54 protein-coding genes and 1 riboswitch (2 of these 55 running past the window's edge) are annotated in these 57013 nt (G+C 67.5%); of the genes, 31 read left to right on the top strand and 23 right to left on the bottom strand.

What is annotated here, in order from left to right; genetic code table 11:
- From ACFTS5_RS10115 to ACFTS5_RS10095, 5 genes are all read left to right on the top strand, one after another.
- Positions 1-629, top strand: partial view of an exodeoxyribonuclease III gene (locus ACFTS5_RS10115; RefSeq protein WP_378629477.1) — the 3' portion only. 340 nt of this gene lie to the left of the window's left edge; the window shows 629 of its 969 coding nt (coding positions 341-969); its start codon lies off the left edge, out of view; it ends in the stop codon at positions 627-629.
- A gap of 316 nt (positions 630-945) precedes the next feature.
- Entirely contained in the window at positions 946-1992 is a 1047-nt protein-coding gene (locus tag ACFTS5_RS10110) for a ferritin-like protein (RefSeq protein WP_378629476.1), read from the top strand.
- A gap of 106 nt (positions 1993-2098) precedes the next feature.
- The gene (locus ACFTS5_RS10105) at positions 2099-2839 is read left to right on the top strand and encodes an SDR family oxidoreductase (protein ID WP_378629474.1); all 741 of its coding nucleotides are present in this window, start codon (positions 2099-2101) and stop codon (positions 2837-2839) included.
- Positions 2840-2904: 65 nt separating this feature from the next.
- Positions 2905-4638 carry an L-aspartate oxidase gene (locus tag ACFTS5_RS10100; protein ID WP_378629472.1) on the top strand — a complete coding sequence of 578 codons (1734 nt, stop codon included), beginning with the start codon at positions 2905-2907 and terminating at the stop codon, positions 4636-4638.
- 176 nt (positions 4639-4814) lie between these two features.
- Positions 4815-5738, top strand: a complete 924-nt coding sequence (locus ACFTS5_RS10095; RefSeq protein ID WP_378629470.1) for an RNA polymerase sigma-70 factor — start codon at positions 4815-4817, stop codon at positions 5736-5738.
- Positions 5739-6524: 786 nt separating this feature from the next.
- Here ACFTS5_RS10095 and ACFTS5_RS10090 read toward each other — a convergent pair.
- The 6 genes from ACFTS5_RS10090 to ACFTS5_RS10065 all read right to left on the bottom strand — a co-directional run bounded on the left by ACFTS5_RS10090 (position 6525) and on the right by ACFTS5_RS10065 (position 12559).
- Complete coding sequence (locus tag ACFTS5_RS10090) at positions 6525-7814, bottom strand: cytochrome P450 (protein WP_378629469.1); 1290 nt, start codon at positions 7812-7814, stop codon at positions 6525-6527.
- A gap of 80 nt (positions 7815-7894) precedes the next feature.
- Positions 7895-8266 (bottom strand): hypothetical protein, encoded by a 372-nt coding sequence (locus ACFTS5_RS10085; protein WP_378629468.1) that lies wholly within the window; start codon positions 8264-8266, stop codon positions 7895-7897.
- Positions 8263-8973: an acetoacetate decarboxylase family protein gene (locus ACFTS5_RS10080; RefSeq protein WP_378629466.1), complete on the bottom strand. Its 711-nt coding sequence runs from the start codon at positions 8971-8973 to the stop codon at positions 8263-8265. The genes ACFTS5_RS10085 and ACFTS5_RS10080 overlap by 4 nt, the downstream gene beginning before the upstream one ends.
- A 70-nt stretch (positions 8974-9043) precedes the next feature.
- Positions 9044-9844 carry an SDR family NAD(P)-dependent oxidoreductase gene (locus tag ACFTS5_RS10075; RefSeq protein WP_378629465.1) on the bottom strand — a complete coding sequence of 267 codons (801 nt, stop codon included), beginning with the start codon at positions 9842-9844 and terminating at the stop codon, positions 9044-9046.
- 17 nt (positions 9845-9861) lie between these two features.
- A complete protein-coding gene (locus tag ACFTS5_RS10070; protein ID WP_378629463.1) occupies positions 9862-11106 on the bottom strand; it encodes an NADH:flavin oxidoreductase/NADH oxidase family protein in 1245 nt (414 codons plus the stop codon).
- A 34-nt stretch (positions 11107-11140) separates the two neighbouring features.
- Positions 11141-12559: a flavin-containing monooxygenase gene (locus ACFTS5_RS10065; RefSeq protein WP_378629462.1), complete on the bottom strand. Its 1419-nt coding sequence runs from the start codon at positions 12557-12559 to the stop codon at positions 11141-11143.
- Positions 12560-12668: 109 nt separating this feature from the next.
- Between ACFTS5_RS10065 and ACFTS5_RS10060 the strand changes: the two genes are divergently transcribed.
- Together ACFTS5_RS10060 and ACFTS5_RS10055 are read left to right on the top strand one after the other, a co-directional pair.
- The gene (locus ACFTS5_RS10060) at positions 12669-13307 is read left to right on the top strand and encodes a TetR/AcrR family transcriptional regulator (protein ID WP_378629461.1); all 639 of its coding nucleotides are present in this window, start codon (positions 12669-12671) and stop codon (positions 13305-13307) included.
- Between the two features lie 5 nt (positions 13308-13312).
- Positions 13313-13732, top strand: coding sequence for a nitroreductase family deazaflavin-dependent oxidoreductase (locus ACFTS5_RS10055; protein ID WP_378630024.1), 420 nt, complete (start codon positions 13313-13315; stop codon positions 13730-13732).
- A 370-nt stretch (positions 13733-14102) separates the two neighbouring features.
- Here ACFTS5_RS10055 and ACFTS5_RS10050 read toward each other — a convergent pair whose 3' ends face one another.
- From ACFTS5_RS10050 to ACFTS5_RS10025, 6 genes are all read right to left on the bottom strand, one after another.
- Entirely contained in the window at positions 14103-15041 is a 939-nt protein-coding gene (locus ACFTS5_RS10050; RefSeq protein WP_378629459.1) for a PDR/VanB family oxidoreductase, read from the bottom strand.
- A gap of 12 nt (positions 15042-15053) precedes the next feature.
- A complete protein-coding gene (locus ACFTS5_RS10045) occupies positions 15054-16346 on the bottom strand; it encodes a Rieske 2Fe-2S domain-containing protein (RefSeq protein ID WP_378629458.1) in 1293 nt (430 codons plus the stop codon).
- Positions 16347-16386: 40 nt separating this feature from the next.
- Positions 16387-17274, bottom strand: a complete 888-nt coding sequence (locus ACFTS5_RS10040; RefSeq protein ID WP_378629457.1) for a TIGR03621 family F420-dependent LLM class oxidoreductase — start codon at positions 17272-17274, stop codon at positions 16387-16389.
- 16 nt (positions 17275-17290) lie between these two features.
- The gene (locus tag ACFTS5_RS10035; RefSeq protein ID WP_378629456.1) at positions 17291-17716 is read right to left on the bottom strand and encodes a MarR family winged helix-turn-helix transcriptional regulator; all 426 of its coding nucleotides are present in this window, start codon (positions 17714-17716) and stop codon (positions 17291-17293) included.
- A 29-nt stretch (positions 17717-17745) separates the two neighbouring features.
- The gene (locus tag ACFTS5_RS10030) at positions 17746-18237 is read right to left on the bottom strand and encodes a nuclear transport factor 2 family protein (protein ID WP_378629454.1); all 492 of its coding nucleotides are present in this window, start codon (positions 18235-18237) and stop codon (positions 17746-17748) included.
- A gap of 405 nt (positions 18238-18642) precedes the next feature.
- Complete coding sequence (locus ACFTS5_RS10025) at positions 18643-19125, bottom strand: nuclear transport factor 2 family protein (protein ID WP_301907190.1); 483 nt, start codon at positions 19123-19125, stop codon at positions 18643-18645.
- Positions 19126-19369: 244 nt separating this feature from the next.
- Here ACFTS5_RS10025 and ACFTS5_RS10020 point away from each other — a divergent pair, with 244 nt between their 5' ends.
- From ACFTS5_RS10020 to ACFTS5_RS10005, 4 genes are all read left to right on the top strand, one after another.
- On the top strand, positions 19370-20986 hold the full coding sequence (locus tag ACFTS5_RS10020) for an ABC transporter substrate-binding protein (RefSeq protein ID WP_378629453.1): 1617 nt from the start codon (positions 19370-19372) through the stop codon (positions 20984-20986).
- 6 nt (positions 20987-20992) lie between these two features.
- Positions 20993-21946, top strand: coding sequence for an ABC transporter permease (locus ACFTS5_RS10015; RefSeq protein ID WP_378629452.1), 954 nt, complete (start codon positions 20993-20995; stop codon positions 21944-21946).
- A gap of 89 nt (positions 21947-22035) precedes the next feature.
- Positions 22036-22851, top strand: a complete 816-nt coding sequence (locus ACFTS5_RS10010; protein WP_378630023.1) for an ABC transporter permease — start codon at positions 22036-22038, stop codon at positions 22849-22851.
- Positions 22848-24473 (top strand): dipeptide ABC transporter ATP-binding protein, encoded by a 1626-nt coding sequence (locus ACFTS5_RS10005; RefSeq protein WP_378629450.1) that lies wholly within the window; start codon positions 22848-22850, stop codon positions 24471-24473. Before ACFTS5_RS10010 ends, ACFTS5_RS10005 begins: the two co-directional genes overlap by 4 nt.
- On the opposite strand, the gene ACFTS5_RS10000 is transcribed toward ACFTS5_RS10005, so the two are convergent.
- Positions 24462-25304, bottom strand: a complete 843-nt coding sequence (locus ACFTS5_RS10000; RefSeq protein WP_378629449.1) for an LLM class flavin-dependent oxidoreductase — start codon at positions 25302-25304, stop codon at positions 24462-24464. The genes ACFTS5_RS10005 and ACFTS5_RS10000 overlap by 12 nt on opposite strands.
- Positions 25301-25957, bottom strand: a complete 657-nt coding sequence (locus ACFTS5_RS09995) for a TetR/AcrR family transcriptional regulator (protein ID WP_378629448.1) — start codon at positions 25955-25957, stop codon at positions 25301-25303. The genes ACFTS5_RS10000 and ACFTS5_RS09995 overlap by 4 nt, the downstream gene beginning before the upstream one ends.
- A gap of 134 nt (positions 25958-26091) precedes the next feature.
- On the opposite strand from ACFTS5_RS09995, the gene ACFTS5_RS09990 reads away from it, so the two are divergent.
- Both ACFTS5_RS09990 and ACFTS5_RS09985 read left to right on the top strand, forming a co-directional pair.
- Entirely contained in the window at positions 26092-26628 is a 537-nt protein-coding gene (locus ACFTS5_RS09990; protein ID WP_378629446.1) for a helix-turn-helix domain-containing protein, read from the top strand.
- Positions 26628-28070: an MFS transporter gene (locus tag ACFTS5_RS09985; protein WP_378629445.1), complete on the top strand. Its 1443-nt coding sequence runs from the start codon at positions 26628-26630 to the stop codon at positions 28068-28070. The genes ACFTS5_RS09990 and ACFTS5_RS09985 overlap by 1 nt, the downstream gene beginning before the upstream one ends.
- 22 nt (positions 28071-28092) lie before the next feature.
- On the opposite strand, the gene ACFTS5_RS09980 is transcribed toward ACFTS5_RS09985, so the two are convergent.
- The gene (locus ACFTS5_RS09980) at positions 28093-29061 is read right to left on the bottom strand and encodes a LysR family transcriptional regulator (RefSeq protein ID WP_378629444.1); all 969 of its coding nucleotides are present in this window, start codon (positions 29059-29061) and stop codon (positions 28093-28095) included.
- A 99-nt stretch (positions 29062-29160) separates the two neighbouring features.
- On the opposite strand from ACFTS5_RS09980, the gene ACFTS5_RS09975 reads away from it, so the two are divergent.
- The 4 genes from ACFTS5_RS09975 (at position 29161) to ACFTS5_RS09960 (ending at position 33649) form a co-directional block, all read left to right on the top strand.
- A complete protein-coding gene (locus ACFTS5_RS09975; RefSeq protein WP_378629443.1) occupies positions 29161-30534 on the top strand; it encodes an MFS transporter in 1374 nt (457 codons plus the stop codon).
- Complete coding sequence (locus ACFTS5_RS09970; RefSeq protein WP_378629442.1) at positions 30531-31277, top strand: 3-hydroxybutyrate dehydrogenase; 747 nt, start codon at positions 30531-30533, stop codon at positions 31275-31277. Before ACFTS5_RS09975 ends, ACFTS5_RS09970 begins: the two co-directional genes overlap by 4 nt.
- Positions 31274-33217 (top strand): acetoacetate--CoA ligase, encoded by a 1944-nt coding sequence (locus ACFTS5_RS09965; RefSeq protein ID WP_378629441.1) that lies wholly within the window; start codon positions 31274-31276, stop codon positions 33215-33217. The genes ACFTS5_RS09970 and ACFTS5_RS09965 overlap by 4 nt, the downstream gene beginning before the upstream one ends.
- A gap of 195 nt (positions 33218-33412) precedes the next feature.
- Positions 33413-33649: a hypothetical protein gene (locus ACFTS5_RS09960; protein WP_378629440.1), complete on the top strand. Its 237-nt coding sequence runs from the start codon at positions 33413-33415 to the stop codon at positions 33647-33649.
- 71 nt (positions 33650-33720) lie between these two features.
- On the opposite strand, the gene ACFTS5_RS09955 is transcribed toward ACFTS5_RS09960, so the two are convergent.
- Positions 33721-34851, bottom strand: a complete 1131-nt coding sequence (locus ACFTS5_RS09955; RefSeq protein WP_378629438.1) for a GDSL-type esterase/lipase family protein — start codon at positions 34849-34851, stop codon at positions 33721-33723.
- A gap of 106 nt (positions 34852-34957) precedes the next feature.
- Here ACFTS5_RS09955 and ACFTS5_RS09950 point away from each other — a divergent pair, with 106 nt between their 5' ends.
- A complete protein-coding gene (locus ACFTS5_RS09950) occupies positions 34958-35437 on the top strand; it encodes a MarR family winged helix-turn-helix transcriptional regulator (RefSeq protein ID WP_378629435.1) in 480 nt (159 codons plus the stop codon).
- A 52-nt stretch (positions 35438-35489) separates the two neighbouring features.
- Here ACFTS5_RS09950 and ACFTS5_RS09945 read toward each other — a convergent pair whose 3' ends face one another.
- Positions 35490-36257 (bottom strand): helix-turn-helix domain-containing protein, encoded by a 768-nt coding sequence (locus ACFTS5_RS09945; protein WP_378629432.1) that lies wholly within the window; start codon positions 36255-36257, stop codon positions 35490-35492.
- 264 nt (positions 36258-36521) lie between these two features.
- Positions 36522-36746 carry a hypothetical protein gene (locus tag ACFTS5_RS09940; RefSeq protein ID WP_378629430.1) on the bottom strand — a complete coding sequence of 75 codons (225 nt, stop codon included), beginning with the start codon at positions 36744-36746 and terminating at the stop codon, positions 36522-36524.
- Positions 36747-36937: 191 nt separating this feature from the next.
- Positions 36938-37130, top strand: a riboswitch (cobalamin riboswitch).
- A 28-nt stretch (positions 37131-37158) separates the two neighbouring features.
- Here ACFTS5_RS09940 and ACFTS5_RS09935 point away from each other — a divergent pair.
- The 8 genes from ACFTS5_RS09935 (at position 37159) to ACFTS5_RS09900 (ending at position 45727) form a co-directional block, all read left to right on the top strand.
- On the top strand, positions 37159-38196 hold the full coding sequence (locus tag ACFTS5_RS09935) for an ABC transporter substrate-binding protein (protein WP_378629428.1): 1038 nt from the start codon (positions 37159-37161) through the stop codon (positions 38194-38196).
- On the top strand, positions 38193-39191 hold the full coding sequence (locus ACFTS5_RS09930) for a FecCD family ABC transporter permease (RefSeq protein WP_378629427.1): 999 nt from the start codon (positions 38193-38195) through the stop codon (positions 39189-39191). The genes ACFTS5_RS09935 and ACFTS5_RS09930 overlap by 4 nt, the downstream gene beginning before the upstream one ends.
- Positions 39188-40255, top strand: a complete 1068-nt coding sequence (locus tag ACFTS5_RS09925; protein WP_378629425.1) for a FecCD family ABC transporter permease — start codon at positions 39188-39190, stop codon at positions 40253-40255. Before ACFTS5_RS09930 ends, ACFTS5_RS09925 begins: the two co-directional genes overlap by 4 nt.
- On the top strand, positions 40252-41040 hold the full coding sequence (locus ACFTS5_RS09920) for an ABC transporter ATP-binding protein (RefSeq protein WP_378629424.1): 789 nt from the start codon (positions 40252-40254) through the stop codon (positions 41038-41040). Before ACFTS5_RS09925 ends, ACFTS5_RS09920 begins: the two co-directional genes overlap by 4 nt.
- Positions 41037-41672 (top strand): hypothetical protein, encoded by a 636-nt coding sequence (locus ACFTS5_RS09915; protein ID WP_378629421.1) that lies wholly within the window; start codon positions 41037-41039, stop codon positions 41670-41672. Before ACFTS5_RS09920 ends, ACFTS5_RS09915 begins: the two co-directional genes overlap by 4 nt.
- 58 nt (positions 41673-41730) lie before the next feature.
- A complete protein-coding gene (locus ACFTS5_RS09910) occupies positions 41731-42324 on the top strand; it encodes a hypothetical protein (protein WP_378629419.1) in 594 nt (197 codons plus the stop codon).
- Positions 42325-42547: 223 nt separating this feature from the next.
- Entirely contained in the window at positions 42548-43768 is a 1221-nt protein-coding gene (locus ACFTS5_RS09905; RefSeq protein WP_378629417.1) for a serine hydrolase domain-containing protein, read from the top strand.
- Positions 43769-43909: 141 nt separating this feature from the next.
- Entirely contained in the window at positions 43910-45727 is a 1818-nt protein-coding gene (locus ACFTS5_RS09900) for an exonuclease domain-containing protein (protein ID WP_378629414.1), read from the top strand.
- 156 nt (positions 45728-45883) lie between these two features.
- Here the strand turns inward: ACFTS5_RS09900 and ACFTS5_RS09895 are convergent, their stop codons facing one another.
- Genes ACFTS5_RS09895 through cysD form a run of 5 tightly spaced genes read right to left on the bottom strand, consistent with a single transcriptional unit; the run spans position 45884 to position 51806 of the window.
- Positions 45884-47017 (bottom strand): sulfotransferase family protein, encoded by a 1134-nt coding sequence (locus tag ACFTS5_RS09895; protein ID WP_378629412.1) that lies wholly within the window; start codon positions 47015-47017, stop codon positions 45884-45886.
- A 13-nt stretch (positions 47018-47030) separates the two neighbouring features.
- Positions 47031-47816 carry an SDR family oxidoreductase gene (locus ACFTS5_RS09890; RefSeq protein WP_378629410.1) on the bottom strand — a complete coding sequence of 262 codons (786 nt, stop codon included), beginning with the start codon at positions 47814-47816 and terminating at the stop codon, positions 47031-47033.
- Positions 47813-49030 (bottom strand): hypothetical protein, encoded by a 1218-nt coding sequence (locus ACFTS5_RS09885; protein ID WP_378629408.1) that lies wholly within the window; start codon positions 49028-49030, stop codon positions 47813-47815. Before ACFTS5_RS09885 ends, ACFTS5_RS09890 begins: the two co-directional genes overlap by 4 nt.
- Positions 49027-50901 carry an adenylyl-sulfate kinase gene (gene cysC, locus ACFTS5_RS09880; protein WP_378629405.1) on the bottom strand — a complete coding sequence of 625 codons (1875 nt, stop codon included), beginning with the start codon at positions 50899-50901 and terminating at the stop codon, positions 49027-49029. The genes ACFTS5_RS09885 and cysC overlap by 4 nt, the downstream gene beginning before the upstream one ends.
- Positions 50901-51806 carry a sulfate adenylyltransferase subunit CysD gene (cysD, locus tag ACFTS5_RS09875; protein WP_378629403.1) on the bottom strand — a complete coding sequence of 302 codons (906 nt, stop codon included), beginning with the start codon at positions 51804-51806 and terminating at the stop codon, positions 50901-50903. The genes cysC and cysD overlap by 1 nt, the downstream gene beginning before the upstream one ends.
- Before the next feature lie 87 nt (positions 51807-51893).
- On the opposite strand from cysD, the gene ACFTS5_RS09870 reads away from it, so the two are divergent.
- From ACFTS5_RS09870 to ACFTS5_RS09850, 5 genes are all read left to right on the top strand, one after another.
- Positions 51894-52823 carry an IclR family transcriptional regulator gene (locus tag ACFTS5_RS09870; RefSeq protein WP_378629401.1) on the top strand — a complete coding sequence of 310 codons (930 nt, stop codon included), beginning with the start codon at positions 51894-51896 and terminating at the stop codon, positions 52821-52823.
- A gap of 153 nt (positions 52824-52976) precedes the next feature.
- Positions 52977-54335, top strand: coding sequence for a hypothetical protein (locus ACFTS5_RS09865; RefSeq protein ID WP_378629398.1), 1359 nt, complete (start codon positions 52977-52979; stop codon positions 54333-54335).
- A 43-nt stretch (positions 54336-54378) separates the two neighbouring features.
- Positions 54379-55044 carry a GntR family transcriptional regulator gene (locus tag ACFTS5_RS09860; protein ID WP_378629396.1) on the top strand — a complete coding sequence of 222 codons (666 nt, stop codon included), beginning with the start codon at positions 54379-54381 and terminating at the stop codon, positions 55042-55044.
- A 57-nt stretch (positions 55045-55101) separates the two neighbouring features.
- The gene (locus ACFTS5_RS09855) at positions 55102-56487 is read left to right on the top strand and encodes an allophanate hydrolase (RefSeq protein WP_378629395.1); all 1386 of its coding nucleotides are present in this window, start codon (positions 55102-55104) and stop codon (positions 56485-56487) included.
- On the top strand, positions 56484-57013 hold the 5' portion of the coding sequence (locus tag ACFTS5_RS09850; protein ID WP_378629392.1) for a cysteine hydrolase family protein. The gene runs 154 nt beyond the window's last position; the window shows 530 of its 684 coding nt (coding positions 1-530); its start codon is at positions 56484-56486; its stop codon lies off the right edge, out of view. The genes ACFTS5_RS09855 and ACFTS5_RS09850 overlap by 4 nt, the downstream gene beginning before the upstream one ends.

Below are 57013 nucleotides of genomic sequence, written 5' to 3'. Positions count from 1 at the left end.
CGGTGACGGTGGCCTGTCTCTATCTCCCCAAGGGTGGTCTGCCCTCGCATCTCCAGCGCCCGGGATCTATGCGCGAACAGCCCGACGGTGGGGTCAAGTACGAACGCAAGCAGAGGTTCTTGGCGGCGTTCGCCCGCGAAGTGCACCGGAACCGGCTCGCGGCGCTGAGCGCGGGACGCGAGTTCGTCCTCACCGGGGATCTGAACATCGCGCACACCCGGCACGATGTGACCAACTGGCGTGCCGCCCGCACGATGGACGGATTCCTGCCTGCCGACCGCGAGTGGTTCAGTTCGATTCTCGGCACGCGTCGGCTCGTCGACGTGGTGCGACAGGTGCACGGCGATCGCCCGGGTCCACTCACCTGGTGGAGTTGGGCGGGTCGATCGTTCGCCAAGGATGTGGGTTGGCGAGTGGACCACCAACTCGCGACGCCCGGTCTCGCCCGCCTCGCCACGTCTGTCGTCGTCGACAAGGAACCGTCACCCGCTGAGCGGCTCTCCGATCACGCCCCACTCGTGGTGGCCTACTCGGCAATGCCTGACGAGAAGTCTGGTTCCCTCGGCAGGACACGCAAAACATGGGCAACTGGAAAACGCCTGGTCATAGTCGATGGCTACTCGATCTGAGCTCCAGCACCAACCGCTGCGTGGGGGTCAGGGGTTCGAGTCCCCTTAGCTCCACAGAAATTACAGGTCCGGCCCGGTCTAAGACCGGGCCTGACCTGTTTCATTGTGTCTGGCCCCGCGATTACCCGCGTTTTGGTTGGGTCGTGTTTCAGCGGCTTGCTCTCGCCGCCGGACCCGAAAACGATCGCCGTGTTCGAGCCCCGCGAGCTCGGCCCGGTGTTGCGACGGCGAGTCGCAAGTTCTTGTCACAGATCTCCCGGACGCATTGTCCTAGTTGTCGACACCACATGAACACCTGTCGAGACGAGGTTCGATTATGGACATCAGCACGGGTCACGCCATCGAGACAATGGACGATCTGCGTCGCCATCTGCAGTGGGCGATCGAGCTCGAGCACGCGACCATACCGCCGTACATGTGCGCCCTGTATTCGCTGGAGCAAGGCGCCAATGCCGAAGCGGCACAGGTCATCAGCAGCGTATTCGTCGAGGAGATGCTGCACTTGGCGCTGGCGGCGAATCTACTCAACGCGGTAGGTGGCGAGCCCAAGCTCGACGCGCCCGAATTGCTGCCCGCGTATCCGCATCCGCTGCCGCACGGCGATCGATCCGTACGGATACAGCTCGCGCCGTTCGGTTCCGAAGCTCTCGAATTGTTCTTGAACATCGAACGGCCCGCCTCGGCGGACGCGCTGCCCGAATCCGACGGCTATCACACGATCGGGCAGTTCTACGCGGCCGTCGAACTCGGTCTCGTCACGCTGGTCGACACCCTCGGCGAGGACGTCGTGTTCAGCGGCGACCCAGGCAGGCAGCTCAACGAGATGCACTTCAACAGCGGTGGCGGACAGGTCGTTCCGGTGCACGATCTGAAGTCGGCGCTGACGGCGCTGGCCGAGATCGTCGAGCAGGGCGAAGGCGCGGCGCGGACCGAGGTGTGGGACGGCGAGAAGGACGTCTTCCTTCCCGATCGCGACGAGGTCGCCCACTACTATCGCTTCCTCGAACTGAAGGAAGGTAAGCGGTTCCAGCTCGGTGACACCCCGCAGTCCGGGCCCACTGGTGAACCGATCCTGTTCGACCCCGACAAAGTGCTGCCGATGCGCCCCAACCCCCGCACCGCCGACTATCCGGAAGACAGCGCGGTCCGCCGCGCGCAGGTGGAATTCAACAACACCTACTGCCTGCTGTTGTATCTACTGGAGGAGACCTTCAACGGCAGCCCATCGCAGATGCGGGATGCGGTGGGGACGATGTACGCGTTGAAGTCCCAGGCCCAAGCGCTCATGAAGATGCCCAGCGGTGACGGCCGCACCACCGCGGGCCCGACCTTCGAGTACGTCGCGCCGCAGGATCGAGCGTAGTCGAACGGCCTCGGCACCAGCACTGTCACAGAATCACCGCCTGCCCTGTCCTTGGTACAGCGGAGTTTCGCGAACCCCGCGCAATGTCCGAACGAAAGGAATGAGCATGAAGATCGTCGTCATCGGCGGCACCGGCCTGATCGGTTCCAAGCTCGTCGCACGACTCGGTGAGCACGGCCACCAGGCGGTTCCGGCCGCACCCAATACCGGCGTGAACTCCCTCACCGGTGAGGGAGTCAAAGAAGTACTGCAGGACGCGAACGTGGTGATCGATGTTTCCAATTCGCCGTCGTTTGCCGACGACGACGTGATGGAGTTCTTCCGGACATCCACGACGAACCTGCTCGAGGCCGCCGCCGCGGCCGGTGTCGGGCATTACGTCGCACTGTCGGTGGTGGGTTCGGACCGGTTGCCGGATTCCGGGTATCTGCGGGCGAAGGTGGCGCAGGAGGAACTGATCGCCGGATCGGGTCTGCCGTACTCGATCGTGCGCGCCACACAGTTCTTCGAATTCGCCGGTGGCATCGCGGATTCCGCGACCGTTGACGGTCAGGTGCGGCTGCCGGGTTCCAGTATGCAGCCGATGGCCGCGGACGATGTGGCCGCCGCTGTCGGACGTACGGCGGCGGGCGAGCCGAAGAACGGGACCATCGAGGTCGGCGGCCCGGAGGTCATCGCCCTCGACGAATGGATCCGCACCGTGCTGAGCGCGCGGTCGGATGCGCGCACGGTGGTCACCGATCCTGAGGCCAGGTATTTCGGGGCGGTGCCCCAGCGCGAGCTGCTGCCCGGCAGCGATGCGCAATTGGCGCAGACGCGGCTGTCGGAGTGGCTGACCAGCAACTGAACTGTTCGCGCGGGCGGCGATCTGCCCGCCCGCGCGCACTGCCCCCTTCGGAAGGGAACGAAGCGATGCTCACATCCGACGAACGTCAGATCGCGACGTCGGTGCTCGTCGTCGGCACCGGCGGTTCCGGCCTCCGTGCGGCGATCGAACTGGCCGAGCGCGGCATCGACGTCCTGGTGGTGGGAAAGCGGTCGAAGGCGGACGCGCACACCACTCTCGCCGCCGGCGGCATCAATGCCGCGCTGTCGACCATGGACGTCGAGGACAGCTGGCAGCAGCACGCGGCGGACACGATCACCGAAAGCTACCTGCTGGCGCGCCCCGATACCGCCCAGGTGGTCGCCGAGAACGCCGCGCGCGGAATCGAGGATCTCGAGCGTTGGGGGATGCCGTTCGCTCGCGAATCCGACGGCCGGATCTCGCTGCGATTCTTCGGCGCGCACACCTACCGGCGCACCGCGTTCGCCGGTGATTACACCGGCCTCGAGATCCAGCGGACCCTGGTGAACCGGGCCGCGCAGCTCGGCATCCAGATCATCGATACCTGCTACGTGACCCGAATCCTGGTGCATGACAACGTGGTTTTCGGCGCCTATGGTTTCGATCTCGACAGTGGCGAGCGCTACGTGTTCCGAGCCGACGCGGTAATCCTCGCTGCCGGTGGGCACACCCGCATCTGGCGGCGCACCTCCTCCCGACGTGACGAGAACACCGGTGATTCGTTCCGGCTCGCCGTACTCGCGGGCGGCCGGATTCGGGACCCGGAGCTCGTGCAGTTCCACCCGTCCGGGCTCATCGAACCCGAGAACGCGGCCGGGACACTGGTATCGGAAGCCGCACGGGGAGAAGGCGGCATTCTTCGCAACGCCGCGGGCGAGCGTTTCATGCGGCGCTACGACGCGGAACGCATGGAGCTCTCGACCCGCGACCGGGTCGCGCTGGCCGCCTATACCGAGATCAAGGAGGGTCGAGGAACCCCGAACGGTGCTGTCTGGCTGGATGTTTCGCACCTGCCTCGCGAAACGATCATGCGGCGACTGCCGCGCGTCTACCAGACGATGTTGGAGCTGCAAATGCTCGACATCACTCGCGATCCGATCGAAATCGCGCCGACGGCACACTATTCCATGGGCGGAGTGTGGGTTCGCTCCGAAGATCACGGTACCGGCGTCGAGGGCCTCTATGCGATCGGCGAGGCATCGAGCGGCCTGCACGGCGCCAACCGGCTCGGCGGCAACTCGCTGATCGAACTGCTCGTCTACGGCCGGATCGTCGGCGAGGCGGCAGCGCGGTACTCGGCCGAGCTGGTCGCACAGCGTCGGTCCCACAGTGCGCTCGTCGAGGCCCGCGCCGAGATCGATGAGCTGCTGGCGGTCGACGGGCAGGAGAACGTACGGGCCCTGCAACGCGCCGTGCGCGACACCATGACCGAGCACGCCGGCGTGGTGCGCGACGAGACCGGGATTCGGGCAGGTTTGGCCGAACTCGACGAGGTCGAGGACCGCATGACGAATATCGGCGTGCACCCCGACGCCGCCGGGTTCCAGGATCTGGCGCACGCCTTCGATCTCAAGTCCTCGGTGCTCGCCGCACGCGCCACCTTGGAAGCCGCGCTGGAGCGACGCGAAACCCGTGGCTGCCACAATCGGTCCGACTACCCCGACCTGGATCCGGCGCTGCGGGTGAATCTCGTATGGTCGGGTCCCGGCAAGCTCGAACGCGAGGAGATCCCCGCGATCCCCGACGGAATCGCCCGGCTCATGCGAGATGTATCGACGGAAGGCAAATTGGTCGAATGACGGCGTCGTGTGGGCGCACAAGCCGCCCGCTGTCCGGTGCCGCTCGCTCAGAGGGGTTGCCGCGTGCCACGCCACCCGCGTACGGCCGGCGCGAGTAACGTCGTGGGAGATGGTGGCCGAATCGAGGCGGGGGACATGAATCACGCGATTGCCGGTGGCGTCGGAACGACCGCGCGATGAGTGGACCCGCGGGTACCGACCTGGGTAAAGCAGTCGACGACTTCTCCGCGCAGAAGGGACGGCTGTTCGGCATCGCCTACCGAATGCTCGGCACCGTTGCCGACGCCGAGGACATCGTCCAGGACGTCTGGGTGAAGTGGCAGTCCTACGCCGGCCGCGATTCCGTGCGTGATGTGGAGGCCTTCCTCGTCACCATGACCACCCGGCAGGCGATCAATGCCACGCAGACCGCGCGGGTCCGTCGGGAAACCTACATCGGCCCGTGGCTGCCCGAGCCCGTGGACACCAGTGCTGATCCCTCGCTCGGCGCGGAGCGTGCCGCGGCATTGGAGACCGCGGTCCTGGTCGTCCTGGAGAAGATGACGCCGACCGAGCGGGCGGCGTTCGTCCTGCGGGAAGCTTTCGACTACCCCTACGGCCGGATCGCCGAAGTCCTCGACATCAAGGAACCGGCCGCCCGGAAGCTGGTGAGCCGGGCACGCCAGGCCATCGAGTCCGACCGGCGGGTATCAGTCGACACCGTGCATCAGCGACGTCTGCTCGCTGCCTTCCTGAATGCCGCGCGCGCCGGCGAATTCGATGAACTGGAGGCGCTTTTCGCCACCGATGTCGCCAGCTACTCCGACGGCGGCGGCGTGGTGCGCAATGCCTCGCGCATTCCGGTATTCGGACGGACGCGTGTGGCGAAGTACGTGGCCGCGTTCGCCTCACACTTCTGGACCGGGGTCGCCATCGATTGGGTCGACGCCAATGGTCGTGCGTCGGTGGTGATCAGCCGCGACGGAGCCCCCATCGCCTGGCTCGGGGTCGGTGCGGCCGACGACGAGAGCATCGACCGGCTCTATTGGGTGTTCAACCCCGCCAAGCTCGGTCACATCGCCCACGTCGTCGCTGTTCCGGGGGACTCCGCCGCGCCGTGAAACATCATCGGCCCAGGGTCAGCGACCGTGGCAACCACGAATATCTGGCCGACGCCGGTGGTGCTGTCGCGGTGTACATCAGCTCGGCGAACTTCACCAACCTCGGGCCGCGCAAGGGATCGGCACCCCGGCTGGCTCTGACCGATCTGGGAGCGTGTCGCAAGGTCATCAACACTTATGACCGGATCCGTAGACGGTGGGCGATGGGGCGAAGAGCGGTGGAAAGACGTTCCATCCGAGGTGCCTGCGTACTTGATCGGTGTCACCGGACCGCCGGGGCGCCGTTGGGTGTGGGGAGCGATCAACCTGGACTCGTAGAGGGCACCCGGTGGACACGTGTTGACCGCGCCTGGACGGATACCTCGGCGGTGGCGGACGCTCGCCGTGAACCCTCGGGCCTGACCCTGGGAACGGCGCCCGATCCGCCGAGGCCCGGGATGTCACCGATCATCGTGGAGCCGCACATCGACAACGATCGTCTTCGCCGGACAGCGCGGCTGTGCTGACGGCAGTCTGCCGATCTCGAGCAGCAATCTCGGCCGTTCGGTGGAGACTTGAGCTGGCCCCCGATTACCCCGTCGCCGAGATGGTGTCTGGTGCTGCCGATGGATGACCGCCCGCGGATCTGAGCGACATTGGCGACGCCTCGTGTTCCCCTGATCAGGCCCCCTTTCGGCGTCGGCATAGGGTCCCTCGACGCGGCATGGCCTGCTTGCTCGTTGGGTGCCGACCTACGCCGGAGATTGGCTCGGTTGTAGCCAGGTTTCGTTCAGACCGTTTGACCGGTCAGAGAGCAGGCTCTGCGTGGCCGTCGGGCCGAGTCGCAGGTGCGATCGAAGTGAAGGTGAGGGGCAGCCGTGCCGGGCCGCGCAGGGTGACATGTTCGCGGTAGGCGATCTGGCCGCAGGCCAGGCGGGGGTTGTGTACGCGGCGCGCGAAACGGGTCAGGGCGACGGTGGCTTCCAGACGGGCAAGTGGAGCGCCGAGGCAGAAATGTTGGCCGAGACCGAATGCCAGGTGTCGGTCGCCACGGGCGGGATCGTATCTGTCCGGTTCTGTGAAGACGTCGGGATCCCGGTTGGCGGCGGCGATGAGCATGACGATCAGATCACCGGTCGCGATGTCGATGTTCGGGAGGGTGATGGCGTCGCGGGCGATGCGCGGAACCAGCTGCACCGGTGGGTCATAGCGCAGACTCTCCTCGATCACGGCTCCGGTGAACGCCGGGGCGGCGCCCAGATCGGCGAGTTGATGGCGGTGTCCTGGGCGTAGTAGGGCGAGCGCGGTGTTGGCGATGAGGTTGACCGTGGTTTCGTGGCCGGCGATGAGCAGCAGGGCACAGGTGCTGATGAGCTCGTCGTGGGTAAGGGTGTCGGTGGATTCCTCGGCGGCGATGAGTGCCGATAGCAGGTCATTGCTGGGCCGGGTGCGTCGGTGGCGCACGAGTTGTTCGAAATACTCGTGTAATTCATTGTTCGCACGGACCATTGTCGTGGCTTCGGTGCGCCCGGCGGTGGTGGCCGAGACCGGGTCCAAGGCTCGCGCCAGCAGCGTGGACCAGCGCCGCAGCTGTGGTTCGTCGCGCAGCGGAACGCCGAGCAGTTCGCAGATCACCGTGATGGGGAGCGGGTAGGCGAGGTCCTGGACGAGATCGAGTTCACCGCGCTCGGCGGCGCGATCGAGAGCGGCGTCGGTGATGGCGGTGATGCGTGGTTCGAGACCGCGCACGACGGTGGGGGTGAAGGCCTTGGCTACCAGCCGCCGCAGGCGCGTGTGGTCGGGCGGATCGCGGAACAGCATGGAGGCGGTGCCGCTGAGCTCGCTGGACAAGGTTCCGGCGAGGTCGTGAACCGGCGTGGGGCCCATGGGAATCGAGGCGTGATGTCTCTCCACTGAGGCCGCTCGGTCACGCAGCACCGCCGCGCAGTCGCGGTAAGCCGACAGCACCACCACGGGCGTGTTCCCGAGCCGGATCGGTCCCTGCTCACGGATCTGGGCGTAGAGGGGATAGGGGTCGGCACGCTGCGCGGGATCCAGCAAGCTGGCGAAGATTCCCGGATTGGGTGTGGTGGTCATGGTTCCGCCGATGGGTCAACCGTGCCCGATGGCGCGGTGGGTGAAGGTGGGCGAGGTGCCGGGGTTCTCGAGCGCCCCGGTCAGCTCGCTGGAGGGAAAGAACTGCAGGAAACGTGAATCACGCTGCCATCGAGGGGCAGGATCCTCTCCGGTGGCAGGTCGGCGAAGGTGGCGGGCTGGTACCAGGGCCGCTGGAAGGGGTGCAGGTCGGCCAGGGCTTCCAGCTCGGCACGCTGGGGCTGCAGCTTCGCGTTCGGGAAAGCCGCTGCCACAGGTTGATGCGGGCTGATATCCGGCTGCGGCACTGTGGTGCCCAGCCGGCGCCGGACATCCTGGGTGTGCAGATGATCGAAGGTGAGGTAGTCGACCTCCGCCGGATCGACCCCGGCCTTGCGGCAGGCGGCCAGGACATCGGTGTGCGTGCTGACGATGGCCGGGTATCCGTTGGTCACAGGACCCGAGGACGCAGGCGAGTCATGGTGAACAGCGGAGTCAGTGGCCGCAAGGGAATCGGCGGCACCCACGCGCCGAGCAGGTCCACTCGGTGCAGCCGGGCTTCGATCACCCGGCCGATGCCCATCTGGTCGATCGGATCACGTTCGGAGCCCTGTAGTTCCAGGGCGAAGTCCTCGATCCGCCGGACCTCGATGACGCTTTCACGCGGAGTGAAGGCCACCAGCCAGGACGGGAACAGGCCGGTGATCCCGACGATATTGCGGTGCGGGCGCGCCAGGATCGGCGGCGGATCGGAGATGACCTCGCCGAGGCGTCCGCCCATGCTGAGCAGTGTGTGCCCGCGTCGAGTGGCCTCGGCGTGAATCCCGGTGTCGGTGAGCGTCCAGTCGATCTCGCCGAGTTTCTTCGGGTAGCCGAGCAGTTCACGGCCGATGATGAGAGCAACGTCATCGTCGAGGATCATCCACGGACAATGAATTCCGGTGCCCTGCAGCGTCTTTATGTGCACGAACAGTCCGGCCTCGTGGTAGCCCGGCGATTCGAAGTTGTTGTCCGGAAACCAGGCGGTGAAGAAGTCGGCGCGGGCCGGTTCGGCCAGTTGCACCCCGGCGGGCAGCCACTGCTTCATACGGTCGGGGTCGATTTCTACTGTGGCACTGAAGTAGTGGGCATCCCGGTAGAGGCTCTGTCGCGGGTCGGCCATAGTTCGTAGGCGATCCAGGTCTGCGCCGAGGGAACGGCCCACGGAACGAATAGCGGGTTCCCAGCCCATCTCATTTCACCTTTCGATACACGGTGCGCAGAATCGGGCCGACCAGCCCGCGCGGTGTGTACTGTCCGCCGAGGGTCTGCACCTTGGCGAAGACACCGGGTATCACGCGGCGGCGACCGGCGGCCATACCCGCGATCGCTTGCGCCGCAGCTTGATCCGCGCTCACCCACAGCGGGCCGGGAACCATGCGGTCCAGGTGCGGTGCCTGGGCGACCTCGGCGTATTCGGTGCGGACCGGCCCTGGGGCAAGCAGCGTGCATTGCACACCGGTCCCGGCGAGTTCACAGTGCAGCGATTCGGCCAGGGTATTGGCGAAGGCCTTCGACGCGGCGTAGGTGGCATTGTGCGGCCCGGGCTGATTGCCCGCGGTGGAACCGGTGATCAGGATCGCGCCCGCACCGCGCTCGACCATGCCGGGCAGCACCGCCAGCGTGAGATCGTGCACCGCGACGCAATTCAGCTCGACCTGTTGCCGTTCCCGGGCCGGGTGTGCGGTCGCCAGCTCACCATAGGTCGCAAAACCCGCGTTGTTGCACAGCACGGCGATATCGCGCCCGGCGAGTTCGCCGCACAGTGTCGCGCGCTCATCGCGTTGCGCCAGATCGACCGCGCGGATCTCGGTCTCGACGCCGTAGTCCGTGGCCAGCCGAGCGGCCAGTACACGCAGGCGATCCTCGCGACGGGCGACAAGTATCAATGAATACCCTTGCTGGGCAAGGGCTTCGGCAAGTGCGTAGCCGATGCCGGAGGAGGCTCCGGTAATGACGGCCCGTGAATCGCGGGTGGGGGTGGGAAGGCTCATCGGTGGCTCCTCAGCGCTCAGAACTGGGTGAGCGCGCGGGCGCTCACGGTGGTACCGGCGGTGATCAGGGTGCGAACCGCACCCCGCCCGCTGACTTGGCTCTCGCCCGCCGCTATGCGTCGGAAATTGCCTGCGTGCCAAGCAAGTTGGAGATAGGAGTTGATCGGATCGGCACCGGGCATCGGAATTCGTGGCGCGGTGGGCAGTGTTTCGGGTTCCCGGTTACCGGCGAGCAGGTCGGCCGCGATATCGGGCCGTACGGCGAACGGGCGACCCAGTCCGATGACATCGACCGCGCCCTGGCCCAGCACATCGTTGATGAAGTCCAGGGTGCGGATGCCGCCGGTGAGCATGAGCGGCATCGCCGAACGTGCACGCAACTGCTCGGCGTAGCGCAGGAAGTACGCCTCGCGTTCGCGGGTGCTGTCGGCCACCACTCCCGTCATGGCCGGGGCCTCGTAATTGCCGCCGGAAATCTCCAGCAGGTCGATTCCGGCCTGCTCCAAGGCGAGGGCGACATCGAGCGACTCGTCTTCTTCCAGCCCCTTGGACTGGAAGTCGGCGGAGTTGAGCTTCACCGAGAGAATCGCCGTGGGTCCGATGGCCTTGCGCACCTCCGCCACCACCTCGAGCAACAGGCGTCGGCGGTTCGCCGGGTTGCCGCCGTACACATCGCCGCGCTGGTTGGCGACCGGGGAAAGGAACTGCGACAGCAGATACCCGTGTGCGGCGTGCACCTGCACACCGGCAAAGCCCGCGACCACTGCGAGTTCCGCGGTGCGCGCGTAGCGGCGGCGCAGATCGTCGATTTCGTCGAGCGTCAATTCGCGCGGCTTACGCAGATTGAATCCCACCGCCTGCGGGCGCAGCGCCGAGGGGCCGACCGGACGGCGATGCAGCGGGCCGACCGCGACCCGGCCCGGGTGGTTGATCTGCATCAGCATCACCGCGCCCTCGCTCGAACCGGCGCGCGCCCAGTTGCTGACGGCCTCGAGATGCCGCTCGTCCGCCAAGGTCACATTGCGCGGCTCCACGTAGGCGCGCTGGTCGATCATGACATTGCCGGTGACGAGCAGACCCGCGCCACCACGACCCCAGGCGCGGTAGAGCCGGGTCAGGGTCTGGCTGGGTGCGCCGTCGATCCCGGCGAGCTGTTCGCTCATCGCGGCCTTGGCGATGCGATTGGGCAGGGTGACCCCACAAGGCAGGGTCAGCGGACTGCCGACTGCGGCGATGCGCCGGGTGCGGTTCTTGGGAGGCATGTGCGGGGCTCCTGGTGTCGTGGAAGGGTTCGAGTCAGGCGATGTGGCGCGCGACGGCGAGAATCGGGCGCAGTACGACCCCGGCCAGCGCGCGCGTAGCGGACGAGCGCTCGGGTGCTTCCGAGGAGTGCTGCTGCGGTGCGGGTGCGGTGGGCACGAAGGGCGCTGGCTCAGCGGCACCGGGCAGCAGGGTGCGCAGGGTAGATAACTGGGTCAAGGTGCGCACCAGCCATCGGCCGCGCAGTACGTCCCAGCGCAATTCCGGGCCGCCTGCCAGGATTTCGCCCGAGGCCTTGGAAATGTGGGCGTAGAGATCACCGACCGGTGTGCGCAGGCGCTGTTGCAGCAGCGAGGCCTCGGCAAGCAATCGGGCGCTGTTGGTCAACAGCATGCCCGCACCCGAGCGAGGCGCGACCAGCCCGGCGAAGTAGAGGTTGGCCACCCCCGGCGCGAAGGTGTGCGAGATCAGTCGCGGCTGACCCTTTTCCCAGTTCAACAGGCCCTCGCGCAGGAACGGGAAGGTGGTCTTGAAGCCGGTCGCCCACACGATGGTGTCGTATTCCCCGCTGGTTCCATCGGTGAAATACGCTGTGCGCCCATCGAATCGTTCGATCTCGGGACGAACGGCAATGCGACCGTGCTTGAGGAAGTACGGCAGTTGCTGGTTGACCACCAAGTCCTGATCGAAGATGCGATGTGTGGGCTTGGACAACCCGAAACTCCGAAAGCTACCCATCCCGACGGTGACGATCGACCGGAAAACCGCCTCCTGCAACAGTTTCGGCACCGGAACCGAACCCACATCGAACTTGCTGCTCGGAATGCCCAGCACATACTTGGGGATGAACCAGTAGCTGCGGCGTAGCGAGATCTCCGAATTCCCGAAGGTCACCGCGGCTTCCACGGCCAGGTCGCACCCGGAGTTACCGGCCCCGACCACCAGCACGCTCGGACCGTCCAGGTCGGCCGGGCGCTTGTAGTTCTTGGAGTGGATCTGCGTGCCGGTGAATTCGCCTGGATACGAGGGGATATTGACGTCCCAGTAGTGCCCGTTGGCGACCACGACTCCGGCGTACTCTCGAACCTCCCCGCTCGCGAATTCGACCCGCCAGCCCGCCAGGCCCGCCTCGTCGAGCGGCGCGACATCGTCCACGAAGGCACCGAATTCGATCCGGCGGTCCAGCCCGAATTCCGCGGCGAACGCGCGTAGGTAGTCACGCATCTGCGCGGCGCTCGGGAAATCCGGGTAGCTGCTGGGCATCGGATAGTCCGCGTACTGGGTGACGTCCTTGGAACTGATCAGGTACGTCGAGTCGTACACCCCGTGCGACCAGTTGCCTCCGATCGATTCGGTGGCTTCCACATGGTCGTAATCCAAGCCCAGATCCGCGTATGCCTTGGCCACCGCCAATCCGGTGTATCCGGCCCCGATGATGCAGTAACGACGCGCCATTGCGACCTCCCATCAATGCTACAGTCTGTGTAGCTACAGTGAATGTAGTATTTGCCTGGACGCGGGCGAATGTCAAGCCCGGCCGAGCGAAGAAGGAGGTGGAAGGCGAATGACCGAACAACGAGGCCGCGGGTACGCACCGCGAATGGCCCCCGAACAGCGACGCGAACAGCTGCTGGACGCGGTCCTGCGCGTCATCGTCGAGCAGGGCGTGCACAAGGTGTCCATCGATACCGTGGCCAAGGAAGCGGGCGTCAGCCGCCCGGTCATCTACGGACTGTTCACCGACTCCGAACAGCTGCTGCGCGCCTCACTGGACCGAGAAGAAACCGCGGCCATGACCCAGATGGCAACAGCGGTGCCCTCGGCCGCCGCGGGCGATCCGATCCAGGCCGTGTCGGACAGCGTTGAGCACTTCCTCGCCGCAGTACTGGCCGCACCCGACCGCTGGCGAGCCATCTTCTTGATCGCCGACGCCAGCACCCCCGCCTTCCGCCGCCGACTCGAAAGCGGCAGGCAAGCCTTCATCGCGGCTCTGGTGACTTTCGTCAGAGCGGCCGCACCGCCCGAGCGGCTGCCCGGGATCGATGTCGAACTCACCGCCCGTACCCTCTACGCCCTGTTCTGGGAAGCCGGACGCCTTGTCCTGGCCGACCCCGAAGCCTTTCCCCCGCAGCGGATTCGCGAATTCGCCAGCACCCTCATTCCCGCCCTGCCGGCATTCCACAACCCGAAGGCACCCCAGTGAGCGACATGTACCACGCAGTCCTGCGAGCCCATAAGTGGATCTACGAGACCACCGATGGTCTGGTGGGCCACCGCCTCCTGTTCGGCAATCCGACCCTGCTGCTACGCACCGTTGGTCGCCGCACTGCCCTGTCCCGTACCAGCGCCCTCACCTATGGTCGCGACGGCGATGCCTATCTCGTAGTCGCCTCCAATGGCGGCGCACCCAAACCCCCGGCCTGGCTGGCCAACCTGAAAGCCAACCCCGACAACGAAATCCAGATCGGTCGCCGCCGCCTGCGCGTCACCGCCCGCCCCACCCTGCCCGGCGACCCCGACTACGACCGCCGTTGGAAGATCGTCGACGCGGTCAACAAGGGCAGATACACCGAATACCAAAAAAAGACCACCCGCCCGCTGCCGATCGTAGAACTCCGCGCCCGCTGACCCCACCCGTCGTGCCGAGACCCGCGAATGCACACGCCTGCAGCCGTTCCCGTGCAACCTGTGGCACTGCTACCAGGTGATCGCGCCGCTGGAAGGCGAATCGGCCGACCGATCGGCGCGTCGTTAACGGTCAGCGCATTTGGCATCTAGCTGTCTTCCATCACGGACTGCCGGTACGGATAGGTTCCTGTTGTCATCTTCGATGTCGACTGAACGTGTATTTCCGTGACATGTGCCCCGGCTGACGCTCGGTGACCATTCATTGACCGGTAGGGGCCGGTGTACTCGCTGGTGCCCGGTTCGAAGTGCCCTCGGGAACCGTTTGCCGCCACTCATTTTCGAGCTTCGTGCCCGGCTCGGCAGACCGTTCTCAGAGGTCCACTTCGAGGACGGGGGAGTGCGATCGTGACGAGCACGTGGTGAACAAGCCCCCGGCGCGTTCGGCGTCGGTGAGGACGTCGTCGCGATGGTCGGGTTCGCCGGCGAGTACCCGGACCACGCATTCCCCGCAGATGCCCTGCTGGCACGAGAAGGGCGCGTCGACACCGTGGTCCAAGAGGGCATCGAGCACGCTCTGGTCGTCGGCGACACCGTATTCGGCGCCGGTGGAGGCCACGCGGACGACGAATCCGGCCGGGGCAGGCCCGGTCGGTGCGGGGCGGTCGGTGCCGAATCGTTCGGTGTGCAGGGCTTGGCGCGGCCAGCCGAGCGCCTCGGCCTTGCCCAGGACGTAGTCCATGAACCCGTCCGGCCCGCAGACGTAGACCGCCGTTTCCGGCCGCGGATCGCCCAGATCGCGGGCCACATCGAGCCCGATGTGCTGGTCGTCGAAGTGGAAGCTGACGCGGGGGTTGGCCGTCAGCTCGTCCAGGAAGGCAGCGTGCGAGCGGCTCCGGGCGCTGTAGTGCAGCGTGTACTCGGCGCCCGCCCGGTCGAGCTCGGTCAGCATGGCGAGCAAGGGCGTTATCCCGATCCCGCCCGCGATCAGTACATGACGGTGCGCCGTGACCAGCGGGAAGTGGTTGCGCGGGGCGGAGATCCGCACCCGATCGCCCACGGTGAGCGCGTGTATCGCCCGGGATCCGCCGCGCGAGTTCGTCACGTTCAGCACGGCCAGCCGATACCGGCCCGGCCCGGGCGTTCCGCATAGCGAGTACTGGCGGACCATCCCGGAACCGAGCTGGATGTCGATATGGGACCCTGCTGTGTAGGGCGGGAATTCGGTGCCGTCGACCGGGGCGAGGTCGAGAACCACGATGTCGGCGGTCGCGAGGGTGCGGGCACGGACTTCCGCGTCGATCCAGGTCATGGTCTGCCCCGGTCAGCCACCGGCTACCGGCAGCGCCGCCGCGGTCTCGTCCGCCGTGGCCCCGGCGAGGGTGAACAGACCGGCCTGGGTACGCCGCACCGGTTCCTCGTCCAGACTCACCCCCTGCGGATCGCGGCCCGCTTCCACGTCGTCGATCATCGTCCGCAGCAACCGGCGCAGCAGCACCACGCCCCGATCCGTCGTCGCCAGGGTCTCCTCGGAATGCAGCGCGACCGGACCCTGCGAAGTCATCACCTCGCCGTCACCGGGGAAGCGCTGACGTTCCTGGTCGGTCAGCTCCCACGCGTTCTTGCCGTCCTGGGTGATGCCGAACAGGAACCGTTGCACGCGTGCGGGATCGCTCGCCCGGATGGAGAAGAACGCGCGATGGCGGGTGTCGTCGATCGGGACAGCCCAGATCACCATGTCGGCCTTGGTATCCGGGGTGAGCTCGACCCAGTCCGGCAGCACCGTGGCATTGGGCAGGTGCAGCTCGGCTCCCCAGACCCGCTCGGTCCGCTCCCCGTCGCGCTCCTTGTCCAGGAACCGGACGCCGTACTTCGCCCCGTAGTCGGTGCGGTCGTAGCTGACCCGTCCCGGCAGGGTGTAGGGATCGAAGAAGTCCTCGGGGAAGCCGGTGGTGCCGGTGCCGAGGAATTGGTAGCCGCTGTGCTGGGAGTGCAGCCAGTTGATGTGCACCGGGTCGATCGTGTTCTCGTAGATCAGCAGCCAGTGGAAATCCTGCTCGGCGCCGGTCACCGACAGTCCGGGGAACGGCCATTCGGCGAAGTACTGCTCGCCCTCGGCGAGGTCCTCGAGCACGTCGTAGCGCGGCAGCACGGGCTTGCGGTCGGGCGGGCCCATGTAGACGAACACCAGCCCGTAGCGTTCCTCCACCGGGTACCACGGCTGGCGCGCGGCGTCGCGGCGTTTGCCACGATCGGGCTCGCAGGCCTGCTCGAGGCATCGTCCCTGCACGTCGTATTTCCAGCCGTGATAGCCACAGCGTAGCCCGTCGTCCTCGATCCGGCCGAAGAACAGACTGGCGCCGCGGTGCGCGCAACGCTCGAAAACCACTCCCGCGCGGCCGTTTCCGTCCCGGAAGACGACCAGGTCCTCGCCGAGGACGCGGGTGCGATGCGGTGCTTCGGCGGTGAGGGTGGCCGAGGTAGCGATCGGGTGCCAGTATCGCCGCAGCGCCTCGCCCATCGGTGTGCCGGGTCCCACCTCGGTCAGGCGTGCGTCGTAGGACGGGGCCTTGCGGCCGTATCCGGTACCGGTGTCCACCGTGGTTCGTTCGGTCATGTCGGTCTCCTCCGCGTGCGAAAGATGTTGTGCTGCCCTGTTATCGGAGCGCCTGGATGATCGGGGCGAAGGCCTCCATCTCGGGTTCGAGCACGGTGTAGTAGGTCAGGCCGAGGGTCTTGCGCCGTTCGCGCAGGGTGTCGGCGTTCTCCTCGGGTGTGCCGAACAGCAGTGACGGCAGTTCGGCGAGTTCGTCGGGCGTGAGGTCGAGCCGGTTCTGCCAGACATCGGTCACGCCGTCGGTCGCGCCCTTGGGCAGCACCTTGTGGATGGGAATGTTGAACTCCACCTGGTCGATCCGGTCGCCGAGCAGTCCACGTACGTAGTCGATCCGGTCGGTGACCTCGGTGATTCCACCCAGCTTCAGCCCGTCGCCGTCGCGCACCTCGGTGGTGCCGGTGAAGGCGATGATGTCGGCGTGGGCGGCCGCCAGCCGCAGGACCCGTGCGCCGCGACCGGCGATCAGGATCGGCGGGCCGCCGGGCTGTTCGAACCGTGCGTACTGGTCGAGCTCGGACTTCGGCTTGCGGAATTCCGCGACCGTGCGCTCCAGCTGGGAAACCCGTTCGCCCGCAGTGGGAAACGGGATTCCGGCCGCATCGAACTGCGCGCGGTCGTAGCCGGCGCCGAGCCCGAGTTCCACCCGGCCGCCGGAGTAGCGGTCGACGGTGGCGAGGTCGCGGGCCAGCACCGTCGGGTGGTAGAAGGCCGTGTTGAACACGAGCGTGCCGATCCGGATGCGCTCGGTCGCCTCGGCGGCCAGCAGCAGGGTCGGGATCGGTGCCGGCATGCCGAGGTGGTCCGACACCGAGATGACGTCGTAGCCCAGTTCCTCGGCCCTGCGTACCTTGGCGATCCATTCCGCCCTGGTGGACGGGGTGAACAGGCAGAGGCCGAAGCGGAACGGCCGGTCGTACAGGGAAGTCATGACGCTCCTCGCGAGCTCATTCGGTGGCGATGTTGTCGGCGATCTTGGCCAGCACCGCGTTCGCGGCGAGGAATTCCTCCTCGGTGATGCCACGCAGCGATTCGTCGGCGTGGGCGTTCACCAGCGCTTCGGCGCGCTCGTGCGCCGCCTCGCCCGCGGCGGTGAGCCGCAGCGTCGCGCCGGAAACCTCGACCCAGCCGCGGCCGACGAAGTCGTCGACGATCGGCTGATAGGTCCGCGTGCCGTCGGCGACCAGGAACGGCGCGAACGCCGCGTCGAGTTCGGCGACGCTGCCCAGACCGATCTGCAGGGCGTGCAGGATCTGCCAGTCCCGGCGGGTGAGCTTCTGCTCGTGCAGCAGCGCGCCGGTGGCGACGTCGAACTGCTGGTGCAGGTGCAGCAGCCAGTACCCGATGCGCTTGGTCGTGTTCTTCTGGAGCATGACGAGCCTCTCTGTGGTCGAAGGGCCGGCTACTGCTGCCAGCCGCGCGAGTACGGGATGACCCAGTACAGGTCGAGGGCGATTCGCGCGAACCGCCACCGGCCGCCCTCGCGGACGTACTCGTCGGTGAACTTGCCTGCCACGAACGAGCTTTCGGTGTCGAAGACGACCTTCTCCTCGAAGAACGACACTCCGGTGGCTCGATCGCCGAGGATCTCCACGTCGTGCCCGTGCAGGAACTGCTTGACCAGCACCTGCCCCGCCGGGCTGTTGTCTTCGATGAGCTGTGGCAGCCCGGCGAAGTACGCCTGGATGGCAGCCCGCCCCTCGGCCTGGCCCAGATGGCGGTAGTCGAGATAGGCGTCGGCACTGAACAGTTCGCCGACCTGGTCCCACCTGCCCTCGTTGATGTAGCGGGGTAGGTCGTGGCGCAAGGTGTTCAGCGCGCGGACGGCCTCGAGCGTCTCGAGTCGTTCGGTGAGCTGCTCGACCTGCCCGACCAGGTCCAGGACTTCTGACATCGCTGTGACACCTCTCGTTCCGTACACGTACCGGAGCGGACTCCGGGAAAACCGCGGCCACCGTGTTTCTCCGGCCGGGCTGCAATCACCTTTGCACGCGATATTCAGAGGTCACAAGATCGCGTGGGAAACCCTGCGGTTCGACCGTAGGTTTCGACTGTCACGCCCGCAGGGTTCGAATATCGCCTGGACGGTCGCGTAAGTGTTGCCGGAACATCGGTGACAGTTCGATCATGGCGTCGGAAATCGACGGAGTGAATTGTTTCCCAAGTCGCCGGAACACATTGTCACCGATGTCTCCGAACAATTTGTCGAACCATTGCTAGGGATGTCCTGTGTACGCAAGATCGGGCCGGACTCGGCGACGAGTCCGGCCCGATCGCCGGCGGTGGTGAACCGTGATGTTCAGCCCGGACCGTGGCCGGCGGCGACCCGGCCCGCGACATGTCGCACATCCCGGTGCGAGATGAGCCACTCACCCTCGTACTGCTCGAACTCGTCCTGAACCAGCCCGATGACCACCCAGTCGGCCGGTCGTCCCACGTCGGTGGCCGCGGTGCTGGAGAACCAGTGCCACACCGTCGCATAGGCTGTGAGCAGGGGTTTATCGCCGTTCCACTCGATGGTGGCCTGCCCGATGACATGGGCGACCAGGGAGCGTTGCGACTTGGGCACCCGGCTCATGTGATCGGTGAACTCGTCACGGCCGTGGAACAGCACCGGCGGGCCGGGCATGATCCGGTACTCGATCAGCGCGTCGGGGGTGAAGCACTCGCTGAACCGCTCGCTCTCCTGGGTGTCGGCGATCCGGAAGAATTTGTAGAACGTTCGGAAGATCGCCCGCTCCGCTTCGATCGTCGCGAGCAGATTGTCATGTACAGCGGTCACGTCGGTCCTTTCTCCTGCCGGACGACAACACATCGCTCGGCGCGTCGTTCGATTATCGACACGGTGCGAAGCTAGCACGATGCCGGACACCGCCCGATGGCGTACCGCACTATTCGGTGCGACGATGTATTCCGAGCGAGGTGATCCGAATTGTTGACCGGGTATTTCGAGATGTGAAATGTTTCGTCGTGTCGCCCGCCGTGAGTCCCACGTGAATCCGGGCAGTAGACAGAGGAATTCTGGCGTGAGCAGTGTTGTGCGTTCGAAGTCGATTCGCTGTGCCGTGGTGTCGGCGGCGGCGGTCACCCTGTTCACCGGTGCCTGTGGCGCCGGTGGCGACCAGGGCGGCGATGCCGGTCCACCGAGATCCGGCGGCACGCTGCGGTTCTCGGTCGCCTCCGACGCGGGCTGCGTCGATCCCCAGCAGGTCGGTAGTAGCGACACCCTGTATTCGCTGCGCGAGACGGTCGACTCGCTGACCGACCAGGATCCCACCACCGGTCAGCCGGTGCCGTGGCTGGCACAGAGCTGGGAGGTGAGTCCCGACGCCAGGTCGTTCACGTTCCGGCTGCGGTCCGATGTGACCTTCAGTGACGGCACCCCGCTGAACGCGCAAGTGGTGAAGGCGAACTTCGACGCGATCCCCAAGCTGGGCGCTCTCGCCATCCTGTCCAAGGGCTATGTCACCGGGTACGTCGGCACCGAGGTGGTCGACGAGCACACCGCCAAGATCACCTTCGAACAGCCCAATGCACAGTTCCTGCAGGCGACCTCGACCGCCGCACTCGGCCTGATCTCGACGGCCGACGCGGCCAAGACGCCCCAGCAACGCTGCAGCGACGGTGTGACCGGCTCCGGTCCCTTCGTCCTTTCGAAATACGTTCCCAACCAATCGATCACGATCACCAAGCGGGTCGGCTACGGGTGGGGCTCGCCGTTGTGGACCAAGCAGGGTGAGGCCTACCTCGACTCCATCGAGTTCACCGTCATCCCCGAATCCGGGGTGCGTGCGGGCAGTGTGCAGTCCGGGCAGCTCGATGTCGCCACCGGTCTCGGCCGAGCCGACGAAGCCGGGCTGAAGGCGTCGGGGATCTCCCTGCTCACCCGATCGCACCCGGGGGCGGTGTTCAACCTCGGCCTCAACAACTCCCGGCCTATCCTGCGAGATGTTCAGGTGCGCAAGGCGATTCAGGCCGCAGTGGACCGTCGTCAGATCGTGGAGGCGGTCTTCGCCAGCGGCACCGTGCCCGCCACCGGCATTCTCTCGCACACGACCCCCGGCTACACCGATCTGTCGGCGGATCTTGCTCTGGACACCGCTCGGTCCACATCGCTGCTGGACGCGGCGGGCTGGCAGGTGGGCGGCGACGGCATCCGGCGCAAGGACGGCACCCGGCTGAGCCTGAACGTCGTGTGGTTCAACAACTCCCAGAACACCCGGGCGGCACTGGAACTGGTCCAGCAGCAGCTCAAGGTGGTCGGGGTGGAGTTGCAGCTCCAGGAGCTCCAGGTGACCCAGTTCCCGCAGCTGATCGGGTCCGGTGACTTCGACGGTCTGTGGGGCGGCGACCTGAGCCGCGCCGACCCCGACTGCCTGCGCACGCTGTACTCGACCCAGCAGGTCAATGCCTACCGGCTGCCGCCGAGCGAGCTCGACGGACTGCTCACCGCCCAGGCGGCCGAGGCCGATCCGGCCAAGCGCCGCCCGCTCGTGGAGCAGGCCCAGCAGTTGGTGGTGCGCAATGCGTACGTGATCCCGGTGGTGGAACTCGAGACGGTGCTCGCGGCGGCGCCGACCGTGCACGGCCTGAACTTCGAGTCGTCGAGCCGGACCCGGCTGCACGACACCTGGCGGAGCTGAACCGGCATGGGCCGGTACGTGTTACGCCGCCTCGCACAGGCGGTAGGGGTGCTGTGGGCGGCGTACACGGTGTCGTTCTTCGTGCTGGAATTCTTGCCGGGCGACCCGGTGTCGGCGATGGCGGGCGGCGGACTGACCTCCTCGCCGGTGGACCCCGCCGAGCTCGCCGCACTGCGAGCGCAGTACGGCTTCGACAAGCCGATCGTGGTGCAGTATCTGGACTATCTGGGCCGGGCGCTGGTCGGCGACTTCGGGGATTCGGTGGCTACGGGCCGGTCGGTGACCGGCACGATCGCCGCGGCGCTGCCGCCGACCCTGCAGCTCACGGCGGCGGCGCTGGTGCTCGCGGTGCTGTTCGGCGGCGGGCTCGCCGTGGCGGCCACCTACACCTCGCGGCGCTGGCTGCGGCAGGTACTGCTGGCGCTGCCGCCGCTGGCGATCTCGATCCCGTCCTTCTGGGCGGGCCTGATGCTGGTGCAGCTGCTGTCGTTTCGGATCCGGCTGTTTCCCGCGTTCGGCAACGCCGGGCTGGCCGGGTTGGTGCTGCCCGCGGTGACGCTGGCCATCCCGACCGGCGCGCTGATCGCACAGGTGCTGGCGAAGAGTCTGCTGTCCACCCTGGACGCGCCGTTCGTACACACTGCGCGGGCCAAGGGCGCCAGCCGGATCCGGGTCCACCTGCGGCACGCGCTGCGCAGTGCGTCGCTGCCCGCGCTCACCATCGTCGGCCTGCTCGTCGGGCAGTTGGTGGCCAGCGCGGTGGTGATCGAGACGGTGTTCTCGCGCAACGGACTCGGACGGGTCATGGCGAGCGCGGTGAGCGTGCAGGACATTCCGCTCGTGCAAGGAGTTGTGGTGTTCGGCGCGTTCGTCTTCGTCGTGGTGAACCTCATCGTCGACCTGATCTACCCGGTGCTCGACCCACGGATCGTGGTCGCGCCCCCGAGGAGCTACGCGTGACCGATATCGTGCTGACCGAGGCGGCCGTCACCCGAACCGTCATCGACGAGTTCGACGACGAACACCGCACGGGTTTCGACTGGCGTCGGCTGCCAGGGTTCCTGCTGTACCGACCCGGCCTGGTCCTGTCGGTGGTCACGCTCGTGCTGGTCGTCCTGGCGGCGTTGTGGCCGACGCTGTTCACCTCCCGGGATCCGCTGTTCGGCGTCCCGTCGGAGATCTTCGCGCCGCCCAGCGGGCAGCACTGGTTCGGCACCGACGAACTCGGCCGCGACCTGTTCACCCGCGTCGTGCACGGCACCGCGCTGTCGTTGCAGGCCACGGTGATCGCGGTGGCTGTCGCGTTCGTCGTCGGGGGCGCGATGGGCTTGATCGCGGGGTTCGTCGGTCGCTGGGTCGACGACGTGTTGATGCGCTTCGCCGATGTGCTGCTGTCGATTCCGTCGCTGTTCCTGTCCTTGGCCCTGGTGACCGCGCTGGGCTACGGCACCGTGAAGGTCGCGATCGCGGTGGGTGTGGCCAGCGTGGCCGGCTTCGCCCGGGTGATGCGTGCCGAGGTGCTGCGGTTACGGCAAGCGGTGTTCGTCGAGGCCGCGTGGTCGTCGGGGGCACGCTGGTACACGGTGCTCGGCCGGCACGTCCTGCCGAACGCGATCGGCCCCGTGGTCGTGCTGGCCACCTTGGACCTCGGCACCGCCGTGCTGGCGGTGTCATCGCTGAGCTTCCTCGGCTACGGCGCGGTGCCCCCGGCGCCGGAGTGGGGCTCACTCATCTCGAGTGGGCGTAACTATCTCGCCAACGCGTGGTGGATCTCGACGATGTCGGGCCTCATGGTGGCGTTCGTCGTGCTCGCGACCAACCGGATCGCACGAGCACTCGATGGAGAGTGGGCGAATCGGCGATGACCGCGAATCTGCTGGAAGTGCGTGGCCTGTCGATCTCCTACCGCACCAGCACCGGCCGGGTGCGTGCGGTGGGCGCGCTCGATCTGGACATCGCGCCGGGTGAGATCGTGGCTCTGGTCGGCGAATCCGGCTCGGGCAAGAGCTCGACCGCGCACGCCGTCACCGGGTTGCTGCCTGCCGCAGGGCACATCGACGCGGGCCGGATTCAGTTCGCGGGCCGGGACCTGGCGAGGGCGGGAGACCGGGAGTTGCGCGCGATTCGTGGGGCGCAGATCGGGTTGATTCCCCAAGACCCCGGTGTCTCGCTGAATCCGGTGCAGCGCATCGGCACCCAGGTTGCCGAGGTCTTACTCATCCACGGCCTGGCGACCCGGCGATCGGCGCCCGAGGCAGTGGTGGACCTGCTCGAGCGGGCCGGGATGCCCGACCCGAAAACCCGGGCCGACCAGTATCCGCACGAACTGTCCGGTGGTATGCGCCAGCGGGCACTGATCGCGATCGCCATCGCCGCGAACCCGGCGCTGATCATCGCCGACGAGCCGACCAGCGCGCTGGATGTCACCGTGCAGCGCCGCATCCTCGACCACATCACGAGTTTGACCGAAACCCTCGGCACAGCGGTACTTCTCGTCACCCATGACCTCGGAGTCGCCGCCGATCGTGCGCAGCGGATCGCGGTGATGTCGCGGGGCCGGATCGTGGAGAGCGGGCTGACCCGCGAGATACTCGACGACCCGCGCGATCCGTACACCCAGCAGTTGTTGCGCAGCGTGCCCGGACGTACCGGTGTGCGTGCCCGGTCGCGTCAGCCCGGCACCGAGCCGTTGCTCGCGGTCGAGAACCTGGTGAAGGAGTTCCCGCTGCCGCGCGCGAACGGCCGAGCGAAGACGGTGCGCGCCGTCGACGGCGTGAGCTTCTCGCTGCACCGAGGGGAGACGCTGGCACTGGTAGGGGAGTCCGGGTCGGGCAAATCCACCACGGCCAGAATGATTCTGCGCCTGGCCCCGCCGACCTCCGGGCGCATCGTGTTCGACGACGACGATGTGACGGCCATCAAGGGTGCGCGGTTGCGGGCACTGCGTCGCCGCGCCCAGGTGATCTACCAGAATCCATACGAGTCGCTGGATCCGCGGTTCTCGATCCAGGACGTGATCAGCGAGCCACTGCGGGTTTTCGGCATCGGTGACCGCGCGTCACGCGCGGTGCGGGCGCGCGAACTGCTCGACCGGGTCGCCCTTCCCGCGTCGACGCTGGGGCGAAGGCCCGCGGAGCTCTCCGGCGGACAGCGTCAGCGGGTCGCGATCGCCAGGGCGCTGGCCCTGTCGCCGGAGCTGGTGGTCTGTGACGAACCGGTCTCGGCGCTGGACGTCTCCGTGCAGGCGCAGATCCTCGACCTGTTCGCCGAACTGCAGGCCGAGACCGGCGTGGCGTACCTGTTCATCTCGCACGACCTGGCGGTGGTGCGTCAGATCGCCCATCGGGTCGCGGTCATGCGGCAGGGCCGCATCGTCGAGATCGGCACCACCGAAAAGCTTTTCGACGAGCCGACCCACGAGTACACCCGTCAGCTGCTGGCCGCCATCCCCGGTGCCGACCTGGTGGACGGCGGCTCAGGTGCCTGAGAGCAGACTCACCACGGGCGCGAGTTCGCGTGCTGCGTCGTCGTCGAGAACGATGTAGGAGATCCCGAACTCGTCGCGAAGCCGGCGCAGCTGATCGGCTGCCTGCGCGGGCGATCCGGTGAGCAGTGTCGGGGCATCTTCGGGCATCGGCGGACCGATGGTGCTCGTCGGGGTGCTGAAGCGCAGCGCCCGTTCGATGCCGGAAAGCCGTGGGCCCGCGACACTGTCGAGCCATTCGACCTGGCGGGTGAGCTGGTGACGGGAGAAAGTGCTGAACGCGATGGTGTCGGCTTCGGCCGCGGCGAGTTCGGTGGCTCGTCGTCCGCCCGCGGCGAGCAGCAGCGGCACCTTGCGTGGCGGGGTGGGCACCAGTGTGGTTCCGGTGTTCGCGTAGTGGGCCCCGGTGGCCTCGACCCGCTCACCGCGCAACAGTGCGTTGATGATGCCCACCGACTCGGCGAGGCGCTCGAACCGAACCCGGTCGGAGTCGGCGGCGATCCCGAGTTCGCCGTAGCCGATGGCGGTCTGACCGGCGCCGAGGCCGAGCTGGAAGCGGCCGCCGGAGACCAGGTCCAGGGTGGCGGCTTCCCGCGCGAGAACGAACGGATTGCGGAAGTCGTTGGCCAGCACCCATGTTCCGACCTGGAGCGTGGTTGTCGTCGCGGCGGCGTAGCTCAACGCTGTCAGTGGCGCAGGCACCGGTGCGGGCAGGTCGGGCAGCAGCAACGTGGAGATCCCGGCGTCTTCGGCCCATCGTGCGGTCGATATCCACGACTTCGGGTCGGCGGGCGAAACGGTAACGAGTCCGAAGCGAAAAGGGTGGTGGCTCAAGGGTTCTCCGGTGTCCCGTAGGCGCGTAGGAAGGTGTCGACGGCGGCGGTGGCGACCGCGTGCATCTCGGCGGTGGAGACCTTGCGGGTGCCCAGCCGGGTGCGGCCTTCCATCGGGCCGGTGATCAGGACGAGGAACTGCTCGGCGGCGATCGCCGGATCGCTCGCGCGCAGGTGGCCTGACAGCGACAAGCGTGCCAGCCGATCCGCGAGCGCGTCGCCGAGCTGATCAGAGGTCCGGCTCACCACGACATCCATCAGGTCGGGGAACTGCGCGACCTGACCGTAGGTGAGCCAGCGCAGCGACCGGGACTGCTCGGTACAGCAGGACCGGATCAGTCGGTAGGCCACGTCTTCCAGGGTGGCGCGCAGATCCTCACCGGGATTGCGCAACCGCTCGACCACCGCCAGGTTCTCGGCGAGCACCGCGTCGCTCACGGCGGCCAGCGTGTGCCGGAACAGCGTTTCCTTGTCGTTGAGATGGTTGTAGATGGTCGGTTTGGCGACACCGGCGACCTCGGCGATCTCCTGCACGCCCGCCTGCGCGTACCCGCGGCGAGCGAAGACGACGAACGCCGCGTCCAGGATCGCCTGCCGCTTGTCGATCCGTCCACGCGAGGCCGACTGTCCGGTCGGCGGTGTTGCTACAGCCATCCATGAACCATAGCGCAATCGGACCCCAAGTTGCCTCGCGGGTTCATTCTTATATACCGAGTTGCGAGGTGTATGCGAGGACATTAAAGTGAACCAGCAAGTTCAATTGCACTGTTCCACGTCGGGAGATATCTATGATGCAACCCCCAGGAGACAGGCTCGATCCGCTTGCCCGCCAGCATGTTCGGCGCGGCGGCACCCGCCCGCCGAACGAACGCGGCGCGGTGATCGGTCTCGGGGCCGAGCCGTGGCTGGAGATCCTGCAGGCACCCGACCGCAACGGGTTGACGGTGACCGAGGTGTGCCGGCGATACAACATCTCGCGCAAGAGCTACTACAGCTATCTCGCGCGTTACCGGGAACACGGCGTGGCGGGATTGGCGCCGCGGTCGCGCCGCCCGAAGAGTTTCCCCGCTCGCACGTCGGCCGACATCGAGGCCGTCGTGGTGCGGGTCCGGCTGGACCGTCCGCAGTGGGGCGCGCGCAGAATCCGCGCGCACCTCCAGCGAGCCGGGTCGACTCGTGTCCCGGCCGTCTCGACAGTGCACGCGATTCTGCGCCGCCACGGTCTGGTCGGTACCCGGTCGGACCACGGGGCGCCGAGCGCCGCGATGCCGGAGCAATCGACGACCACACACCGGACACCTAGCTACGCAGGGAGCTACATCTGATGAGCACATCGACTTCCACCCGAGACGACACGGCCGAAGCGCTGTACCCGCGGCGCTGGGCCGCGATGGTCGTGCTCGTCCTGGGATTCACCTTGGACCTGCTCAACGTCACCATCGTCAACGTCGGCCTCCCGGCGATCCAGGCCGACCTCGGGGGAACTCCGTCCCAGGTCGGCTGGATCGCGACGGCCTATCTGCTGGCATTCGCGGCAGCGCTGATCACCGCGGCCCGGTTGGGCGACCTGTGGGGCCGCAAACGAGTGTTCCTCGTCGGTTTGGCGCTGTTCGCTCTCTCCGGAGCCTGGTCGGCACTCGCGAACAGCCCGACCGAACTGATCGCCAGTCGCGCCGCCCAAGGAGCGGCCGCGGCGATCCTGGCGCCGCAAGTTCTGTCCAGCCTGTTCGTCCTGTTCCGTGGACCCGAACGTGCCACTGTCCTGGGCATATTCGGTGTGGTCGCCGGACTCGCGCAGGCCGGCGGGCTGCTGCTGGGTGGCGTACTCGTCACCGCGGACGTCGCCGGTCTCGGTTGGCGCGCGATCTTCTGGATCAGTGTCCCGGCGGCCGTCATCCTGCTCGGCCTCGGCGCCTGGCTGGTCCCGGAGAACCGTGCCGAAGGTGCGCTGCGGCCACGATGGCTCGCCGCGGTCGGCCTGACCGTCGGATTGGTCGCCATCGTGTTCCCGCTGTTGGAAGGCCGTACCTACGACTGGGCGCCGTGGATCTGGCTGTTGCTGGTGGCGGGCATCGCCGCGGTGGCACTTGTCGCCATCGTCGAGAATCGCGATGCCGTCGGTCGGGCCGGCGCGCTCCTGCCGCTGGAGCTGCTCCGCGCGCGGATCAGCAGTGTCGCCCTGGTCGTCCAGTTGGTCGCCTTCGCCGCCTTCAGCGGATTCCTGCTCGTCTTCGTTCTCTGGCTGCAAGAAGGCCAGGGCTACACCGCGCTGCGCGCAGGCGTCGTGACCGTCGCGTTCTCCGTCGGCGGACTGGCGGTCGCCCCGCTGGTGGGACGGCTCACCATGCAGTTCGGCCGCTACGCCGTCGTCGCCGGTACCCTGTTCGGCGCCGTCGGCACCTTGGCGGTGCTGGGCGCGGCGCTGACCGCGACCACGGATGTGAACCCGTGGCTGCTCGCGCCTGGGCTGTTCGTCGTCGGTGTCGGCATCAACCTGGTCCAGCCGCCGTTGACGACCTTGTTCCTGTCGACGGTGCCGACGCGATACGCGGGGTCGGCGTCGGGGATCTGGACCACCGGCCAACAGTTCGGTGGTGCAGTGGGTGTCGCGTCCCTGAGCGCGATCTTCTTCGGGGTCGCCGCCAGTGACGGCTACCGCAGCGCTCTGACGGCGTGTGCCCTGACGATTATCGCGGCGCTGGTGGTGAGTGCGGCGCTGTGCTTCGCGTTGCCTTCGCCGGAGCCCGCACCAGAAGCAGCCGGCTGAGACCTGCGGAACGGCAACGTGTCTACTCGGCGCCGTGGTCGCCGAGTAGCTCCGCACGGCGTTCGCGGACCGTAGCCCGCAGTGCCTCGACGACCGCCGCGACTTCGGGGCGCCGCAGGGTTTCGGGCCGGGCGACGAGCCAGTAGGTGAGCTGGACGCGGACCTCGTCGGGCAGGACCCGGACGAGGTCGGCGTGGCGGTCGGCCATGAAGCAGGGGAGTAGCCCGATCCCCGCGGCGGCCCTGGTGGCTTCCACGTGGACGAAGACATTGGTCGAGGAGACGGATCGGCGCAGGGTGGGGGCGAAAGCGAGAGCCAGGTCGAGGTCGTCGACCTGGAGGATGGATTCGATGAAGTAGACCAGTGGGTGGCGGGTGAGTGCGGCGACGGTGGTCGGGACGCCGTGTTCGGCGAGGTAGTCGCGGGAGGCGTAGAGGCGAAGGCAGTAGTCGCCGAGTTCGATCGCTTCGGCGCGGTGAACCTGCGGTTTGCCGACCACCACTTCGATATCGAGGCCGGTTCGCTGAGTGGACGCTCGCCGGGTCGCGGCGATGATGTCGACGGCGACGCCCGGATGTCTGCGCTGCACGCGTACCGCGGACGGTGGCGCGAGGTAGGCGCTGAAACCGTCGGTGGCCGAAATCCGCACCACGCCTTCGAGTGTGCGTTCGCCCGCGCTCGAGCCGAGCGATCGGACGGCGGCCTCGACGGCTTCGGCCGCCGTCAGTGCCTCGCGGCCCAGGTCGGTGAGCTCCCAGCCGCCGGTGACCCGGGTCAGCACCCGTCCGCCCATGGCATGTTCGAGGGCGGCGATGCGACGCGAGATCGTCGTGTGGTTGATGCCGAGCTCTTCGGCGGCGGTGATATAGCGCCCCGACCGGCCGACCGCGAGGAGCACCAGCAAATCATCAGCGCTCGGCCTGCGTCCCGACGTCGACGAAGAATGACTCACATGTGCAGTTTCGCAGATTGCTGCTGCGAAACTGGCCATTGTCACCGAGATGGATCTGCACGAATACTCTCCTCACGGCTTGTGGGCCGCATCACATCGACAGCGTGATGTGACCTGGAACATCGAAGGAGTAGTGCGATGAGCGTGCGGAACGCGATACGACCGACCGGCGACGACCCGGACGAAGCCCCCAGCGGACTGCGGCGGGTCGTGGCCGCCTCGATGGCCGGCACCGTCGTCGAATGGTACGAATTCTTCCTCTACGGAACCGCCGCGACCCTGGTGTTCAGCAAGGTGTTCTTCTCCAAGGACACCAGCGACCTCGACGCGATCCTGGCTGCTTTCGTCACCTACGCCGTCGGTTTCGCGGCGCGCCCGCTCGGCGGCATCGTCTTCGGCTACTTCGGTGACCGATACGGCCGCAAGCAGTTGTTGCAGGTGAGTTTGGTGCTCGTCGGTGCGGCGACCTTCCTGATGGGCTGTCTGCCGACCTTCGCCCAGATCGGCTATTGGGCACCGGCGATGCTGGTGATCCTGCGCTTCGTCCAGGGCTTCGCGATCGGCGGCGAATGGGGCGGCGCGGTGCTGCTGGTGGCCGAGCACAGCCCGAGTCGCAGTCGCGGCTTCTGGTCGAGCTGGCCGCAGGCCGGCGTGCCCGCGGGCAATCTGCTCGCCACGATCGTGCTGCTGGTGCTGACCTCGACCCTGTCGGACGCGGCGTTTTTGAGCTGGGGCTGGCGCGTGGCGTTCTGGCTGTCGGCGGTGGTCGTGCTGGTCGGCTACTACGTGCGCACCAAGGTGACCGACGCCCCGATCTTCGTGGCCGCGCAGCAGTCGATGGACCAGGCCAAGGCCGCCTCGTTCAGCCCGTTCGAGGTGCTGCGCAAGTACCCGCGTGGTGTGTTCACCGCGATGGGTCTGCGCTTCGGCGAGAACATCATGTACTACCTGGTCGTCACGTTCTCGATCACCTACCTCAAGGTTCACGTGCATGCCGACACCACGACGATTCTGTGGTGGCTGCTCATCGCCCACGCCGTGCACATGGTGGTGATTCCGGTGGCGGGTCGACTCGGTGACCGTGTCGGGCGCCGCCCGGTCTACCTGGCCGGCGCGGTCGCCGCGGCCACCTGGGGCTTCTTCGCCTTCCCGATGATGGACAGCGGCAACAGCGTGATCATCCTGTCCGCCATCATCATCGGACTGGTGTTCCATGGATTCATGTACGCCGGTCAGCCGGCGATCATGGCCGAGATGTTCCCGACCCGGATGCGCTACTCCGGTGTGTCGCTGGGCTACCAGGTCACCTCGATCGTGGCGGGCTCGCTGGCGCCGATCATCGCGGTCAAGCTGCTCGACGAGTTCGGTTCGTCGGTCCCGATCGCCTGGTACCTGGCGTTCGCGGCGGCGGTCACCGTGATCGCGGTGGTGTGCGCGAAGGAGACCCGCGGCATCGACCTCGAATCTGTCGATCTCGCCGACGCCTCCGCCGCGAAAGGTGTTGCCGCATGATCGAGCTCACCGGACGCAGGGCACTGGTCACCGGTGGGGCGAGCGGTATCGGCGCCGCGTGTGCGCGGGAGCTGGCCGCGCGCGGCGCCGAGGTCACCGTCGCCGACATCGACGGAGTCGCCGCGAAGGCGGTGGCGTACGAAATCGGCGGGCACGCTTGGAGCGTCGATCTGCTCGAAGTCGAGGCGCTGGCCGACTTGCGGCTCGAGACCGACATTCTCGTCAACAACGCGGGCGTGCAAAGCGTGAGCCCCATCGAGGATTTCGCGCCCCACCGGTTCCGCGCCATGCAGACCCTGATGGTCGAAGCGCCGTTCCTGCTCATCCGCGCTGCCCTCCCACACATGTACGCGCGAGGTTTCGGCCGGATCGTGAACATCTCCTCGGTGCACGGGATCCGCGCCTCCCAGTTCAAGGTCGCGTATGTGACGGCCAAACACGGGCTGGAGGGGTTGTCGAAGGTGACCGCGCTCGAAGGCGGCCCGCACGGGGTCACCAGCAACTGCGTCAACCCCGGATATGTGCGAACACCCCTGGTGGACAAGCAGATCACCGAGCAGGCGGCCGCGCACGGGATCCCGGAGCAGGAGGTGCTCGAGCGGGTGCTGCTCACCGAGAGCGCGATCAAACGGCTGATCGAGCCGCAGGAGGTCGCGGCGCTGGTCGGTTGGCTCGCCTCCGACACCGCGGGCATGGTCACCGGCTCGTCCTACGTCATGGACGGAGGGTGGAGCGCCCGATGACCGCAGTGGCAGCGGCACCGCAGTGGGTGCCGGACGACAACGACATCGCCAGTGCCCGGATCACCGACTTCGCGCGGTTCGTCGCCGAGCGGCACACCGTCGCGGTGCCCGACTACCCCGCGTTGTGGCAGTGGTCGGTCGACGATCTGGACGGATTCTGGGGTTCGGTGTGGGACTACTTCGAACTCGGCGAGCGCCCCGGTGCGGTGCTGGCCTCCGCGGAAATGCCAGGGGCGCGATGGTTTCCCGAGGTTCGGCTGAACTATGTCGACCAGGTGATCCGGCAGGCCCGCACCGATCGTCCCGCGATCGTGTCGGTGACGGAGGACGGGTCGGTCAGTGAGTTGTCGTGGCAGGACCTGCTGAACCAGGTGGCGGCGTTCGCACAGACGCTGCGCGGCTTCGGTGTTCGGTCAGGAGATCGGGTCGCGGGTTACCTGCCGAACATCCCCGAGGCGGTGATCGCCTTCCTGGCGACCGCGAGCATCGGCGCGGTGTGGAGTGCGTGCGGACAGGACTATTCGGCGAAGGCGGCGCTGGACCGGCTCGGGCAGCTCGAGCCGGTGGTGCTGGTGACGTGCGCGGGTTACCGCTACGCGGGCAAGCAACACCGGCGATCCGACGAGATCACCGAACTGCGCGCCGGTCTGCCGACGGTGGTGGCGACGATCGTGGTATCGCCGGAGCACCTTTCGGGCACGCTGAACTGGGCGGATGTCACCGCTGGAGGCGATCGATCCACGCTCTCGACGGCCGAGGTGGGTTTCGATCATCCGCTGTGGGTGCTGTACTCGTCGGGTACGACAGGTCTGCCCAAAGGTATCGTCCACGGTCACGGCGGGGTGCTCCTCGAGCACCTGAAAGCGATGGCGCTGCAGTCGGACCTCGGTGCCGACGACACGTTCTTCTGGTACACCAGCCCGAGCTGGATGATGTGGAACTTCCAGGTCGCCGGTCTCCTGGTCGGCGCGAGCATCGTCTGCTACGTCGGTAGTCCGAGCTATCCGTCCCCGGACGCGTTGTGGGACATCGCTGCTCGGGTGGGCGCGACAGTTCTCGGCACCAGTCCCGGTTACGTGCTGGCCTGCGCGAAGGCAGGTGTGGTGCCGCGGCTCGAACACGACCTGACGGCCCTGCGTCTGATCGGTGTCACCGGGGCCGCGCTTCCCCCGTCGTCGTCGATCTGGTTGCGCGACAACATCGGCGCGCACATCCCGGTCGCGTCGATCAGCGGCGGCACCGACGTGGTCTCCGCCTTCGCGGGCGGCGCGCGAACCGTCCCGGTCCGGCCCGGCGAGCTGTCCGCGCCCTACCTGGGTGTGGCCCTCGAAGCCTGGGACGAACAGGGCAACCCGGTGCACGGCGAAGTCGGCGAACTCGTCATCACCGAGCCGATGCCCTCCATGCCCGTCGGCTTCTGGAACGACCCGGACGGAACTCGGTACCACGCAGCCTATTTCGACACCTTTCCCGGTGTGTGGCGCCACGGCGACTGGATCACCCGTACCGAGCACGGCAGCGTCATCGTCCACGGCCGCTCCGATTCCACCCTCAACCGCCACGGCATCCGCATGGGCAGCGCCGACATCTATCAAGCAGTGGAACAGCTCCCGGAAATCGCCGACTCACTGGTCATCGGCGCGGAGCAACACGACGGCGGCTACTGGATGCCCCTGTTCGTCGTTCTCGCCGAGGGTGCCACCCTCACCGACGACCTGATCGCCCGGATCCGTGCGGTCATCCGAACCCGGACGTCGCCGCGCCATGTCCCGGACGACATCATCACCGCCCCCGGCATCCCCCGAACCCGCACCGGCAAGAAGCTGGAAGTCCCCATCAAGAAGCTCCTCCAGGGGGCCGATCCCGGGACCGTCGTGGATCCCAGCGCCGTCGACGACCCCGCACTACTCGGTTGGTACGCCCGGTTCGCCCGAACATAGCTTCCTGGCGACGAGCGCGGAAACCGTGGTGTCGATCGGGGCGCGACGGCACGATCTACACAATATTCGCCGAGAAGAATGCTTGTTGTGGACGCTTGGTCATGTTGTAATCCAGATGTTTGCTGATGACTGTCGGCGGCGCTGGTTGCTGTGTCCGGGCGCCCGCCGAGACCGTTCGGAAGGTTGGGGGCCGAGATGGCGCGACGCACGGAAAACGGGTCGGAGGCGATCGCAAGGGATGCCGGCGATCTGCCCGCGGTCGAGATCGCGGACAGTCCGCTGACCTCCGACCGGGTCGAACGGCTGAGTTCGGCGGCCCGTCATCGGATCGCGGCCTTCGTGCACACCACCCTCGCCGATCTGGACGAGCTACCCGAACCCTGGGTCCCACCTATCGAGGTGACCCTGCGGTTGACCGACCGCGAGCACTAGGCACCGATTGCCGAACAGCACGCTCGCACCGAAGCGGACACGGTCCGAGCGTGCTGTTCTCGATCGCGGCGTCAGCGGAACAGGGCGGTGAGATCGACGGTGGCTGCCATCGCCGCAGCGCCCGCGTCGTTGAGATGCATGCCGTCGCCGCTGTCGAACTCGGGGCGGATGTAGTCGTGACGCTGCGGGTCGGCCACGGCGCGATCGACGTCGAAGATCGAGTCGAAGACGTCGGTGGTGCGCAGCCAGTCATTGACGGCGTGACGAGTCGGCTGGGTTTCCAGCAGGGGCATGCCGGGGTAGACACAGCCGGCGTAGGGGCCGATGGTGGCGGCGTGGATGCGCAGTCCGGCGGCGTGGGCGCGCTCGGCCAGGTCGGTGAAACCGGCGATCAATTCCTCGGTGGTCGCGGAGGGCTGGCCGCCCATCGCACCGAGGATGAGGTCGTTGATCCCGAAATTGATCAGGATGTCGGTGACGCCGGGTACCTGCAACGCGTCGGAGTCGAACCGACCCGAACCGGATTCGCCGATCTGCTCGGCCGTGAGGCGGTTGCCGGAGATCCCGTTGTTGACCACCCAGCCCTGAGTGAGACGGGCGTTGAGAGCATCGACGGAGCGGCGATTGGCGCTCTGCGTCGTACCGAAGCCCTCGAACCAGGAGTCACCGAACGCGACGGCGATCGGTGGCGGGTCGGTGACCAGGACGTCGATCCCGGTGATGAAGAAGCGGAACGGAACCTCTTGCGCACCACTGAGTTCCACGTCCGCGGTGTGGTCGCCGGTGACGATGTAGGCGATCTCGCCGGGCTGGTGGGAGAAGGTGGCAAGGCCGGTCGGTGCCGGGACGTACAGACTGAGCAACAGGTCTTCGCCCGCGGCGACCGGCAAGGCGACCGGATCGCTCACGAGCTCGGCCCCCGCGTCGATCGTGACCTGTGCGGCGCCGCCGAACGTGATCTCGCGATCGGCGATGATCGCCGACCCGGTCTTGCGCGCTGCGATGCGCGCGGCGCCGATCCGCAGCGGCGCGAGACCGTAGCGGTTGGTCAGCCGCACGCGTACCGCGTCGCCGCCACCCGCCATGCGTACGACGTGGCGCACAGTTTCGTCGGCGAACTCCCGTGACTCGGCGAGCTTGATCTGTCCCTTCGGGTCGATGACACCGGTCCGGAACCCGGCGACCCACATGTTGTGCTGCATGATTTCTCCGATATTTGCTGTGCGGAATAATGCCTACGCATAGGTTTACGGGAAGGTATTCCTCGTGTCAACTATCCGCATAGCAAGTATCGGCTAAGCTGGTCTCATGTCCGTCCACGAGCTGTTCGACGACCCCCGCTTCACCATCTCCGGCTTGCTCTTCGAGGCGCACAGCGGTCTGATCGCCAAGCTCGAGCCGACCTGGAAAGCACACGGCCTTTCCGGTCTGGACCTCAATGCCCTGCTGAGACTGAGTCGCTCCCCGAATCGCCGCCTGCGGATGTCGGATCTCGCCACCCAAACCGAGCTCTCGACCAGCGGCGTCACCCGTGTTGTCGACCGCCTGGCCGCCGCGGGACTGATAGAACGCCAGCTCGACCCGACCGACCGCCGCAGTGCCTACGCGGCCTTGACCGACGCCGGCATCCGCCGCCTCGAACAGGTCCTTCCCGACTACCTGGCCGCCCTCGAGCAATGGCTCACCGGCCTGCTGACCCCCACTCAACTCGACGGCTTGATCACCGGCCTGCGCGTGATCCGCGATGCCACGAACCCGGCGGCTACCGCTGTGTCCGACCAGTCGTGAGGCTGTCCCACTGTCCGCATGGCGAGCCGGGTAGCTGATCGGCCCCCAGCTGTCAGAGTGCAGGCGTGGTTTCGAGGTCGAATCGGAACCCCGAGCGCAGGGCCGCCGTGGCGGACATCCCGAACATGCGGTGGAAGGTTTCGCTGAAATGGGAGGGTGTGGCGAACCCCGCGTCCGTCGCCGATCGGGTCAGATCGTGGCCCGCGGCGACGTCGCGCATCGCGTGCAGGACGCGGGCCCACTGCTGGTATCGGCGGAAAGTGGTCCCGTACTGCTGGACGAACAATCGCAGGAAGTGCGAGGTGGACAGGCCGAGATTCGCGGCGATCGGTTCGGCCCGGAACGCCCGATCCGGGTGTTGTCGGATCGCGGCCGCGACGCGCTCGATGCGCGGATCGATCTCGGCAGGGGGACCGGCGCCGGCCAGCGCCACGATCCGACCCGGGTCCGTGTCCGGTAGACGGCACTGCTCGACCAGTTCGCGCTCGCGAAGGTGGTCGAATCCGTAGGGGCCCTCGGTGGTCGCCATCTGTCCTTCGATGGCCGAGGCATGCGACCACAGGAGCAGGATCGGTTTATCGAGGGTGTTCACCCGGTGCACCGCGCGAGCCGGGGCGTACGCGCTACGAGTGAGGATCTCACCGTGGGTGGCGGTCTCGAGGACGAACGGCCCGTCGAGCCCGACGCTGAGTACCGCGACAGAGGTGGAATGCAGGTCGACGCCGAGTTCGGGCCCGATATACCCGGCATGACCCGGCCGGATCCAGACCACCGGTGACCGCGCCGGACCACGCGGTTTCGCAGGCGCACTGTCGGTCACACCTGCCAGCGTATCGGTGCGCCGCCCGCAACCGCGCCGGCTGATGTCGACCAGCATCGATGCCGGACAGGAGCTGGTGAAAAGCAGGCGGGTCGGCTTCAGGGGAGTGAATGGTACCGGTTATACGGTGCCGACCCGCCTGCAATCCATTCGTCACCGGCAGTGGCACGGATGGGGTTCGTGAGCTGGATAGCCAAGTCCCGCAGCGCAACTCGTAGCAACGAGCACCGCAGGCCCGGCGGGCACCGGGTCTGCGGTGGGGGTTCAGGGCAGGGGGACCCAGGTGCCGAAGAACCAGAAACCGTGCTGCGGCGCGTCGTTTCGGTGATGCTCCGGCTGTTGCTGCGGCCGGTGCTCCTGACTCTGCTCGGGCCGCTGCTGGTCGTGCCCACCCGGATCCGCGCTCGCCACGCTCGCTGTCGCGCCGAGCACCCCGAGTGCCAGCGTGCTCGCCACCGCGGTCTTGGCCAGTGTCGATTTCATCCTCATGCGCGTTCCTCCTGATCTTCGATCTCACCGCCGAGATCGTCGGCCGGCCGAAGTGCTCGGCCGATAGCTGAATCTTCGCGGCGCAACCGTCGAGCCCGGTGGGACCCGGCTGGGAGTCGGCTGTGGATCGGATCCGGAGACCGCGCTCGAGCACAGGCCCCGGCGCCGACCCCTCGCTGAGGTCGACGTTGCTACAGTTCACCAGCCGTGGTGTTCGGGAAACCGGTGTAGAACCGGTGCGGCCCTCGCCACTGTGATCGGGAGTTGTGAATCGATTCGGATGACGTCTGTCATCCGGAGCCACTGGGGTCCTGCCCTGGGAAGGTGGATTCACCGCGCACTATCCCGTCAGCCAGGAGACCGGCCACGGCTACGCAGTACCCCATTCCACGAGGACCTGGAAGGCCGACTCTTGACCCGCTCTGTTTTCGCGCGCCTACGTTCCGGCGCGTTGCTCGCCTGCACGATTGTTGTCACCGGTTGTGGTGTGCAACCCCTCTCCGACGCGGGCGGCGCAGCTGCCGTCACCCGCGTGAACTGTGGGATCGACGTCGCCGTCGACGGCCCATCGCAGCGGATCTACGCGGCGTATCAGCCCTCGATCGAGATCGCGCACGCGCTCGGTGTCACCGATCGGCTGGTGGGGACAGCATTCCTGGACTCCGCCGTGCTCGCGGAATATGCCGGCGCGCAGGCACGCTCGCCATACGTCGAGAAGCTGCCCAGTCGCGACGAACTGCTCGCCCAGCGACCCGACTTCGTCATGTCGGGTTTCAACGGGGTGTTCGCCTCCTCGGCGCAGAACAGCGTCGGTACCAGGGCAAGCCTGCACGAATTGGGTGTGCGCACCTGGGTGCTGAGTCCGCTGTGCCCGAGCGCCGACGGGCTCGCCGATGAGGCGATCGACCCCGATACCGTGCGCTTCGACAACGTGTACGCCGACCTGCGCGACCTCGGTGCCCTGTGGGGCACCTCCGAGCGCGCCGAAGACGTTGTCACGCAGCTGAGTTCACGCATCGACGCGATCCGGGCCAAGGTCGGCAACGCCGGGAAGCCGCGGGTCGCGGTCGTCACCCCCAAAGACGACGGCTCCTACACCGTGGCAGGCGGCATCGACTTCATCACCCAGATCATCGAGGCCGCCGGTGGCGTGAATGCCTTCGCCGATCTCACCACGAAACGCAACGTGCCCGTCGGCGCGGAAGAGCTCATCGCCCGTGACCCCGACATCATCCTGACCAGCCTGTGCTGCAAAGCGACCTACACGCGCGCCGACGGTCAGCCCCAGGTCGACAAGATCGTCGCAAACCCGGCGTTCGCGAATCTGGCGGCCGTGCGGAATGCGACTGTGCACCCGTTCCTGTTCGCCGACCGGGCGGCAGGGGTGCGGATCGCGCACTCGACCGAACTGGTCGCCGCCCTGATTCATCCCGAGCTGTTCCGGCGGTGACGCGCACCGCTCGCGGTGCCGGTCCGATGGTGGCCGGTGCCGCGCTGGTGGCTGTCTGCGTCGCGTCCATCCTGATCGGCTCGCACCCGCTCACCCTCGACCAGGCCGTGGTCGCGTTCACCGATTTCCAGGGGACCGACACCGACCGGGTCGTGCGCTACATCAGGCTGCCCAGAACTGTCGCGGGACTCCTCGCCGGTGTCGCGTTGGCGCTGGCGGGCGCGGTGATGCAGGGGCTCACCCGCAACCCGCTTGCCGGGCCCGGCCTGCTCGGCGTCAACGCTGGTGCGTCCCTGGCGATCGTGATCGCGATGGGTGCGTTCGGCCTCACGGCGACGGGCGGATTCATCTGGTTCGGCTTCCTCGGTGCCGCGGTCGCCGCGGCGTTCGTCTACACGCTGGGATCGTTGGGATTCGGTGGCGCGACGCCGGTGAAACTGGCGCTCGCGGGCGCTGCTTGCACCGCGCTGTGTGGGTCGATCACCACGGCGATCACCCTGCTGGACCGCACCCTGTTCGACAACTTCCGTTTCTGGGTGGTCGGCTCGCTGGCTCGTGCCGACATCGAATCCGTGTGGCAGACAGCACCGTTCATCGCTGTCGGGTTGTTGCTGGCGGTAGTGGTGGCCCGGCCGTTGAACGCCGTCGCCATCGGTGAAGACATGGCGCGCACGCTCGGAACGCGGCTGGTCGCGACGCGCGCGACCGGTGCGTTGAGCGTGGTGCTGCTCGCGGGCTCGGCGGTGGCCATCGCCGGACCGATCGCCTTCATCGGTCTGGTGATCCCGCACATCGCCCGATTCTTCGCCGGACACGACTACCGGTGGATCCTGCTCTGGTGTGCACTGCTGGGCCCGACGCTGCTGTTGGTGGCCGACATCCTCGGACGGATGCTGGCGCGGCCACAGGAAATCCAGGTCGGCATCATCACCGCCTTCGCGGGCTCGCCGTTCTTTCTCTATCTCGTGCGCAATCGAAAGGTGGCCACACTGTGACGGGCACCGAGCGCGGCGTACTGCCCAGCGGGACGTTGCTGCTGCGAACACCCGACCGGCGCATCGTCTTTCGCGTCGGGAAACGCTCCACGGTCGTCACCGTGCTGGTGACGGCGACCGCGCTGGCGGTGGCGGCCTGGTCACTCACGATCGGCTACTACCCGCTCACGGTCGCTGACGTGGTGCGGGTCCTCGGTGGCGGTGGCACGCTCATCGAGTACGACGTGGTGGTGGCCGATCGGTTGCCGCGCGTGCTCACCGGGCTGTGTGTCGGCGCGGCCTTCGCGATCTCGGGGGCGATCCTGCAACGAATCGCGACCAACCCGCTGGTGAGTCCCGAGATCATCGGGATCAACGCGGGCGCCTCCCTGGGCGCGTTGGTGGTGAGTGTGTTGCTCGGTGGCGCCGGGCTGGGGCTGGTCGGCGGCGCGATGATCGGTGCCGGGGTGGCCATGGCGCTGATCGTGGCCGTGGCCACCAAGGACGGGCTCGACGGCTATCGACTCGTGCTCGTCGGTATCGGTGTCACAGCGATGCTGTCCTCGGCTATCGCGTTCATCTTGACCATCGCCGACAACTACCAGGCGCACACGGCCGCCATGTGGCTCACCGGCAGCTTGGCCAACCGTGAGTGGACCCACGTCGGGTTCGCCGCGGCGGCGCTGGTGGTGGTCGTGCCGCCGCTGATCGTTCTCGCTCGCTCGTTGCCGCTGCTGGAAATGGGCGACGAACTGGCGAATTCGCTGGCCGGGCGGCGCGGCCCACACCGCATCACGCTGATCGTCGTCGCGGCCGCCGCCGCGACCCTGGCGACGGCTGCGGCCGGGCCGATCAGTTTTGTCGCCTTGGTGGCGCCGCAGATCGCGCGACGGCTGCTGGCCGAACGCGGCGCGGGGCTCGCGCCCGCGGCTGCCACCGGGGCATTGCTGGTGGTCGCCGCCGACCTGGCCGCCCGGCGGCTGTTCCCGGCGGAACTACCTGTCGGGGTGGTGACCGCCATCCTCGGCGCTCCCGTTCTCGTCTACCTCCTCGCCCGTGCAACTTGGATCGGACACGCTGGATGACCGCACACCTGACCACCGAGGGACTCACCCTCGGCTACGGCGACACCGCGATCGTCACCGACGCCACCGTCGACTTCCCGACCGGTGCGATCACTGTCATCGTCGGCCGCAACGGCTGCGGCAAATCGACCCTGCTGCGGGGACTGGCCCGGCTGATCGCGCCCACGGCGGGCGCGGTCCTGCTCGACGGCGCCGATATCGCACCGCAGCCCGCGCGCACGGTCGCCCGTCGGCTCGGTATGTTGCCGCAACAGCCCGTCGCCCCCGACAGCATCACCGTGGGCGAACTCGTCGGCCGTGGCCGTCATCCGCACCAACGCTGGTTTCGTCAGTGGTCGGCGCAGGACGGCGAGGCCGTGCGAAAAGCGCTGGTGGCCACCGACACTCTCGAGCTGATCGACCGATCGGTGGATCAACTCTCGGGCGGGCAGAAGCAACGGGTGTGGATCGCGCTCGCGCTGGCGCAGGACCCCGAGGTGATGCTGCTCGACGAACCGACGACCTTTCTCGACCTGGCACACCAACTCGACGTGCTCGACGTCCTGCGAAATCTGTTGCCGCGCACGATCATCGTCGTCCTGCACGACCTCAACCTCGCCGCCCGCTACGCCGACCATCTCGTCGCCGTGCAGGACGGCCGGGTGGTCGCTCAGGGTCCACCCGCCGAGATCGTGCGCCCCGAGCTGGTATCGGAAGTCTTCGGTATCGACTGCACGGTGATCGAGGACCCGATGACGGGCACACCGCTGGTGATTCCGGCCCCGCGAACGGTGCGCACCGCATGACGCGCCGGTATGTCCTCATCGCCCGGCCGACTCCGTCGGGCGTCGACCTGCCGTCCGTCGAAGCTCTGGCGAAGGCCTGCGGGGTCGGCTACGCGCTACTAGACCAGGAGGAGCCGACCATCCACACCGCCCTGGACACCGCCGCCCGCGACCGATCGCCGGTCACACTGATCCCGCTGGCCGTGCCACGCGACCGCTACCTCGAGACCTGGATCGCGCGAGCGGTAGCGAACTGGAAGGAAACGCGCGGGAGCGAACTCGACGTGCGCATCACCGACGGCATCGACACCGCCGCGGGATTCGCCGATGTGGTGCGTTCCAGGATGTCCGAGGACGGTGCACCGGTGACGGCGAGCCCGCGGGCCTTCCGCAGTCCGGCCTGGTCCGAAATCCCCGACCACACCTCCCACATCCTGGTGTGCCGAGGCCCCCGTTGCACCGTGTACGGCGCGGGCGAGCTGCACCGGACACTGCGCCGCGACCACCCCGACGCCCTGATCACACCGACCGGATGCCTCAACCCGTGCAATCTGGGCCCGCTCTACATCACCTACCCGGACGGCGAATGGCATACCGACGGCATCCGCGGGGGTGACTCCGTCGGCGCTGCGCACGATAGCCTGACGGAATGATCGAGGACGAACCGACCACGATCCACCCGGACCGGGCCGCGCGGCGGTCGGCCTTCGCATGCTGATCGAGAAGCAGCGCTGGGCCGGGATCCGCAGCGGGGCGGTGACGGTGCTGTTTCGCCGGTGGCGTCACCGGCAGGCCACCGAGGGCAAGGTCTACCGCACCGGCGCGGGGCGGATCGCCGTCGACCAGCTGTCGACGGTCACCGCCGATCAGATCAGCATCGAGGACGCGCGCGCCGCCGGATACGACGCACCCGCCGAGGTGATCGCCGATCTCCGTGGCGCGCCGGAGGACCCGATCTATCTGCTCCGGATCCGCTGTCTCACCGACGAAGATCCGCGCGACGCGCTGGCCGCCGACGACCGGATCGACGATGCCGCGGCCTTGGCCGCCCGCCTCGCCCGCATGGACCGGACCGATGCCGAGGGCCCGTGGACCCACGACACGCTCCGAATCATCCAGCGGCGCCCAGCCACCCGGGCTCCCGACCTGGCCGAGGAACTCGGGCGTGACCCGCACCGCTTCAAACTCAACGTACGCAAGCTGAAAAACCTCGGCCTGACCATCAGCCTGGGCACCGGCTACCGGATCTCACCCCGCGGCGCGGCCTTGCTGGCAGCCCTGGATTCGGCGCAGACCGGCGAGTGAACGCGGCGAGTGAACCTCGGCGCCGCCTTGCCTATCAGGCGGGCGGCGCCCGCGGTCGACGCCGAGGTCGGGGCCCGAAATACCCGGCATGACCCGGCCGGTTCCAGACCACCGGCTACCGTGCCGGACCACACGATTTCGAAAGCGCCCCATCGGTCACACCTGCCACGGTAACGGTGCGCCGCTTCGAACCACAGCGGCCGACCACGAGAGGACAGAAATCGTGAAGATCCCACTGACAATGCTGGTAGGCGTCGCCGTCCTGACCGTCAGCGCATGCGCGATGCGGCCGGCGGCCGGCGAAACAGACACTGCGCAACCAGGTTCCGGACTCGATCCGGCTGCGCTGCAATCCGCGCTGGATGCTGTCCGCGACGCGGGAATGACCGGTGTGTACATGGAGGTACGTGACGGCGACCGGGTGTGGAGTGGCACGGCGGGGGTCGCCGACGTCGCCTCCGGCGAACCCATCGGCCCGGACATGGTCCACCGAGTAGGCAGCATCACCAAGACGTTCCTCGCGGCCGCGATCATGCAGCAGGTCGAGCAGGGGCGGATCGGGCTCGACACACCGATCGGTGACTACCTGCCGCACTTGGTCCCTGGTGAGCGTGGCGCGCAGATCACGGTCCGGATGCTGCTCAACAACACCAGCGGTCTGGCCGAGCACCTGCCGTACTCATTTCCTTCCCTCACAGCCTTTTTCGGCGGGACGCAGCTCTCATCGGAGAGCTTGGACAAGCATCGGTTCACCCAGTTCGACCCGGTCGAGTTGATCGGAATGGGTGTCAGCGCGCCGCCCGCCACCCGGGCGCCCGGAGCGACCCCCGGCGTGTACTCCAACACCAACTACTTCCTGCTGGGCGAACTGCTGGAGCAGGTGACCGGAACTGCATTCGAGACCTATGTCGCCGATAAGGTGATCGGACGCGCCGGGCTCGAGCACACCGCGTTTCCGGACGGGCCGACCCTGTCGGTTCCGCACCCGCGAATGTACGAGCGGCTGTTCGGAATGATCGATCCGCCGCGCGACTACAGCGTCTACAACATGTCGTGGGCGATGCCCGGCGCCGGACTCGTCTCGACCATGGCGGACCTGAATCGCTTCTACCGCATGCTGTTCGGTGGGCACATCGTCAGCCGCGAGTCGTTGGCGCAGATGCAGCGTACGGTGCCCGTCCTCGCACTGGACGGTACGCGGATCGAGTACGGTCTCGGCCTGCACCGGGTGCGGACTCCCGGCGGCGAAACATTCTGGGGCCACGACGGCAGTGTCTTCGGTGCCCAAGCGCTATCTCTGACCAGCGCCGACGGCACCCGCCAGATGTCGGTCGCGACAAACCTCGTGCGGTGGAACGAGATCGGCCCCGACGGAAAGCCGAAGCCACACCCCATCGACGACGCCCTCGCCACCCTCTACCACACCGCGATGGGCGGCGAGTGATCCTTCGGCGGTGCTATGTGCCCCCGGCAGTCGTCAGCCCGGATCAAGTGCCCCGACTCGGTGCCGAAGTCTCGCACCGCAACTCGCGCGTCACTGAGCGTCGAGTGCAACGTTCCGGGCCCGGCGAACGATGCGATGCTCATGCAGGGGATGACGCAGGCCGATGAGCAGCAGCAAACAGCCGGGTTCGGTGCGTTCACCGTGGTGGATGTCGAGACCTCCGGGCTACGGCCGCATCAGCACCGGGTGCTGTCCGTCGCGGCGGTGACGCTGGACGGCACCGGCCGGGTGACGCGAGAGTTCCACAGCCTGATCGACCCGGGTTGCGATCCGGGTCCCGTGCACATCCACGGGCTCACTGCCGAGGTGCTGCAAGGCTCGCCCGAGTTCGGTCAGGTGCGCGACCAACTGACGGCCATGCTGGACGGCCGGGTGATGGTGGCGCACAACGCACTGTTCGACTACGGGTTCCTGCTGCAGGAGTTCGCCCGGGCCGGGGGAGCTCTGCCGGTGCAGCGCCGGCTGTGCACGTTGGCACTGGCCCGCCGCATCGCGCTGCCGACACCCGACTACCGGTTGGGCACACTGGCGACGTATTACGGTGTGCCGCAGCAGAAGGCACACGATGCGCTCGACGACACCCGCGTTCTCGCGAATGTTCTTCGAGCGTTGGTCGCCGACGCGGCCCATCTCGGTATCGCACCCCCTTTGCTCGACTGCACACCTGATTCGGCCAGGCCGACGCAGTCCAGGTGGCCGGTCGAACGTCGCGGCCCGAAGCAGCCGTGTGACTTCGCCTATCCCGGGAAGCTGGCGGTGGCCGGCCGCCTGCGCCAGGGGATGAAGGTAGCGCTGACCGGGGAGACCCGGATCGAACGCGAAGAGCTCGTCGCCCGTGCCGAGGCTGCGGGGCTCGACGTCACGAGCACGGTGAGCAACCGAACCAGTGTGCTGGTCACCAACAATGCCCATGCGGAAACGGGCAAAGCGCGCAAGGCGTTCGAGTTCGGAACGCCGGTGATCGATGAGGCTCGGTTCGCCGCGCTGCTCGAGTCGGTAGAACCGGGGCACCGGAAAGGTACGGCGGTACCCGATGTTGCGGCGCCACGTCGATCGACGGCACCCGCACGGGCGATATCAGGTCCGCTGGCCGGTCGGCGGATTCTGGTGCTGGGCGGAACCCACGGCGAGGCTGCGGTGGCGCGCTCGCGGATCGTCGAGCTCGGTGGTTCGGCCGCGGTCAATCTTTCCGCGACAGTGACAGATCTGCTCCTTCTCGCAGGTGGGGAATCCGACCGGCGCGCGCGAAAGGCCGACGAACTCGCACTGGCAGTCCACGGGCCAGACCTGCTCGAGCAGGGTGCGATCGCGCCCGCGGCTATCCCTGCGGCATCGACCGCACCTGGTCGTGCTGAAATCCGGCCCGCGGAGCCGACGGTGCTGTCGCGAGGTCAGGTGATCGACGTGCCGATCGCCGAGGGCGGCAATACGTGGACTCTGCGGGCAACGTGGAGCCAGCTCAGTGCGCCGACCGTGGATCTCGTCGCGTTCCTGCTCGGCAGCGATGAGCGAGTCGAGGACTCCGACGACTTCCTGTTCTACAACCAGCCAGAATCGCAGGGCGCCAAGCTTTCCGAGGATGGGCCGAACGAGCAGTCGATCACCCTGGTCCTCGATGACCTGCCCGAGCACTGCACTCGCATCGTCCTCGCCGCTTCGCTCGACGGCGCCGGTCTCACCTTCGGCGACGTCGGCGCCATCGAGCTGGATTTCGCCGCAGGCACGGAATCGAGCACCGCGATACGTGCCACGCTCGATGCCGCAACCGTGGAACGCACCCTGCTGCTCGCCGAGTTGTATCTGCGCGGTGACGATTGGCGGCTGCGCGCGGTCGGCCAGGGCTACGAGACCGATCTCGCCGAACTGGCCAGGCGGTACGGGGTCGACGTCGACGAATGAAGCCGCACGAGGTGGCGGCCGGTCGCGCGCTGATGACTGCGTTTTGCTTGCCCTGCTGTCGGTCGATGCCGGCCTCGCTGACAAGCACGACATCGCATCGCTCGCCGGCCTCCGGTCGGAGATGCCGGCGAGCGTCGATAGCCTGACCGTTCGAGATCAGCTGCCGAAGCTTTCGGCGACCATGTTCTCGGTGAGGCCGTAGTCGGCGAGGGAGTAGTGGTGGGTGGCTTTGCGGTCGCCCGTGCGGCTTTCGTGATCGAGTGCGGTGATGGATGTTCTGGCCTCGGGCGTGAGGGTGGTGCCGGTGCGGGTGTAGATCCGGTCGACGACGCCGAGGGGATCGGCGCGCAGGTCGTCGAAGTCGACGTCGATGAAGGTGGCCTCGGGGTGGCGGGTGCGGGCGGCGGTGAATTCCGCGAGGCCGCGGGCCCAGAGGTCGAGTTGGGTGCGGCCGATCGTGTCGCCGGTGAAGACCGTGGACCAGCCTCGGGTGGCGTGTTCGTTGAGGCTGCAGACCGAGGGGATGATGGTCGCGGGGTCGCGGTGGGTCTGGATGACGATGGCGTCGGGGTAGGTCGCCAGGAGGGCATCCAGACAGAACAGATGGCTGGGATTCTTGAGGACCCAGCGGCGGGTGTCGTTCATGCCGATCAGCTGCAGGTTGCGGCGGTGGCGGGCATAGGCGGGGGTCCAGTCCTGGCCGGCGAGCCATTGCGAGTAGCCCGGCACGTAGGCGAGGCATTCGTAGGAATGCGACATGCCCGACTGGCGCAGTAGCTGCCAGCATTCCTCCACGTCGGAGGCGCTCATGTAGTGCAGGCCCATGAACTCGGGGTTCTGCACCTGATGCTGCCGCAAGCCCGCGTCGATCTGCTGGTAGGCGGGATTGTCGCCCCAGGTCTCGCGCGGTGGTCGCGGCTGCGGGAAGTCGGTCAGCCACATCTCCAGCCCCTGGTTGGCCGGATCGGCGGCCAGCAACCGGTGCAGCGCGGTGGTGCCGGTGCGGGGGAGGCCGGTGACGAAAATCGGCCGGGTGACCGGTGTTTCGACATAGCCGGGATTCGCCGCCCACGCCGCTTCGCTCAGCGCGCGGGCGACCAGCGTGCCGCGCAGGAAGAAGCGCGACATCTTGGAGCCGAGCTCGGTGAGCCCGGCCTCGTCGCGATACGAGTCGAGCAGAACCTGCAACGCCTCGGTGTAGTCGTCGGCCCCGAAATCGGTGAGACCGGTGAGTTTGGTGGCTGAGGCGTGCAGGTCGGCCACGGTGCCGACATCGGTGCGCACAGTCATCTTCTACAAGCTCCTAGTTGTGGTATTCGCCGCAGTTGACGTCGAGGGTCTGTCCGGTGATCGCCGACGACCAGTCGGAGGCGAGAAACACCACGGCACGGGCGATCTCGTCGGGCTCGGGCAATCGCTTCAGATCGGATTTCGACGCGGTCTGCTCGTAGACCTGCTCGACGGTGATGCCGTACTTCTCGGCGACCTGACCGAAGTACCACTTCAGCTGATCGGTCCAGATGTAGCCGGGCAGCACGCTGTTGACCCGCACGCCCTTGCCGCCGAGTTCGGTGGCCAGGGTCTGCGACATGGCCAGCAGCGCGGCCTTGGTGAGTTTGTAGCTGCCGTAGCGGGGCTCGGAATGACGCACCACCATCGAATTGATCATCACCACAGCGCCTTTGGCCTCGGCGAGCGCGGGCGCGAAGGCCTGCGTCATCCGCAGACCGCCGAGCACCGTCATATCCAGGCTCGACCGGATGTGATCGAAATCGGTGCGGTCCAGAGGCTTCATCGACGGCACCGAGAACGCGTTGTTCACGAGCGCGTCGACCCGGCCGAAGGTGTCGACCGTGCGCGCCACGAGATTCCGCACCGCGGCCTCGTCGGTGATGTCGGTGGGCACGCTCAGCGTGGCGCCCCCCGCGGCCTCGATTTCGGCGGCCACCTCGAGCAGGCGGGACTCGGTGCGCGCCGCGAGCACGACCGTCGCCCCTGCCGCGGCCGCCTCCAGACAGATCGACCGGCCCAGACCCGGTCCGACCCCGGAAACGACGACGACCTTGCCGTCCAACAGTGCCCCGCTCATCCGAGCATCCTTTCGGCGAAAGCCCGCTGCCGGGCCGAGATCCGGTCGCGCCAGCCGGCGGCGTCGATCCGGTTGTGTTCGAAATACGGAAGGTGTTGTGCGACTGCGTCGATCGGTACGACCTCGACCGTCGGCCCATCGGCCTCGGTCATCGGCCGATCGGTGCGCTGCCACCGGAACTGCAGAATGCCGCGCGTGCGGCCGGTGGTCTCGATCCAGTTCGCGATGCCCGGGTCCTGCTTGCTCACCACCAACCGGATCAGACCATCCGAATCCACCTGGGCCTGGGCATGATTGAGGCTGGTCTGGTGGTTGACGTAGTCCAGGGAGATGTACCAGAGACTGCCCAGCTGGAAACCCTGATACGGCGCATCGGATTTCGGGACGGTGATCACCAGTGCCTGATCGTCGGCCAGATCGAAATGGCCCACCGAGGAGTACTGGGTGCTCAGTCCACCGGGTGTCAGCCGGGGCGCGGTGAGGGTGTTCACCGGCAGGTCGAGGTAGAACCACTTCGGGAAGTTGAACCAGGTGTGCACGCGGGTGAGCAGCATCTTCGCCGCCGCGCCGTACCGTTTGCGCAGACGGGCCAGATCCGGTTCGACCGGTGCGGTGCCGATGGTGTCGACCCGCTCGATCCGGATCGAGCCCTTGCGCTCGGTCCAGTCGCTGTAGACCTCGCGCACGGCCAGCATGGACGCGCCTTCCCCGAGTGGGAAGTAGTCCGGCCCGGCATCGGCCTTCGGCGGTCCGAAGCGCAGCGAGAAGCTGCCGTCGGCGGCGATCGGAATGCGCCGGTCGTCGAAGGCGTCGGCGCCACCGGGCACGTCGGTCGCGGTGTAGTCACCTTTGAGTACCTGGAAACTCAGATCGACGGTGCTGCCGCGCACCCCGCTCACCAGGTACTCGGCGGTCGGCTCGATGGTGGCGTGGTAGTAGAGGGTGTCCGGGTTGTCCAGGCCCATTTTGGCGTACGGGCCGGTCGAGGACACGAAGTAGGGATGCGAGGTGCCGTGGGCGCCCGAAAGGCGCAGGCAGGCGGCGACGCTGGCGGCGAGATAGTCGTAGCCCTCGGCGAGGTCCTGATCGCTGCGGACGAAGTCCGCTCCGGCGATGAGCGTTTCGGCCTGGGCCACCGCGGCCAGGAACGGCGCGGTGAGCGGTTCCGGTGGCGCGCTGCTACCGGATTCGGTGGCGGTACTGGAGTGGGTCAACGGTCTGCGATTCCTAGCTCTCGGAGGATGTGGGCGGCGATCTCGGCAGGGGAGCCGAGCTCGGGAGTGATGACCAGGTCAGCATGGTCGGGTCGTTCGTACGGGGAGCCGATTCCGGTGAAGCCGGGCAGTTCTCCCGCACGGGCCTTCGCGTAGAGGCCCTTGGAGTCGCGGCGCTCGCACTCCGCGAGCGGAGTGTCGACGAAGACTTCGTGGAACGGCAGTTCGCGGTCGGCGTGGACGGTCCGCGCGGCGGTGCGCTGCGCGGCGAACGGGCTGATCACCGACACGATCGCCACCGCACCCGAATCGGCGAACAGCGCGGCCACTTCGGCGACCCGGCGGACGTTCTCGTCCCGGTCGGCGGGGGAGAAGCCGAGACCGGCGTTGAGACCGTGCCGCAGATTGTCACCGTCGAGCAGGTAGGCGGGACGGCCTGCCGCGACCAGCAGTCGCTCCAGCTCGACCGCCAGGGTGGACTTGCCCGACCCGGACAGGCCGGTCAACCACACCGTCGCGCCCGCATGCCCGCGCTCGGCGCGACTGACCGCCGATCGATGCCAGACCACGGCCGGGGCCGCGCGTTCGCTGCCGACGTTCGCGGCATCGATCCCGGATTCCCGGCCGGTCACCATTCCCGCGGCGACCGTTTGATCGGTCACCGGATCGATCAGGATGAAGCTGCCCGTGCGCCGATTCTCCCGATAAGGGTCCGACAGCAGCGGGCGACGGCTGCGCAACCGGATGCGCGCGATGTCGTTGAGCGACAACGTGGTGACGTCCTCTACCCGGTGCAGCGTGTTCACATCGAGGCGGTAGTCGATGGCCGTGACCTCGGCGGACGAGGTCTGCGCCGCGGTGCGCACCAAGTACTGGGCACCCTCGCGCAACTGAGCACTCTCGGAGAACCAGCACACCATCGCGTCCAGGTCGGTGCCGATGTGTGGACGGTTACCCGGCCGGGCGAGCAGATCCCCGCGCCCGACATCGATGTCGTCGTCCAGAGTCAGCGAGACCGCCATGCCGGTGAACGCCTCGTCGACCTTCGTGCCGCCCGGGCCCCAGATCTCCTTGACGTGGGAGGACCGCCCGCCGGGCAGCACCACCACTTCGTCGCCGGGCTTGAAGATGCCGCCCGCGATGGTGCCCGCGTAACTGCGGTGGTCGAGTCCTTCCTGCGCCCGGATGACGTACTGGATCGGCAGCCGGGCATCGATGAGGTTGCGGTCCGAGGCGATGTGCACGTCCTCGAGGTGGCGCAGCAACGGCGGTCCCGGATACCAGTCCATGTGCTCCGAGCCGTCGACCACGTTGTCGCCGAGCAGCGCCGACACCGGCACGAAGCTCAGATCGCCCACCGTCAACTTGGCGGCGAACGCGGCGAACTCGGTGCGGATCTCCTCGAAACGCTCCTGCGACCAGTCGACCAGGTCCATCTTGTTCACGCACACCACCAGGTGCGGCACGCCGAGCAGCGTCGCGAGGAACGCGTGCCTGCGGGTCTGTTCGGAAACGCCGGTGCGGGCGTCGACCAGGATCAGCGCGAGGTCCGCGGTGGACGCGCCGGTCACCATGTTGCGGGTGTACTGCACGTGCCCGGGGGTATCGGCGATGACGAACTTACGGCGTGGTGTCGTCACGTAGCGGTAGGCGACGTCGATGGTGATGCCCTGCTCGCGTTCGGCGCGCAGACCATCGGTGACCAGCGCCAGATCCGCCGCCGCCCCGCCACGTTCGGTGCTGACTCGTTCGATGGCGGCGAGTTGATCGTCGAACAGGGACTTGGAGTCGTAGAGCAGCCGGCCGATGAGGGTGGACTTACCGTCGTCGACGCTGCCCGCGGTCGCCAGTCGTAACAGATTGCGGCGCATCAGAAATAGCCCTCTCGCTTGCGGTCTTCCATGCCGGTCTCGGAGATCCGGTCGTCGGCACGGGTGGCCCCGCGTTCGGTGAGTCGGGTGGCGGCGGTCTCGGCGATCACCTTCGCCGCGGTGTCGGCGCTGCTCTCGACGCACCCGGTGCAGGTGGCGTCGCCGACCGTGCGGAATCGGACGGTCGCTTCGAACGTGCGCTCACCGGCCTTCGGCGTGATGAATCGGCCGGCCGACAACAGCATTCCGTCGCGTTCGATGACCTGACGCCGGTGCGCGTAGTACAGCGACGGCAGCTCGACGGCCTCGCGGTCGATGTACTCCCAGATATCGAGCTCGGTCCAGTTCGACAGCGGGAACACCCGGATGTGCTCGCCGGGCTGATGGCGGCCGTTGTAGAGGTTCCACACCTCGGGCCGCTGTGCTCGCGGGTCCCATTCGCCGAAGCTGTTGCGGAAGCTGAACACCCGCTCCTTGGCGCGCGCCTTCTCCTCGTCACGGCGTGCGCCGCCGAATGCCGCGTCGAATCGGTGCTCACCGATCGCGCGCAGCAAGGTGGTGGTCTGCAGGGGGTTGCGGGTGCCGCCGGGACGTTCCACCGCGCGACCCGTGTCGATGTCGTCCTGGACCCGGGCGATCTCGAGGCGCGCACCGGTGCGTTCGGCGGTGCGGTCGCGGAACTCGATCACCTCGTCGAAGTTGTGGCCGGTGTCCACGTGCAGCAGCGGAAACGGCAGCGGCGCGGGCCAGAACGCGCGTCGCGCCAGGTGCAGCAGCACGGCGGAATCCTTGCCGCCGGAAAAGAGCAGGGCCGGTCGCGCGAGTGTGGCCGCGACCTCCCGGAAGATGTGCACCGACTCGGCCTCCAAGGCCGCCAGATGCGATAACTCGTACCCCGCCTGCACTGTTCACCCACTTCGTTCGTGCGGTTCGCCGGGGAACTTTCCCCGACGGGTTGCGATGTCGAATATTCGACGCTATTGTTCGGTATTGTGACACCGACGATAAGCCGGGCCGAGCGCGCCGGTCAAGAGGTGAACCCTGATTCGATGGGTGATGCCGAGATTCCGGGCGCCGCGTCGCCGCCGACACAGCGCGTGGTGAAAGTGCTCGAGCTGCTGTCACGACATGCCACCGACCGGTTGTCGCTGGCTCGGATCGTGCGCGAAGCGGGGCTGTCGCGCGCCACCGCGCATGCCGTACTCACCCAGCTCACCGCCGATGGCTGGACCGTGCGCGACGACGACGGCTGCTACGGCATCGGGCTGCGGCTGCTGACCGTCGCCCGGCGTGCCGAAGCGGCGTTTCCGCTGCGTCGCACCGCGGTGCCGCACCTGCGAGACCTGTCCGAGAAGGTGGGTGTGCCGGTGTTCCTCGCCGAGCGCGCCGGGGACAGCATCGTGGTCACCGAGGTCGTCGGGCATCCCTCGGCCGGCTGGATCCGTCCGGGCAGGCGCCTGCCGCTCGCGCCCCCCGTCTGCCGCGAATTCATCGCCTGGGCGCCCGAACCCGTCCAGCAGGCCTGGCTGGCCACCGCCGACCCGGCCCACCGCGACCGCCTCGCGCGCGTGCTCGCCGAGATCCGCACCCGTGGCTACTCGGTCGAACGGCTGGTCGACGATTCGACACCGATGCTGGAAGTGCTGGCGGGCCTGCGTGATTCACCGATCACGGCCGCCCTGCGCGCCCAACTCGGTTCCGTCATCACCGAACTGATCACCATCGACTACCTGCCCGACGAACTCGGCCCCGAGAACGCCGTCGTCACGCTGTCCGCCCCGATCCGCGATCGCACCGGTGCGGTCGTCGCCGCGGTCGTGAGCTGCCCCGACAGTCGGCTGTCGGCCCTTGCCTTGAGCGAGCTCGGCGCGGCGACGGTGAACGCCGCCGACCGAATCACCTCCGGCGGTCTCGGGGACTGACCCCGCGTTCGGTTTCCAGTGACACCCGGGCTACCCGCGAACGCACCATTTCGAGTTCTCGGCGACGATGGTTCGCCATTACTCTGAGAGGGGATCTGACCGAACGCGACCCGCTCGACGGTCGTGGAGGCAGATGGCGAGGAAGGACGGGCCGTGGCAAACGACAGTGATCGGTGGTGGGAGGCGCCCGGAATGTCAGGCCCCACCCCTGACCCCGCCGCACAACCCCCCGCCGACCCCACCATCCTGCGCTCGCCCGGCAACCCGGCCGAGCAGTCGGCCCCCCGACCGCAAGACAGCCGGCAGCCCGCTGCCGACCCGCAGCCGGGAGCGAATCACCCTGGGAGCGGGCAGCATCCGATCGCGCCGCCCACCGTGTTCGGGCAGCAATTCGCACCACCGGGGACGGGTGAGCAGCCGTACGGGCCGCAACCCGGAACCGGGCAGCCTTGGCAGCAGTCCGGAGCGGGACAGCCGGGCAGCGGGCAGCACCCATTCGCGCCGCCGACAGTGGTCGGACAACCGTGGACCGGGCAGCAGGCCTACGGGCCGCAACCCGGGGCGGGCCACGATCCGTATGCGGCCCAGCCGGGGAGCGGTCAGCAGGCGTACGGGCAGCAACCCGGAGCGGGTCACAACCCGTATGCAGCGCAGTCCGGTGGTGGACAGTCTTACGCGTCTCAGCCCGGGACCGGTCAGCAGCCGTACGGGTCCCAATTCGGATCGGGTCAGTTCGCCCAGCAGCCGGCGTACGGCCAGCAGCCGTACGGCTATGCGCCACAGCAGTATTCGCCTCCCCCGCGGCGCAGTGGCGGTTCGGGCGCGATCATCGCGGCGATCGCGGTGGTCGTCGTGCTGGTGATCGGGGTCGCCGTTGCCGTCGGGTTCGCTGCCAGCTCCTCGGACGAGTCCACCACCTCGGCGAGCACGTCCACCACCACGACGAAATCAGGACCACTGTCGGGCACCAGTACCGCACCGCTCGCGCCCGGCTCGAAGGGCGTGCTCATCGCCTCCTATCGCGTCGCCTACGACGTGCCCTCGGCGTGGACGGTCCACTCCGAAAGCGACACCATGTCGTTCTCCAACGCGACGGGCGCGATCGACGGTCGCGGCCAGGCGACCGAGGGAGCCGACTACTGCCCCGGCTCGGTGTATCGCGCGATGGCCGCGGTGACCTCGACCACCGAGACCGAGGTGGCGGCCGCCGCGAAGAGTGTCGCGAAAATAGCCGCGGCAGGGGGATATTCGGACCCGACCGGCGGAAAGATCAGCGCGCCGACGTCGTTGAAGACCCAGAGCGGAATCAGCGGCCAATTCGTCGAGACCACGGGCCCGTGGACCCCGCAGATCCCGGGCTGCACCGCGAATGCCTACTCCGTCTACACCTTCGGCTTTCGCAACGCCGCCAATACAACCCTCGTCCTGACCATCCTCGTCGACCGCGGCACCACCGGCGAACTCACCGCCGATCAGGCCAAGAAGATGATCGACAGCCTGCGCCTGGTCTAAGCGGCGTCGGCGCCACCCGGTTCGCTGTTCGTAGACTCGACTCATGACGGCAGCCGCATCGAATTCGACCGATCTCCCGGCGAGTCTGGTGGAGATGACCGCTGAGCACGTGCGCGCGCAGGTTCTCAGCGGCGCGTTGGCGCCGGGGGAGCGGGTAGGCGAGGAAGCCCTGTGCGCGCGGCTCGGGATCAGCCGGGCGCCGGTGCGGGAGGCGCTGCGGCGCCTGGCCGAGCAGGGTCTCGTCGAGCATCTGCCGCGGCGTGGGTATCGGGTCGTGGTGTGGTCGGCGCGCGACATCGTCGAGTTGTTCGAGGTGCGGCGGGCGCTGGAACAGCACGCGGTGACCGTCGCCCTCCCGAGTACGGACCTGCGGCTGGGGCGGGTGCGCACGGCGCTCGCGGAACTGACCGCGGCGGACCGGCGCAAGGACTGGGTCGCCCGCGACGACGCCCACCGCCGCTTTCACGCCGAAATCGTCGCGCTGGCGGGCAATCGGCAACTGGACCTCGTGTACGAGCAGATCCTGGTGAAACTACAGCTCGCGATGGCACGCAATCTCCGTGAGGAAACCGAGGTGGGCGCCCGTCGCGAAGGTGTGCGCCGACATCAGGAACTGCTCGCCGCGCTGGAGACCAACGACCCGCTGCGGGCGGAGACCGCGCTCCGTCAGCACGGCGAGCAAACATACCTGAAACTCGGTATCTGCTAACACATCCGATACAGACCGATCCTCCCGCCGTCACACTTTCTGTCGACAATCGACAACATGACAGGCTCTACGGTCACCGAGATCCTCGCCCAGCACCAGGGCGGCAACGGCTCCCCGACCAGAACCGCGGCGCGAGTGGCCGACGCGATCGCCGCGCGCGGCGACGACGGCACCTGGATCACCCCGGTACCCCGTGACGAATTGCTCGCTGCCGCTGCGGCTATCGAACGCATGCCCGGTGCACGGACGCTGCCGCTGTACGGCGTTCCCTTCGGGGTGAAGGACAGTATCGACGTCGCCGGCTATCCGACAACGCTGGCCTGCCCCGACTACGCCTACCTCGCCACCCGCACCGCACCCGCCGTGCAGCGCCTGCTCGACGCGGGCGCGCTGTTCGTCGGCAAGACCAATCTCGACCAGTTCGCGACCGGCCTCAACGGCACCCGAACTCCGTACCCGGTGCCGCGCAGCGTCTTCGGCGGCGATCTGATCTCCGGCGGTTCCAGTTCTGGATCGGCGCTCGCGGTCGCCCTCGGCCAGGTGCCGTTCTGTGTGGCCACCGATACGGCGGGTTCGGGCCGCGTACCCGCCGCACTCAACGGCATCGTCGGCTGGAAGCCGTCGCGCGGCCTGATCAGCACCGTCGGGCTGGTGCCCGCGTGTAAGTCGCTGGACTGCCTCACCCTCATGGCGACCACTGTCGAGGACCTGGACCTGGTCGCCGAGGTGATCATGGCGGTCGATCACGAGGATCCGTGGACCCGCGCCAGAGGAGGACGATTCCCCGGTGGCCCGATCCGGCTCGGCCTACCGGCACCGCAGGAGCTCGAGTTCTTCGGCGACGACGCCATGCGCGCGGCACACCTCGGTACGCGAGACAGGTTGCCGGGAATGGGGTTCAGCTGCGTCGACACGACACTCGCACCCTTCCTCGCCGCGGGCGCGCTGCTCTACCAAGGTCCGTGGGTCGCGGAACGTCTGGTCGAGTTCGACGAGTTCCTGACCGATAGGCCCGACTCGATCCTGCCCGTGATCCGGGAAATCCTGGACAGTGGACGGCAATTCAGCGCCGTGGACGTGTTCCGCGCACAGCAACGTTTGCAGGAACTGCGCGCTGAGGTCGCCCGGATATGGGACGAGGTCGACGCGGTGGCGGTGCCGACCATCGGCACCACCTTCACGGTCCCCGAGGTGCTGGCCGACCCCATCGCGACCAACACCGTGCTCGGCCACTACACCCATTTCGGCAATCTCCTCGACCTGACCGCGATCGCGGTTCCCGGCGGCACCACCCGCGACGGCAGGCCGGTCTCGCTCATGGTGTTCGGCCCGGCACTCGCCGACGACCTCGTTCTCGCCGCCGCCGCACGGCTGCTGGACGAACCGCGCACCACCGCACTGCCCCACCACCTCGGCCCGGTATCCCTGCAGGAGCGACGATGACCGAAATCCCCGCCACCCCGAGCCCGTTCACCTTCGATCCCACCACGACCGCGCTCGTCATCATCGACATGCAGCGAGACTTCCTGCTCCCCGGTGGCTTCGGCGAAAGCCTCGGCAACGACGTGGCGCTGTTGCGCACCGTCATCGAACCTCTCACCGGTGTGCTCGCCTCGGCCAGGGCCGCGGGGATCACAGTGATCCACACCCGAGAGGGCCACCTGCCGGACCTGTCCGATTGCCCACCGTCGAAACTTCGGCGCGGCAACCCCTCGCAGCGCATCGGTGATCCGGGGCGATTCGGGCGCATCCTGATCCGCGGTGAGTACGGCCACGACATCATCGACGAACTGGCGCCGCTCGACGGCGAGACCGTCATCGACAAGCCGGGCAAAGGCGCTTTCTACGCGACCGACCTGGCCGCTGTGCTGCAACAGCATTCGATCACCACCCTGCTCGTCGCCGGCGTCACCACCGAGGTCTGCGTCCACACCACCGTCCGCGAGGCCAATGACCGCGGCTACGAATG

This window comes from Nocardia sp. NPDC056952, from assembly GCF_042674185.1.
GTDB lineage: Bacteria > Actinomycetota > Actinomycetes > Mycobacteriales > Mycobacteriaceae > Nocardia.
The sequence above is the reverse complement of the archived record's forward strand: the minus strand, read 5'-3'. Positions and strand labels throughout refer to the sequence as shown.

Coding starts and splice junctions, on each gene's coding strand:
- ACFTS5_RS10110 (WP_378629476.1), top strand. CDS start 946: ATGGACATCAGCACGGGTCACGCCATCGAGACAATGGACGATCTGCGT.
- ACFTS5_RS10105 (WP_378629474.1), top strand. CDS start 2,099: ATGAAGATCGTCGTCATCGGCGGCACCGGCCTGATCGGTTCCAAGCTC.
- ACFTS5_RS10100 (WP_378629472.1), top strand. CDS start 2,905: ATGCTCACATCCGACGAACGTCAGATCGCGACGTCGGTGCTCGTCGTC.
- ACFTS5_RS10095 (WP_378629470.1), top strand. CDS start 4,815: ATGAGTGGACCCGCGGGTACCGACCTGGGTAAAGCAGTCGACGACTTC.
- ACFTS5_RS10090 (WP_378629469.1), bottom strand. CDS start 7,814: ATGACCACCACACCCAATCCGGGAATCTTCGCCAGCTTGCTGGATCCC.
- ACFTS5_RS10080 (WP_378629466.1), bottom strand. CDS start 8,973: ATGGCCGACCCGCGACAGAGCCTCTACCGGGATGCCCACTACTTCAGT.
- ACFTS5_RS10075 (WP_378629465.1), bottom strand. CDS start 9,844: ATGAGCCTTCCCACCCCCACCCGCGATTCACGGGCCGTCATTACCGGA.
- ACFTS5_RS10070 (WP_378629463.1), bottom strand. CDS start 11,106: ATGCCTCCCAAGAACCGCACCCGGCGCATCGCCGCAGTCGGCAGTCCG.
- ACFTS5_RS10065 (WP_378629462.1), bottom strand. CDS start 12,559: ATGGCGCGTCGTTACTGCATCATCGGGGCCGGATACACCGGATTGGCG.
- ACFTS5_RS10060 (WP_378629461.1), top strand. CDS start 12,669: ATGACCGAACAACGAGGCCGCGGGTACGCACCGCGAATGGCCCCCGAA.
- ACFTS5_RS10055 (WP_378630024.1), top strand. CDS start 13,313: ATGTACCACGCAGTCCTGCGAGCCCATAAGTGGATCTACGAGACCACC.
- ACFTS5_RS10050 (WP_378629459.1), bottom strand. CDS start 15,041: ATGACCTGGATCGACGCGGAAGTCCGTGCCCGCACCCTCGCGACCGCC.
- ACFTS5_RS10045 (WP_378629458.1), bottom strand. CDS start 16,346: ATGACCGAACGAACCACGGTGGACACCGGTACCGGATACGGCCGCAAG.
- ACFTS5_RS10040 (WP_378629457.1), bottom strand. CDS start 17,274: ATGACTTCCCTGTACGACCGGCCGTTCCGCTTCGGCCTCTGCCTGTTC.
- ACFTS5_RS10035 (WP_378629456.1), bottom strand. CDS start 17,716: ATGCTCCAGAAGAACACGACCAAGCGCATCGGGTACTGGCTGCTGCAC.
- ACFTS5_RS10030 (WP_378629454.1), bottom strand. CDS start 18,237: ATGTCAGAAGTCCTGGACCTGGTCGGGCAGGTCGAGCAGCTCACCGAA.
- ACFTS5_RS10015 (WP_378629452.1), top strand. CDS start 20,993: ATGGGCCGGTACGTGTTACGCCGCCTCGCACAGGCGGTAGGGGTGCTG.
- ACFTS5_RS10005 (WP_378629450.1), top strand. CDS start 22,848: ATGACCGCGAATCTGCTGGAAGTGCGTGGCCTGTCGATCTCCTACCGC.
- ACFTS5_RS09995 (WP_378629448.1), bottom strand. CDS start 25,957: ATGGCTGTAGCAACACCGCCGACCGGACAGTCGGCCTCGCGTGGACGG.
- ACFTS5_RS09990 (WP_378629446.1), top strand. CDS start 26,092: ATGATGCAACCCCCAGGAGACAGGCTCGATCCGCTTGCCCGCCAGCAT.
- ACFTS5_RS09985 (WP_378629445.1), top strand. CDS start 26,628: ATGAGCACATCGACTTCCACCCGAGACGACACGGCCGAAGCGCTGTAC.
- ACFTS5_RS09980 (WP_378629444.1), bottom strand. CDS start 29,061: ATGGCCAGTTTCGCAGCAGCAATCTGCGAAACTGCACATGTGAGTCAT.
- ACFTS5_RS09975 (WP_378629443.1), top strand. CDS start 29,161: ATGAGCGTGCGGAACGCGATACGACCGACCGGCGACGACCCGGACGAA.
- ACFTS5_RS09970 (WP_378629442.1), top strand. CDS start 30,531: ATGATCGAGCTCACCGGACGCAGGGCACTGGTCACCGGTGGGGCGAGC.
- ACFTS5_RS09965 (WP_378629441.1), top strand. CDS start 31,274: ATGACCGCAGTGGCAGCGGCACCGCAGTGGGTGCCGGACGACAACGAC.
- ACFTS5_RS09960 (WP_378629440.1), top strand. CDS start 33,413: ATGGCGCGACGCACGGAAAACGGGTCGGAGGCGATCGCAAGGGATGCC.
- ACFTS5_RS09955 (WP_378629438.1), bottom strand. CDS start 34,851: ATGCAGCACAACATGTGGGTCGCCGGGTTCCGGACCGGTGTCATCGAC.
- ACFTS5_RS09950 (WP_378629435.1), top strand. CDS start 34,958: ATGTCCGTCCACGAGCTGTTCGACGACCCCCGCTTCACCATCTCCGGC.
- ACFTS5_RS09940 (WP_378629430.1), bottom strand. CDS start 36,746: ATGAGGATGAAATCGACACTGGCCAAGACCGCGGTGGCGAGCACGCTG.
- ACFTS5_RS09920 (WP_378629424.1), top strand. CDS start 40,252: ATGACCGCACACCTGACCACCGAGGGACTCACCCTCGGCTACGGCGAC.
- ACFTS5_RS09915 (WP_378629421.1), top strand. CDS start 41,037: ATGACGCGCCGGTATGTCCTCATCGCCCGGCCGACTCCGTCGGGCGTC.
- ACFTS5_RS09910 (WP_378629419.1), top strand. CDS start 41,731: ATGCTGATCGAGAAGCAGCGCTGGGCCGGGATCCGCAGCGGGGCGGTG.
- ACFTS5_RS09900 (WP_378629414.1), top strand. CDS start 43,910: ATGCAGGGGATGACGCAGGCCGATGAGCAGCAGCAAACAGCCGGGTTC.
- ACFTS5_RS09895 (WP_378629412.1), bottom strand. CDS start 47,017: ATGACTGTGCGCACCGATGTCGGCACCGTGGCCGACCTGCACGCCTCA.
- ACFTS5_RS09890 (WP_378629410.1), bottom strand. CDS start 47,816: ATGAGCGGGGCACTGTTGGACGGCAAGGTCGTCGTCGTTTCCGGGGTC.
- cysC (WP_378629405.1), bottom strand. CDS start 50,901: ATGCGCCGCAATCTGTTACGACTGGCGACCGCGGGCAGCGTCGACGAC.
- ACFTS5_RS09860 (WP_378629396.1), top strand. CDS start 54,379: ATGACGGCAGCCGCATCGAATTCGACCGATCTCCCGGCGAGTCTGGTG.
- ACFTS5_RS09855 (WP_378629395.1), top strand. CDS start 55,102: ATGACAGGCTCTACGGTCACCGAGATCCTCGCCCAGCACCAGGGCGGC.